The sequence below is a fragment of the Streptomyces sp. NPDC001480 genome (genome assembly GCF_042894725.1).
Taxonomy (GTDB): domain Bacteria; phylum Actinomycetota; class Actinomycetes; order Streptomycetales; family Streptomycetaceae; genus Streptomyces.
This window is the reverse complement of sequence record NZ_JBIAVX010000021.1, coordinates 1-57671: the sequence shown is the minus strand read 5'-3', so window position 1 is coordinate 57671 and position 57671 is coordinate 1. Positions and strand designations below refer to the sequence as shown.

At 69.9% G+C, this 57671-nt stretch carries 39 protein-coding genes and 6 pseudogenes (1 of these 45 running past the window's edge); 27 read left to right on the top strand and 18 right to left on the bottom strand.

Annotation, left to right across the window (positions count from 1 at the left end; genetic code table 11):
- The 3 genes and pseudogenes from ACFY01_RS38785 to ACFY01_RS38775 all read right to left on the bottom strand — a co-directional run.
- Positions 1-333, bottom strand: partial view of an RNA polymerase sigma factor gene (locus ACFY01_RS38785; RefSeq protein WP_390740487.1) — the 5' portion only. It extends 306 nt beyond the left edge of the window; only the first 333 of its 639 coding nucleotides appear in the window; it begins with the start codon at positions 331-333; its stop codon lies beyond the left edge, outside the window.
- A gap of 137 nt (positions 334-470) precedes the next feature.
- Positions 471-998, bottom strand: a pseudogene (locus ACFY01_RS38780) (thiamine pyrophosphate-binding protein); the annotation flags it as partial.
- Positions 999-1087: 89 nt separating this feature from the next.
- On the bottom strand, positions 1088-1588 hold the full coding sequence (locus tag ACFY01_RS38775; RefSeq protein ID WP_390740486.1) for a hypothetical protein: 501 nt from the start codon (positions 1586-1588) through the stop codon (positions 1088-1090).
- Positions 1589-1985: 397 nt separating this feature from the next.
- On the opposite strand from ACFY01_RS38775, the gene ACFY01_RS38770 reads away from it, so the two are divergent.
- The 3 genes and pseudogenes from ACFY01_RS38770 to ACFY01_RS38760 all read left to right on the top strand — a co-directional run.
- Positions 1986-3569, top strand: a complete 1584-nt coding sequence (locus ACFY01_RS38770; RefSeq protein WP_390740485.1) for an FMN-binding glutamate synthase family protein — start codon at positions 1986-1988, stop codon at positions 3567-3569.
- A 14-nt stretch (positions 3570-3583) separates the two neighbouring features.
- Positions 3584-5347, top strand: a complete 1764-nt coding sequence (locus tag ACFY01_RS38765; RefSeq protein ID WP_390740484.1) for a thiamine pyrophosphate-dependent enzyme — start codon at positions 3584-3586, stop codon at positions 5345-5347.
- A 272-nt stretch (positions 5348-5619) separates the two neighbouring features.
- Positions 5620-5822, top strand: a pseudogene (locus tag ACFY01_RS38760) (alpha/beta fold hydrolase); the annotation flags it as partial.
- A 106-nt stretch (positions 5823-5928) separates the two neighbouring features.
- Here ACFY01_RS38760 and ACFY01_RS38755 read toward each other — a convergent pair.
- Positions 5929-6740: pseudogene (locus tag ACFY01_RS38755) on the bottom strand (IS5 family transposase).
- Between the two features lie 262 nt (positions 6741-7002).
- On the opposite strand from ACFY01_RS38755, the gene ACFY01_RS38750 reads away from it, so the two are divergent.
- Entirely contained in the window at positions 7003-8526 is a 1524-nt protein-coding gene (locus tag ACFY01_RS38750) for a serine/threonine-protein kinase (RefSeq protein WP_390740483.1), read from the top strand.
- 58 nt (positions 8527-8584) lie between these two features.
- Entirely contained in the window at positions 8585-8797 is a 213-nt protein-coding gene (locus tag ACFY01_RS38745; RefSeq protein WP_390740482.1) for a hypothetical protein, read from the top strand.
- A gap of 78 nt (positions 8798-8875) precedes the next feature.
- Here the strand turns inward: ACFY01_RS38745 and ACFY01_RS38740 are convergent, their stop codons facing one another.
- Both ACFY01_RS38740 and ACFY01_RS38735 read right to left on the bottom strand, forming a co-directional pair.
- On the bottom strand, positions 8876-9307 hold the full coding sequence (locus ACFY01_RS38740; RefSeq protein WP_390740481.1) for a hypothetical protein: 432 nt from the start codon (positions 9305-9307) through the stop codon (positions 8876-8878).
- Positions 9308-9889: 582 nt separating this feature from the next.
- On the bottom strand, positions 9890-10618 hold the full coding sequence (locus tag ACFY01_RS38735; protein ID WP_390740480.1) for a winged helix-turn-helix transcriptional regulator: 729 nt from the start codon (positions 10616-10618) through the stop codon (positions 9890-9892).
- Positions 10619-10943: 325 nt separating this feature from the next.
- Between ACFY01_RS38735 and ACFY01_RS38730 the strand changes: the two genes are divergently transcribed.
- Positions 10944-11591, top strand: coding sequence for an RICIN domain-containing protein (locus ACFY01_RS38730; RefSeq protein WP_390740479.1), 648 nt, complete (start codon positions 10944-10946; stop codon positions 11589-11591).
- 67 nt (positions 11592-11658) lie between these two features.
- The gene (locus ACFY01_RS38725; RefSeq protein ID WP_390740478.1) at positions 11659-12270 is read left to right on the top strand and encodes a DUF5317 family protein; all 612 of its coding nucleotides are present in this window, start codon (positions 11659-11661) and stop codon (positions 12268-12270) included.
- 282 nt (positions 12271-12552) lie between these two features.
- Here ACFY01_RS38725 and ACFY01_RS38720 read toward each other — a convergent pair whose 3' ends face one another.
- The gene (locus ACFY01_RS38720; protein WP_390740477.1) at positions 12553-13221 is read right to left on the bottom strand and encodes a recombinase family protein; all 669 of its coding nucleotides are present in this window, start codon (positions 13219-13221) and stop codon (positions 12553-12555) included.
- 300 nt (positions 13222-13521) lie between these two features.
- Here ACFY01_RS38720 and ACFY01_RS38715 point away from each other — a divergent pair, with 300 nt between their 5' ends.
- Genes ACFY01_RS38715 through ACFY01_RS38705 form a run of 3 tightly spaced genes read left to right on the top strand, consistent with a single transcriptional unit; the run spans position 13522 to position 15826 of the window.
- A complete protein-coding gene (locus ACFY01_RS38715; RefSeq protein WP_390740476.1) occupies positions 13522-14280 on the top strand; it encodes a hypothetical protein in 759 nt (252 codons plus the stop codon).
- Entirely contained in the window at positions 14277-14621 is a 345-nt protein-coding gene (locus ACFY01_RS38710) for a transcriptional regulator (protein WP_361986557.1), read from the top strand. The genes ACFY01_RS38715 and ACFY01_RS38710 overlap by 4 nt, the downstream gene beginning before the upstream one ends.
- Before the next feature lie 44 nt (positions 14622-14665).
- The gene (locus ACFY01_RS38705) at positions 14666-15826 is read left to right on the top strand and encodes an alpha/beta hydrolase family protein (protein WP_390740475.1); all 1161 of its coding nucleotides are present in this window, start codon (positions 14666-14668) and stop codon (positions 15824-15826) included.
- 121 nt (positions 15827-15947) lie between these two features.
- On the opposite strand, the gene ACFY01_RS38700 is transcribed toward ACFY01_RS38705, so the two are convergent.
- Entirely contained in the window at positions 15948-16694 is a 747-nt protein-coding gene (locus ACFY01_RS38700) for a Tn3 family transposase (RefSeq protein ID WP_390740474.1), read from the bottom strand.
- A gap of 863 nt (positions 16695-17557) precedes the next feature.
- On the opposite strand from ACFY01_RS38700, the pseudogene ACFY01_RS38695 reads away from it, so the two are divergent.
- Positions 17558-17677 (top strand): annotated as a pseudogene (locus ACFY01_RS38695) (IS630 family transposase); the annotation flags it as partial.
- Here ACFY01_RS38695 and ACFY01_RS38690 read toward each other — a convergent pair.
- Positions 17642-18148: pseudogene (locus ACFY01_RS38690) on the bottom strand (cytidylyltransferase domain-containing protein). The pseudogenes ACFY01_RS38695 and ACFY01_RS38690 sit on opposite strands and share 36 nt — an antisense overlap.
- A gap of 132 nt (positions 18149-18280) precedes the next feature.
- Positions 18281-18874: an NUDIX domain-containing protein gene (locus ACFY01_RS38685; RefSeq protein WP_390740473.1), complete on the bottom strand. Its 594-nt coding sequence runs from the start codon at positions 18872-18874 to the stop codon at positions 18281-18283.
- Positions 18875-19405: 531 nt separating this feature from the next.
- On the opposite strand from ACFY01_RS38685, the gene ACFY01_RS38680 reads away from it, so the two are divergent.
- The 4 genes from ACFY01_RS38680 (at position 19406) to ACFY01_RS38665 (ending at position 38965) form a co-directional block, all read left to right on the top strand.
- Entirely contained in the window at positions 19406-21133 is a 1728-nt protein-coding gene (locus ACFY01_RS38680) for a fatty acyl-AMP ligase (protein WP_390740472.1), read from the top strand.
- 178 nt (positions 21134-21311) lie between these two features.
- Positions 21312-35048: an SDR family NAD(P)-dependent oxidoreductase gene (locus ACFY01_RS38675; protein ID WP_390740471.1), complete on the top strand. Its 13737-nt coding sequence runs from the start codon at positions 21312-21314 to the stop codon at positions 35046-35048.
- A 90-nt stretch (positions 35049-35138) separates the two neighbouring features.
- The gene (locus ACFY01_RS38670) at positions 35139-37829 is read left to right on the top strand and encodes a thioester reductase domain-containing protein (protein ID WP_390740470.1); all 2691 of its coding nucleotides are present in this window, start codon (positions 35139-35141) and stop codon (positions 37827-37829) included.
- Complete coding sequence (locus ACFY01_RS38665; RefSeq protein ID WP_390740469.1) at positions 37826-38965, top strand: alpha/beta hydrolase; 1140 nt, start codon at positions 37826-37828, stop codon at positions 38963-38965. The genes ACFY01_RS38670 and ACFY01_RS38665 overlap by 4 nt, the downstream gene beginning before the upstream one ends.
- A gap of 244 nt (positions 38966-39209) precedes the next feature.
- On the opposite strand, the gene ACFY01_RS38660 is transcribed toward ACFY01_RS38665, so the two are convergent.
- From ACFY01_RS38660 to ACFY01_RS38650, 3 genes are all read right to left on the bottom strand, one after another.
- On the bottom strand, positions 39210-39635 hold the full coding sequence (locus ACFY01_RS38660) for an HIT family protein (RefSeq protein ID WP_390740545.1): 426 nt from the start codon (positions 39633-39635) through the stop codon (positions 39210-39212).
- 305 nt (positions 39636-39940) lie between these two features.
- Positions 39941-40426, bottom strand: coding sequence for a glycosyl hydrolase family 18 protein (locus ACFY01_RS38655; RefSeq protein ID WP_390740468.1), 486 nt, complete (start codon positions 40424-40426; stop codon positions 39941-39943).
- A 206-nt stretch (positions 40427-40632) separates the two neighbouring features.
- A complete protein-coding gene (locus ACFY01_RS38650; protein ID WP_390740467.1) occupies positions 40633-40764 on the bottom strand; it encodes a hypothetical protein in 132 nt (43 codons plus the stop codon).
- A gap of 267 nt (positions 40765-41031) precedes the next feature.
- Here ACFY01_RS38650 and ACFY01_RS38645 point away from each other — a divergent pair, with 267 nt between their 5' ends.
- From ACFY01_RS38645 to ACFY01_RS38630, 4 genes are all read left to right on the top strand, one after another.
- Positions 41032-41844 (top strand): hypothetical protein, encoded by an 813-nt coding sequence (locus tag ACFY01_RS38645; RefSeq protein WP_390740466.1) that lies wholly within the window; start codon positions 41032-41034, stop codon positions 41842-41844.
- The gene (locus ACFY01_RS38640) at positions 41841-42350 is read left to right on the top strand and encodes a hypothetical protein (RefSeq protein ID WP_390740465.1); all 510 of its coding nucleotides are present in this window, start codon (positions 41841-41843) and stop codon (positions 42348-42350) included. Before ACFY01_RS38645 ends, ACFY01_RS38640 begins: the two co-directional genes overlap by 4 nt.
- A gap of 17 nt (positions 42351-42367) precedes the next feature.
- Positions 42368-42673, top strand: a complete 306-nt coding sequence (locus tag ACFY01_RS38635) for a hypothetical protein (RefSeq protein ID WP_390740464.1) — start codon at positions 42368-42370, stop codon at positions 42671-42673.
- Between the two features lie 98 nt (positions 42674-42771).
- Positions 42772-43341 (top strand): hypothetical protein, encoded by a 570-nt coding sequence (locus tag ACFY01_RS38630; RefSeq protein WP_390740463.1) that lies wholly within the window; start codon positions 42772-42774, stop codon positions 43339-43341.
- Positions 43342-43654: 313 nt separating this feature from the next.
- Here the strand turns inward: ACFY01_RS38630 and ACFY01_RS38625 are convergent, their stop codons facing one another.
- Entirely contained in the window at positions 43655-45763 is a 2109-nt protein-coding gene (locus tag ACFY01_RS38625) for a hypothetical protein (protein ID WP_390740462.1), read from the bottom strand.
- A 353-nt stretch (positions 45764-46116) separates the two neighbouring features.
- Between ACFY01_RS38625 and ACFY01_RS38620 the strand changes: the two genes are divergently transcribed.
- Positions 46117-46518 carry a transposase gene (locus ACFY01_RS38620; protein WP_390740461.1) on the top strand — a complete coding sequence of 134 codons (402 nt, stop codon included), beginning with the start codon at positions 46117-46119 and terminating at the stop codon, positions 46516-46518.
- The gene (locus tag ACFY01_RS38615; protein ID WP_390740544.1) at positions 46515-46733 is read left to right on the top strand and encodes a transposase; all 219 of its coding nucleotides are present in this window, start codon (positions 46515-46517) and stop codon (positions 46731-46733) included. Before ACFY01_RS38620 ends, ACFY01_RS38615 begins: the two co-directional genes overlap by 4 nt.
- On the opposite strand, the gene ACFY01_RS38610 is transcribed toward ACFY01_RS38615, so the two are convergent.
- The gene (locus tag ACFY01_RS38610; RefSeq protein ID WP_390740460.1) at positions 46713-47954 is read right to left on the bottom strand and encodes an IS110 family transposase; all 1242 of its coding nucleotides are present in this window, start codon (positions 47952-47954) and stop codon (positions 46713-46715) included. The two genes, ACFY01_RS38615 and ACFY01_RS38610, sit on opposite strands and share 21 nt — an antisense overlap.
- Before the next feature lie 344 nt (positions 47955-48298).
- On the opposite strand from ACFY01_RS38610, the pseudogene ACFY01_RS38605 reads away from it, so the two are divergent.
- Together ACFY01_RS38605 and ACFY01_RS38600 are read left to right on the top strand one after the other, a co-directional pair.
- A pseudogene (locus ACFY01_RS38605) lies at positions 48299-48598 on the top strand (transposase); the annotation flags it as partial.
- Between the two features lie 134 nt (positions 48599-48732).
- Positions 48733-49266, top strand: coding sequence for a GNAT family N-acetyltransferase (locus tag ACFY01_RS38600; protein ID WP_390740459.1), 534 nt, complete (start codon positions 48733-48735; stop codon positions 49264-49266).
- Here the strand turns inward: ACFY01_RS38600 and ACFY01_RS38595 are convergent.
- On the bottom strand, positions 49247-49585 hold the full coding sequence (locus tag ACFY01_RS38595; RefSeq protein ID WP_390740458.1) for a hypothetical protein: 339 nt from the start codon (positions 49583-49585) through the stop codon (positions 49247-49249). The two genes, ACFY01_RS38600 and ACFY01_RS38595, sit on opposite strands and share 20 nt — an antisense overlap.
- Positions 49586-49891: 306 nt before the next feature.
- On the opposite strand from ACFY01_RS38595, the gene ACFY01_RS38590 reads away from it, so the two are divergent.
- Positions 49892-50050: a hypothetical protein gene (locus ACFY01_RS38590; protein WP_390740457.1), complete on the top strand. Its 159-nt coding sequence runs from the start codon at positions 49892-49894 to the stop codon at positions 50048-50050.
- Positions 50051-50275: 225 nt separating this feature from the next.
- Here ACFY01_RS38590 and ACFY01_RS38585 read toward each other — a convergent pair whose 3' ends face one another.
- Positions 50276-50545 carry a DUF3761 domain-containing protein gene (locus ACFY01_RS38585; protein ID WP_390740456.1) on the bottom strand — a complete coding sequence of 90 codons (270 nt, stop codon included), beginning with the start codon at positions 50543-50545 and terminating at the stop codon, positions 50276-50278.
- A 612-nt stretch (positions 50546-51157) separates the two neighbouring features.
- Here ACFY01_RS38585 and ACFY01_RS38580 point away from each other — a divergent pair.
- Entirely contained in the window at positions 51158-51778 is a 621-nt protein-coding gene (locus ACFY01_RS38580; RefSeq protein ID WP_390740455.1) for a lasso peptide biosynthesis B2 protein, read from the top strand.
- A 1-nt stretch (position 51779) separates the two neighbouring features.
- Positions 51780-53558 carry an asparagine synthase-related protein gene (locus tag ACFY01_RS38575; protein ID WP_390740454.1) on the top strand — a complete coding sequence of 593 codons (1779 nt, stop codon included), beginning with the start codon at positions 51780-51782 and terminating at the stop codon, positions 53556-53558.
- On the opposite strand, the gene ACFY01_RS38570 is transcribed toward ACFY01_RS38575, so the two are convergent.
- A complete protein-coding gene (locus ACFY01_RS38570) occupies positions 53542-54852 on the bottom strand; it encodes a hypothetical protein (RefSeq protein ID WP_390740453.1) in 1311 nt (436 codons plus the stop codon). The two genes, ACFY01_RS38575 and ACFY01_RS38570, sit on opposite strands and share 17 nt — an antisense overlap.
- A 1107-nt stretch (positions 54853-55959) precedes the next feature.
- On the opposite strand from ACFY01_RS38570, the gene ACFY01_RS38565 reads away from it, so the two are divergent.
- Entirely contained in the window at positions 55960-56928 is a 969-nt protein-coding gene (locus ACFY01_RS38565) for an endonuclease/exonuclease/phosphatase family protein (protein ID WP_390740452.1), read from the top strand.
- The last annotated feature ends 743 nt before the right edge of the window (positions 56929-57671 follow it).

Here is a 57671-nt window from a genome sequence, read left to right as displayed (position 1 = left end):
GTCGGGCGACACGGTAGGACCTGCCTCATGGCAATCCAGCAGGTCCGTCGGGAGCACTCTGCGCTCCCGAAGGGCGCAGGACTTCGCTTTGTTGACCAAAATCCCGAGCACCCACGTCCGCAGCGCAGAGCGCTCCTGGAACCCGTCCAGCCCCGCCAGCACGGCCAGCCACGTGTCCTGAACCACGTCCTCCGCCGACTGCGATGTTCTCACGTACACCCGCGCCAGCCTCAGCATCCCCGGAGACCACGAGGTCATGATCGACACGAAGGTGACCTCGTCGCCTTCCCGCAGGCTGTGGACGGTGAGTGCATCGGCTCTGTCGGTAACCACGGCAGCTCGCCTCGCACAAGTGGAGTCGTCCAGCTCCAATTCGACGCTAGACCCCTCCGTCCCGGCTGTCATATGGGGGCCGGGGATCCGCCCACGGTGCGGATGCAGCACAGGCGGCGGCGCGGTGCTTGGGGCCCCATGTCCTCCGGCACCGCCAGGAACACGGCACCAGGGCGCTCGCTCTGCGCGGTCTTGAACGCCTTGCGTGTCATCTCCGGCACGGCGTTCGGGCACTCGATGCGAGCCGCCCACTGGGTGACGGGAGCGAACATCGATACCAGGTCGATGACCTGGTGCGACTCCTTGTGGATGCGCCGCAGCGACCCTTGGGCGGCCAGGGCCACCATCGGTGCACTGTTGGTCGTGGCGTCTGCTGTACCGAGCAGTAGATTGATCGCGCCGGGCCCCAGCGTGGCCGAACACACCCCGGCCCGCCCGGCCAGCCGGCCGTAGATCTCCGCCATGAACGAGGCGGCCTGCTCGTGGCGCACCAGGATGTACCGGATCCCGGACCCGTTCAGCGCGTCCACGAAGCGGATGTTCTCCTCGCCCGGGATCCCGAAGACGTACTCCACGCCCTCGGCCTGCAGACAGCGCACCAACAGGTGTGCGACGTCGTCCACTGCTGCCGTGTTCCGCGCCTCGGTCGCGCCTTCGGTGCCCATCGGACGAACGTAGGCATGCTCACCTGCCCCGGCCACTCGTCCGGCGCTGAACGGGGTGCCCTGTGGCAGGCGTCGACCCAGGCCTCAGCTCACGCATCGGGGCGACCGGCGCCATTCGGGGGCGCTGCGGTGGCGGCTGCCACGGTCGGCCCGCACGGTGGCTCTGGAGTGGACGTGCCGCCGCACCGCGCGGCAGGGCTTTGGAAGGAACGTGTGACCGCTTCGTCGCCCGCCACCGATGCACCGCCGACCAGGGACTGGTCGAACTGCGGCAGATCCTCTCCCACGTCACGGCGGACACCGGCTGCGTCCAGGGCAGCGAGGAGGACGAGGGCATCCGACGCCTGGAGGACTTGTGCGACAGGGTCGTGTCGGCTCTGCTGCCTGATCGCGAACAGACGACGGACGACGCCGGCCTGCTCATCGTCCGTACCCGATGTGCCGCTGCCCGTGATGTCGCTTCCTGTAGCCTCTCGAACGATCCTCGGGCAGCCGGACAGGCCCGCGAGTACGTTCGCGAACAGCTCGATGCATGGGGCCTCGGTGATCTCGTGCTCACGACCGAGCTGGTGGGCAACGTCGTCCGGCATGCCAAGGGTCCCGTCCGCCTCAGTCTGCTGCGCAGCCGATCCTTGACATGTGAGGCGTATTCGTTCGCCCGTGCAAGTTCAGGTGTCCTGATACGTCTGCGGCGCTACCTGCCACCCGAGGCTGCGCGGAGGGCGGGGAAGGGCGTATGGACATCCCGGACAAGTAAACCGAATGGCTCGGGGAATCTTGAACCACGTGAATGGTGATGGCGGGCGCACTCCCGATGCTCGCCCGGAGCCGTCGACCGGTCACTGTACGCGGTCTTCCATTATGCGAGTCTCGGAGTCGGCGCCAACGTGAGCCTTTCTCACCAGCGGGGGCACCTACCGCGCCGGTGCCGGTGGCCTGAGGACGTCTCCCAGGACTGGAGAGCGATCCCCCGGTAATGAGCAAGGGGTGACACGCATCGCAATCGTCGTCCTGACTCTTGTCGCAGGCGTTCTGGCGTTCCTGGCCGCGGCCTGGATCTCCCCCTGGTGGTTGCTCGTCGCCGTACCGGTGATGCTGCTGGCTTTGCTGGGGGCGTGGGATCTGCTGCAACGCCGGCATTCGGTGTTGCGCAACTATCCGGTCCTCGGCCATGCCCGCTTTCTCATGGAGCGCATACGTCCGGAGTTGCAGCAGTACTTCATCGAGCGGAACTACGACGGGCGTCCCTTCGACCGGGACGTGCGCAGCATCGTCTACGAGCGCGCCAAGGGCACGGACGCGGAGGAGCCGTACGGCACCGAACGGGACGTGTACCAGCCTGGTTACGAGTTCCTGGTCCCCTCGATGGCGCCGCGACCCGTGCCGAAGGAACCGCCGCGCGTGCGGATCGGCGGTCCGGATTGCGGCCGGCCCTACGACATGGCACTGCTGAACGTCTCCGCGATGAGCTTCGGATCGCTCTCCGCCAACGCCGTCCTCGCGCTCAACGGGGGCGCGGCGGCAGGGGGGTTCGCGCAGGACACCGGTGAGGGCGGGCTGTCCGAGTACCATCTGCGGCCGGGCGGCGACCTCGTCTGGGAGATCGGCACCGGGTACTTCGGCTGCCGCACGCGCGACGGTGACTTCGATTCCGCCGAGTTCGCCGACAAGGCCGCGCACGAACACGTCAAGTGCGTGTCCCTGAAGCTGTCGCAGGGCGCCAAGCCCGGTATCGGCGGTGTGCTCCCGGGCGCCAAGGTGAACGCCGAGATCGCCCGGGTCCGGGACGTGCCCGAGGGACGGACGGTCGTCTCCCCGCCGTACCACCGCGTGTTCTCCACCCCGCGTGAACTCGTGCGCTTTATTGCCCGCATGCGGGAGCTGTCCGGTGGCAAGCCTGCCGGGTTCAAGCTGTGCGTGGGCTCGCGGCGTCAGTTCCTGGCCGTGTGCAAGGCCATGCTGGAGGAGGGCACGGCGCCCGACTTCATCGTGGTGGACGGCGCCGAGGGCGGGACCGGTGCGGCGCCGCTGGAGTTCGCGGACCACGTGGGTACCCCGCTCACCGAGGGGCTTCTCGCCGTGCACAACGCCCTCGTGGGAACCGGCCTGCGCGGCCGGATCAGGATCGGCGCGAGTGGCAAGATCGCCACCGGGACCGACCTGGTCAAGCGCATGGTGCAGGGTGCCGACTACGGCAACGCCGCGCGGGCGATGATGTTCGCTGTCGGCTGTATCCAGGCGCAGCGGTGCCACACGAACACCTGCCCCACCGGCGTCACCACCCAGGACCCCCGCCGCGCCCGCGCACTCCACGTCCCGGACAAGACCGTGCGCGTCCAGCGCTTCCAGGAGGCGACCGTGGCCAGCGCGTTGCAGATCATGGCGTCCATGGGCGTCACCGGCCCCGCGCAGCTGCGTCCGCACATGCTCCGCCGGCGCGTCGACCCCTTCACCGAGCGCTCCTACGAGGAGCTGTACGAGTGGCTTGAGCCCGGGCAGTTGCTCGCCGAGCCACCGGCCTCCTGGGCGGCCGACTGGAAAGCCGCAGACCCCGACCGTTTCACCGTCTGACCTGGAGGTCTCACGTGGCACGTACTGTTGCCCGCGTCATCGTGGACGCGCTGAGCGAGCTCGGCGTGCGCCAGGTGTTCGGCGTCGTGGGAGACGCCCTCAATCCCCTGACCGACGCCATCCGCACCACCGAGGGCCTGGAGTGGGTGGGCTGCCGGCACGAGGAGGCGGCCGCCTTCGCCGCCAGCGCCCAGTCGCAGCTCACCGGAGCGCTCGGGGTGTGCATGGGCACCGTCGGGCCCGGTTCCGTCCACCTCCTGAACGGCCTGTACGACGCGGCCAAGAGCCACGCCCCGGTCCTTGCGATCGCCGGCCAGGTACCGCTCGCCGAACTCGGCAGCGACTACTTCCAGGAGGTCGACAATGACGCCCTCTTCGCCGACGTGGCCGTCTTCCGCGCGACCGTCACCTCGCCCGACCAGCTGCCGCAGATGCTGGAGACGGCGGTGCGCCACGCGCGGGGCCGCAAGGGCGTCGCCGTGCTCACCGTGCCGGGCGACCTGGGCGAGCGGGAACTGACCGCCGACCGCCCCGCCCGGTTCTCCCTGAACACCCCCGTGAGCCGGCCCGACGAGTCGGCCGTCCGCCGCGCCGCGGACATCCTCGACCGCTCCCAACGCGTCACCCTCCTCGTCGGCGAGGGAGCCCGTGCCGCCCGCCAGGACGTCCTCACCCTCGCCGGCCGCTTGGCCGCACCCATGGTGCTCACGCTGAAGGCCAAGGCCGGTTTCGAGGGCGAGGCCAACCCGTTCCAGGTCGGCCAGACGGGCCTGATCGGCAACCCGGCCGCGGCGGCGGCCCTTCAGGACGCGGACACTCTGCTGATGCTCGGTACGGACTTCCCCTACCGGGACTGGTATCCCGAGGGCCGGACGGTGATCCAGGTGGACACCGAGGCCACCCACATCGGACGCCGAGTACCGGTCGACGTCGGGCTGGTGGGGGACACCGGCGCCACTGTCCGCGACCTCCTGGAGCATGTCACCGCCGCGCCCGCCGGGACCGAGGGTGCACGCGACCGCTCGCACCTGGAGAAGGCACGCGAACGCTTCGACCAGTGGCGCACCGGTCAGGCGCGGCTCGCCGACCCTTCGCACGACAAGGGCCTCGTGGGCCGTATCCGCTCCGCGCTGGACAACCGCGGCCACGACATCCGCCCGGAGGCCCTGGCCGCGGCTGTCGACCGGATCGCGGCTGACGACGCCGTCTTCACCTCCGACACGGGCATGGCCACGGTGTGGCTCTCGCGCTTCGTCGAGATGCGCGGCGAACGGCGTCTCATCGGCTCGTACAACCTCGGCTCGATGGCCAACGCCATGCCCCAGGCTTTGGGCGCCCAGTGCCTGGACCGCGAACGGCAGGTCGTCGCCTTCTGCGGTGACGGCGGACTGAGCATGCTCCTCGGCGACCTCATGACCCTGAAGACGTACCGCCTTCCCGTCAAGCTCGTCGTCTTCGACAACCGCCGGCTGGGCATGGTGAAACTCGAACAGGAACAGGCCGGACTGCCGGAGTTCGGCACGGTGCTCGACAACCCCGACTTCGCCGCCGTGGCCGAGGCCATGGGCATCACCGGCATCCGCGTGACGGACCCGGCAGAGGTGGAGAGCGCCGTGCGACGCGCCTTCGGCACTCCGGGGCCGGTCCTGCTCGACGTCCTCACCAACCCCGACGAGATCGCCGTCCCGGCCAAGCCGACCGTCGAGCAGGGCTGGGGGTTCGCGGTGGCCAAGATGAAGGAAGTCGTCCGCAGCCACGGAGAGCCGAGCGGGAACTGACAGCAAACCGTGCATGCGGAAAGGTTCACCCAGGCCGTACGCAGTCGATGGCCCTGGGTACAAGGACGTCGCACGGGATCCAGCCTTCTCGGACGATTTCGAGGGCGCAGTGCGAAGTGCGTCGGCCCAGCGTGGTTGCGAGTCGGCGCGTGAAGGCGTCGGGTGGAATATGGAGGGCCCGGGGTCAAATCGGACCAGGGGGCGGGTCCTGAGAGACTGGCGGGCATGGACATCGCTCGCAGGAACAACGTGACCGTCACCGGCAATCCCCCGACCTGAAGAGCGTGGCGGCGCCGACTCCGGTGCTGGAGTGCACCCAGGACGTGATCGCTCCCCGGGAGGTCGGTGCCTTCGTCCACCAGGCGATCCCGGCTCGAAGCTGGTCACGCTGGATGCGACCGGCCACTGCCCGCACCTGTCCGCCCCCCAGGCCACCAACCAGGCGATCATAGAGTTCCTGGCGGCCCTGCGGTGATGTGCCGCACCGGACAGCCCGAACCGCACGAGGCCGGCGACGAGACGGTATCGACTGCGGCGTTGTCAACGTCCGCCTCACCACATGGGACACCGTCTTACAACGGCTAACACAATGAGCTCAGTTGTCGGTGGGTGATCAGGCAGCAGGCGAGTTTGAGGAACGCTTCGTGGATGTCGGCCCGGCGTTCCCAGCGGATCCGCAGGCGCCGGAAGCCGTGCAGCCACGCGAAGCTCCTTTCGATCACCCAGCGGTAGGTGCCCAGGCCGGTGCCGTGTCGTGTCCCGCGGCGGGCGATGGCCGGCACGATGCCGCGGTCGCGGACCTGGTCGCGGTAGATGTCGTGGTCGTAGCCGCGGTCGGCGAAGAGCGAGTCGGGTTTGCGGCGGGGCCGTCCGACACGGCCGCGGACGGGCGGGATCGCGTCGAGCAGGGGTAGGAGCTGGGTGACGTCGTTGCGGTTGCCGCCGGTCAGCAGGACGGCGAGCGGGGTGCCGTGCCCGTCGGTGATCAGGTGGTGTTTCGAGCCGGCCCGGCCCCGGTCGACCGGCGAGGGGCCCGTGTGGCTCCTCCTTTTAGGGCCCTGACGTGGGAGGAGTCGACCACGCAGCGGGACCAGTCCAGCCGAGAGGCTGCGTTCAGTTCGGCCAGCAGGACCTCGTGCAGTCGTTGCCAGACGCCGGCCTCGTTCCAGTCCCGCAAGCGCCGCCAGCAGATCATGCCCGAGCCGAAGCCCAGCTCCTTCGGGAGGTACTCCCACTGGATCCCGGTGTGCAGTACTTAGAGGATCCCGCACAGCACCTCCCGGTCCGGTAACGCCTTGCGGCCCGGGTACCGGAAGCGCCGTTCGCGCTGCGGCAGCAGCGGCTCCAGGCGATCCCACAGCTCATCCGACACGATCCACGGCGACGTCCCCACACCGGACCGAACGCTCAACTCCCACCCCGGACACGGCCATCAACGCCGAACCACCTCATTGTGTTAGTCGTTGTTACTCCGCTGAGTTCCGCGCCCGCGCCATCGCGCTGATGCAGGCGGGCGCCACACCGCCCGACTCCCTGGCGGCCCGGCGGCTTTCGTCGGCCAAGGCAGGGTCCTGGGCCTTCCGGGGACCGGCGAAACCGGGTAACCGGTACAACCTTCATACGGGTGACAGCCTCCCCATTCCTCCCGCAGAGGGATGAAAATGTCCCTACACTGCGGCGCGAGAACGGTATTGGGGGGCCGCATGAAGCCGTTGGCGCCTACCGACCCTCAGTCGGTCGGCAGGTACATGATGCTCGGACGGCTCGGCGCGGGTGGCATGGGCCTTGTCTACCTGGGGCGTTCCCCGGGTGGGCGGCTGGTGGCGGTGAAGGTCGTCCACGACGAGTTGGCGTCCGACGAGGATTTCCGTACTCGGTTCCGCCAGGAGATCTCGGCTATGCGCCGGGTCGGAGGCTTCTGGACGGCCACGGTGGTCGACGCCGATCCCGACGCCGACGTGCCGTGGCTGGCGACCGCGTACATTGCGGGGCCCTCGCTCGAGGAGACCGTCCGCACCTGCGGTCCGCTGCCGCCCGACAGCGCCCGGGTCCTCGCCTGCGGTCTCGCCGAGGCGCTGGCGGCGATCCATGAGGCGGGTCTGGTGCACCGGGACCTTAAGCCCTCGAACGTGCTGCTGTCCGGCGACGGCCCGCGGGTGATCGACTTTGGTATCGCCCGGGCGATGGCGGACAGGGGGCTCACCGGCACCGGGCATGTGATCGGCACCCCCGGCTTCATCTCTCCGGAACAGGCGCAGGGCAAGCGCGTCGGTCCGGCGAGCGACATCTTCTGCGTGGGCCTCGTGCTCACGTACTGCACCACGGGCAGTGGCGCCTACGGCACCGGGGACTCGCTGCAGTTGATGTACCGCGTGGTCCACGAGTCGCCCGACCTGCACGCGGTTCCGGCAGAACTCCGCGACGTCGTCATCCGTTGCCTCGTCCGCGATCCGGAACAGCGGCCCGACGCGGCCAGCTTGCTGGAACTGCTCGGACGCCCCAAGGGTCCGGCCGCCGATTCGCCGGGCGGCTGGCTGCCCGACCAGGCTACCGTTCTGGCCCGGCGCTACGAGCACGAGGCGAGGCAGGCCGGTGCGGCACCACCCGCCCCGTCCGTGCACGAACCCGCCGGTCAGACGGCCGTATCGGCCCGCTCGACCGCCGTGACCACCTCAACGGATCCGACACCCGCGGCCGCCGGGGCGGGCTATGAGTTCCGCGGCAATGTGTGGCAACGGTCCCTGGTGACCGTGGGCGTCCTTGCCGGCCTCGGGGTGACCCTGGCACTGTCCTTCCCCAGCTCCGTAGTGGGCACGCTGCTGGTCGGCGTCATTGCCGTGGTGGCGGTTTCGAACCTCGCCGCTCTCGTCTTCGCACGCAGGGACCGGATCCGTATCGGGCCGTCCGGCATCGAGGCCCGCGCAAGAGGGTTCCGGGCAGCGTTGCCGTGGAACCTGGTCGAGCAGGTGGCGGTCGTCCGGGTGCGCTCCCGGCTGTTCGTCGTGGTCTGGCCGGCGACGGGAGCCATGATGCCCGCGGGTGTGCGTCGCGGGTCCCACTTCGGCGGCGGCTTCCGGGTGTTCACCTTCCCCGTCGCGAACGCCGCCCGTCGCGAGACGCACCTGCTGGAGGTCACCACGGCCCTCCGGCGGTTCTCGGGAGGGCGCTACCAGCCGTGAGGCCGCCGGCGATCACCTCTCGACAGGCAACAACAGACCACGGCACAAAGGAATCGGCGTGCATACGCACAACGAAACAGGAACCGGCATGGAACTCGTTCTCTTGGTAATCGTCGTGGCCGTGACGGTCCTGGTCATCGTCGCGGTACGCGCGATCCGCCGCCGCAGCGCGGCGAATCGTTCGACGGCGTGTTTGATGTGCCACGGCACCGGGCGGCGCGGGGAACCTCTCGCGGCCTGCCCCAACTGCGGTGGACGGGGGTCGTTCTGAGGCGGCGCCCGGTCAGCCGCGGCACATCCGGCATGCGACAACGAAGTTTGATCGGTGCTCGAGGGGCCGGTCCGCGGATCAACGAAGTCGTCGGATTCGCTCTTCCGGCCCCGCGGGGCCGGTGGCCCCGGCCCGCGCGGCGGCTGCCGCCTCCAGCAGGGACCAGCCGTCGATCTCCACCACCCGCCGCCCCTCCGGCTGCCACCCGCGGGCGGATGCCACGTCGAGCAGGGCTCGGACGGCGCCAGGTTCGTGCAGGTTCAGGGAGGCACCCCTCACGTATCCCACGTCTCCAGAACCCAGGGGAGCCCCGCCCGGGACGTACCGGCCCGGACCCTCGGTGAAGACGATGCGCAGTGGGCCGCCAGTGCTGGCTGGCTGCGGGTACAGCGTGAGGGTCTCGCAGCAGGACCGTCCGCTGTCCGCCACCGTGTGGCTGTGACGGAGCGTCCACAGATACGTGCGCCCGTCGGCAATCAGCCGACGGGGATTGTTCGTACGGCGCGGCATGGAACCGAGGGTACGCAGCCTGATCCGCAAGCCCCTAGCGGTGGCCAAACGTCGATGAGGCGAACAGGACGGTCGCCAAACTTCGCCGCCCTCGAGGACCCTGGCGCCTTCGCTGGATGCGGCGCAGCATTTGCATGGGCCCGCATAGCACAAGGCTGCTGCACGGATAGCAGGCCGGCCCTAGCCGGTGCCTGCTGCGCGTCAGTCAGCAGGGCCATGGGCCCGCCCCGGCGGCTGCATGACACCGCAGTTCTGCGATGTCCCAGGCGAGATCCATGCACGGCTGCTGCATACAGCGCCGTCGATCAGGCTTTGGCGACGTGGTACCGGCCGGGCAGGGTCCGCCGTCCCAGGCAGCCACGGCACTCCATCAGGTGCAGCACAGCCCCCCTCCTGCCGCCCCAGAAAGCTGCGCGGGGAACCCTTGCCCCCGAAGGTGTTGCAGCTGCCGCAGAGAGGCCCGCGCAAAAAGGGCCAAACCGGTGGCCTCTCCGTGCAGACTTCCGGCTCGGGGCTCCCTGTGTCGACTTTGAACAGCTGGTGCGTCACTGTCCTGTCCGAGCTCGCCACGGAGCGTTCTGATCAGGGTCTGGTCGGTGTTTCTATCTGCGTCAGGTGGTAACCGAGGGCAGTTGCGACGTGCTCAACGCTCTGCGCCGTCCGCAGGGTCTGAATCAGGCCGGCACGCCGCAGGACCGCGGCGTGCCGACTGGCAGTGGCGTTTGATATGCCGAGCATGGAGGCCAGTTGCCGCCCGGTGATTCCTCCGGACATGACGATGCTCTCAAGTGCCTGCGCTCTGCTGGTGCCCAGGAGCGGTCGCAGGGCTGCCCGCTGGCCAGGTCCGATGCGCGGCGCTGGTCCTGCGGGGATCCGGACGGTCAGCTGATCGCTGGAGGGTTCGGCCAAGGTGACCTGTCGGCTGAGGGCTACCGCCTGGATCTGCAGGGACCGCTGGCCGAGTTCAAGGTCCGCGTCGAAGGCCGTCGCTAGTTCCAGGACGCCGTGACGGAACCTGATTCCGTGTCCGAGTTGCTGGAGCATTGCCGAGGCGCCACTGCCGACGTAGATCTGGGAGAGGCCAACGGCCCGGGCTGCGACCGCGGATCGGATGCCCGAGCGGTATGGCTCAATGGCGGTGCTGCGAAGGTGGGCGACGGCGTTGGCGAGGACGCTGCGGGCCCGTTCCTCGCCCTCAGCGAGGGCCTTGGTGAAGGGCGTGGGACTGCGGCGGGCGAATAAGTGGGAGAGGTACAGGCGGCTGACACCGTCAGCGAGGTCCGGCGAAATGCTGCGTGTGTAGAGCTGCACCAGCGGGTCCCGAGGCTGCCCACTGCGGGCGTAGGCCTTGCCGGCTGCTGTCAGTTCGGCGTCGTAGTCCGGGCGGGCGCAGACACTGACGCTGCCTAAGCCTGCGGACCCGAGATGAATCCGTATCAAGGTTGGCCCCCTGTGCACTTGACGTCCCCATCAGGGCTTTTGCGCGTGCAGACGAAAGCTACCCGTGGCCGAGTGCAACCGAAACGATGCGTACACACCACGGCGCGACGCAGGCCGACGCGACCTCGCCCTGCTTGCGGCTTCTCAGCGTCGCGGTGCCCAGAGCCAGATCCTCAGCCACAGACAAGGACGAACCATGAAACCCATTGGACGGTTCGTCGGCACGCTCAGCGCCGGCGTCACCCTGTTCGCGCTCGCGTTCGCCGCCGTCCCCGCTCAGGCGGACCCCGTAAGCCCGGCGGCCCTCGGCGCCACGCCGGTGCGGATCGCGTCCCCCGCCGGGGCGACCACGCTGCCCCGGGCTGCGCAACGCGTCGCGCCCGCGGCTACTGCCTACGGGCCCTACCTCGTCAAGAACGTCGTCACCGGCAAATGCATCGACATTCCCGGCTACGGTGCTGGGACGGTCAACGGGCCGGTCAACGAGTACACGTGCAACGGGACGTCCGGCGACAACCAACTGTTCTACTGGGACTATGTCGGTAACAGCTCCAACGGCTACGCGCTCTACAACCTCCGCAACGTCAAGGACAACCTGTGCCTCGACGTGCCGAACTACGGCAGTGTGAACGCCGGCACCAAGGTCAGCGAGTTCTACTGCAACCAGACGACCGGCGACAACCAGCTCTATGCTCAAGTCAATCGCGGCGACGGCTTCTGGCTGGTCAACCTTGCCAGCGGCCTGTGCCTCGACGTCGACGGCGTACGCACCGGCGGCGACAACGCCCGGCTCACGCTGTATTACTGCAGCGACAACGACGACCACCACTGGACGATCCCGTAAGCGGACATCTTCGGCCTCCGAGGCAGGGGATGAGCATGGGGAGGCGCGTCGCCTGCGCGGTGAAGCCATGGGCGCCACCGCGCTGATCCTGTTCGGCGGACCGGTTGTCATCGGAACGGCTGCGGGGTATCTCAGCGGTGGCCGGCTGAGCAGGCTGCCGGACGTGCGGCTGCGATGGCTGTGGCTGCTGTGGCTCGCGGCCGCCGTACAGGTCACGCAGTTGGCTACCGCCGGCCTTCCCAGCGCTGCCGGACGCCATCTCAGGGCACCACTGATTGCGTTGGCCTTCGCCCTCGCCCTCCTCTGGCTGGGCGTCAACGCTCAAGGCCAGACCAGGCTGTTCAAGACGGGCGTGGGACTGGCACTCACGGGCGCCGTTCTCAACGCACTGCCGATCGCCGTCAACGGCCGGATGCCCTACAACCCCTCCTCGGCGGCCGTCGCCCGGCTGCGTACCGGATCCCAGACCGCCAAAAACGTGCCAGCCACTCGCAACACCCGTCTGCTCGCCCTGGGAGACACCATCCCCGTTCCACCTCTGCACGCCGTCGTCAGTATCGGCGACGTGCTCCTGGCAATCGCCGCGGCCCTGCTCGTCGCAACTGCCATGCACCACCCACTCAACGCGGCTCGAGAAGGGAACCAGCCATGTCCCACACCCTCACCTGGCAGCGCCTGACGCTGACCGCGTTCACCCTGGCCTCGGTCGCCGTCCTCCTCTACACCCTCGGCGCCCCCGACGTGACCGGCGGCTGACCAGTCGGCTTGCTGCACGCCCAGGCTCCACCCTCGTCCGAACATCGCACCCCGACACTGCCGCCCTTGGGAGTGTCTGAACAGACCGAGCCCCACCCCGCCATGAATGAGGGGTGGGGCCATGGCTGTTGGGTTCCATAAGGATCGCTCCGAAACGCTATGGGCTGGCCCTCGGGGAGGATCGGAACGGCCAGTAGCAGGAGCGTCATCTGCCAGTGAGCTGGTTCGGAACGCGGCCGGAGGCGCGGAGCTCCTGCAGGTCCGGGATGTGGTTGTAGAGGGTGCCGGGGCTGACCCCGAGGAGCTTGGCGATCGAGGTAATCGAGTTCTCGGGGTTGGGCAGCATGTCGCGGGCGGCGCGGATGATCTCGGGGGTGGCCACGGTAGGCCGACCGCCGACCCGGCCGCGGGCGCGTGCGGCGTCCAAGCCCTCGCGGGTGCCGGAAACGATCAGCTCGCGGATGAACTCGGCGAGCGCGGCGAAGACGTGGAAGACGAGCCGGCCGCCGGGGGTGGTGGTGTCCAGGCGCTCGTGCAGCGAGCAGAACCCGATCTCCCGGCGGCGCAGTTCACCGACCATGTTCACCAAGTCCTTTAGGGAGCGGCCGTAGCGGTCGAGCGCGGGGACCACCAAGGTGTCGCCGGCGGCGAGGAAGGCGTGGCAGGCCTTGAGCTCGGGCCGGAGGTCGTCCTTGCCGGACTTCTTGTCGGCGAAGATGCGTCGGCACCCGGCGGCGGTGAGTGCGTCGATCTGGCGGTCGAGCTTTTGCTCGCCGGTGGAGACCCGGGCGTAGCCGATGAGGATCTCGGTGCGGTGGGCGGGTTCGGCGACCAGGAGGTCGAAGACGTCGGGCTCGGAGGGGGTGCTGGTCACGCCCGGGATTCTGTCAGAAAACGGTGTGCCGGAGTTCTTGAACAAGCCTGGTTTTTGAAGGAGTTTTTGAAGGCCATGAGAGGCCGTCGGGCGGTCCGGCTGCTGGTCTTCAACAAACGGTTTGTTGAAGCCTTTGTTCTATCGGCGCGCGCCTGAAGGTGTTGGGGCGAGGACTTGATGGCCCCTGGGCATCAACGCAAGCCAGCGGGGTCGACCCCGGGCCACCGGGTTTCCCGGATCTGATCTTGGAGCGCACACAGGTTTCTTGCCATAACTGATTTGTGATGCAAAGCTGACTGGGTGACAGACGCTTCGATGCCCTCGCAAGGCACGCCTCACGAAGTCCTCGCCGGTCTCGGTGAATTGACCCGCAAGGTCCGAGCTGCTCAGCGCGGCACCTGGTTTCCTCTCCTGCTGCTCGGCGCGCTCACGCTGGGCGGCATCCTGGTCAACCGCTTCACCTTCCACGTCGAGACCGTTCCCTGCCCGGCAACCGCCCCCGCCGCAGGCATGGGCTGCACCGTGGGGGTGAAGCAGGGTTCGCCGTACTACTGGGACCTCGGGCTCGCCCTCGCCTACGTCGCGACGGCGTTCTTCTACATCCGCCGCTCCCGCGACCGGGGTGTCGGCACCCCGGTCCGGCCGTACATTCTCACCGGGGTAGCCCTGCTTGGCCTGGTGGCCGCCACCACGTTCTGGGCCACCCGTCACGGGCTCCCGCAGCCCGGCGACCCGATCGACTTCTGGGGCCTGCACCTCGACCCCACTTCCGAGGCGACGGGGTTCGTCGGAATGCTCGTCGGTAACGTCACGGCCGTCGGACTGCCGCTGCTCGTACTGTCCTGGGTGGAGCGCAGCCGTGCCCTGCTGCTGCTCGCCCTGGCGTACCTGGCCCTCTTCCTGGTGCCGTTCCTCACCCGCTTCCAGCTCTTCCAGTTCATCCCCGTCACCTCCCCCTGGTCCGCCGCGCCCCGCCTTGGCCTCCAGGCCGTGCTCCTCCTGCTCGGCGCCCTCGGCTTCGGCCTGGCCGAGCGATCCCGTCGGCGCGACGTCTCATGACCTCCGAGCCCGATCAGCATCCCGTCAACGGCCTGAACGACGTGGTCCACCAGCGCGTCCGTCTCGGCATCCTCACCGTGGCCCACCAGGCACGCCGGGTCGAGTTCGGCTTCCTACGCACGGCACTCGGCCTCACCGCCGGAAATCTCAGCCAGCATCTCGCCGTCCTGGAGAAGGCCGGACTGGTCGAGATCGAGAAGGGCTACGAGGGCAAGCGCGCCCGCACCTGGCTCTCCCTCACCCCCGCGGGCGAGCGCGCGCTGCGCGACGAAGTCACCCAGCTCAAGCGACTCATCCAGCAGATCGAGACACCGGCCAAGAACCCCGGGGAGGACATGTGACCACCACACCGGCCAGCCCGAGAACGGACCTGACGCGCCGGCGCATGCTCACAGCCGCGCTGGCCGCCAGCGTCGGCGCCGCCGTACCGATCAGCGCAGCGCGCCAGGCATGGGCGGCTTCGACCGCCACCGGCCCGGTACAGCTCACACTGCCCGCCCCCACCGGGCCGCACCCGGTGGGCACGGTGCCGCTCCACCTCGTCGACACCTCGCGTCCGGATCCTGTGGCCGGCCCGGGACATCACCGCGAGTTGATGGCCAGCGTCTGGTACCCCGCTTGCAAGACGAGGGACCTGCCGCGTGCGCCCTGGATGACCCAGGGTGCGCTGCGGGCATTTCTGGCGGACGCCGGCTTCCCCCTCGATCCCGCCCTCGGCCCACTCACGGCCGCACAGGTGGGCGCACCCGTGCACCAAACGGGCCATCGCCTGCCCGTCCTCGTGTACTCGCACGGCGCGGGCAGCCATCGCGGCGACCACACCATCATGGTTCAGGAACTCGCCAGCCACGGCTACGCCGTGGTCACCGTCGACCACACGTACGACACGTTCAGCGAGTTCCCCGACGGCCGGCTCACCGTTCCGGCAGAGGTCCCGCCGTTCCTGGGGCCCCGGGACTTCGCCACGGACATCCGGTTCGTGCTCGACGTCGTCGAGGGCCTAGCCGCCGGGCACAACCCCGACGTCGACGGCAGGCCACTGGCCCAGGGACTGCTCGGCGCCCTCGACCCGCAGCGCATCGGCGCGTTCGGCTGGTCGAAGGGTGGCACCGCCACCGCGCTCACTATGCTCGCCGACCAGCGCGTTGGCGCCGGGCTCAGTATCGACGGTCCGATGCAGCCGACCATCACCACCGACCTGGACCGGCCGTTCATGATGATGACCGCTTCGTTCACCAGGGCCGCCATGCCGGACGTCGCCGAGTTCTGGACACACCTTCGCGGCTGGCGCCTGAACATCAAGGCCGACGGGGCCATCCACAAGACGTACGGCGACGACGCGACACTGATCCCGCAAGCGGGCAAGGTCCTCGGCATGACCAACCAGCAGATCCAGGACATGATCGGCGCCCTCGATCCGGACCGGGCGGTCCCGATCCAGCAGGCTTACCCGCTCGCGTTCTTCGACCTACACCTGCGACACCGCCGGGGACATCTGCTCGACGGCCCGAGCGCGGCCTTCCCAGAGGTGAAGTTCATCCCATGAGAAGCATCGGACCGCGCAATGCGCGGTCCGACCAAGACCGCCAGGAATGCCGTTGACATCCGGGCACGGCCTTCGCAAGGCCGGCTATCCGCGCAGCCCTTCCATCGCGCGATCGGCGCTCCTACCGCTCGCCGTCGTCCTCCCCGCCGGTCGAGGGTTCACGTAGCGGCCTGCGGCCGGCCTCCTGCGGGCGGAAAAACGCGTAGCGGCCGAGGAAGTTGATGTGGTCGAACTGCAGCGGTGACAGGCGAGCCAGCAGGTCGTCGGTGACGGGGAAGCCGTCAGCGGCGAGCTGCTTGGCCGCCCGATCCAGGTAGAGGCTGTTCCACAACACCACCGCATTCAGGGCCAAGCCAAGGGCACCGAGCTGGTCCTCCATACCCTCGCGGTAGTTCTGCCGCAGTTCGCCGCGCTGACCGAAGAAGATCCGCCGTGCCAGGTGGTGGTGGGCCTCGGTGATATTCAGCTGCTTGCCGATCATGCGGCGGTAGCCGTCGTCGGAGATGAACTGCAGCAGGTGCAGGGTCTTGAAGATCCGGCCGTAGTGGGCGAAGGCGTCGCCCAGGCCGGTCGGGCGCCCGTCCCGCGACAGCATGCGGATCAGGTCATGGCCGCGGACCTCACCGAGGGTCAGGGAGCCAGCCACCCGCAGCATGTCGCCCCAATGCGCCCGGACCCGGTCCAGACGCACCGTGTGCCGGGAGACCTCCTGCAGCGGCCCGTAGTCCGCGCTTGCGTGGGTGCGCCACAGGCGGGCGTCAGAGATGTCGGCGATCCGCGGCGAGAACTGGTAACCGCAGATCGCGATCTCGTCCACCAGCTTGTCCTCGACCCACTCGACAGCCGAGGCGTTCTCGTTGTCCGTCATGCCATGTCCGTCCCAGCTGACCAGGGCCCGAGCCTGGGCTCCGGCCAGCCTGTCATATCACGGACTTACACGATCTTTCAGACACGCTCGGGCTGAGCTGGGCCGCTGCCACCTCACGTTGACGAGTGCGGGCCGGTCGGTCATGCACGGCTGGTGGGAGGCCTGGTCGACGGCAGAGCGGATGTTCTGACAGGCGGGATGCACTGCGTGGCCCTGGCAGCGATGGCTGCGCATCGCCCGCCGCCACCGGGTCCCGGCTGCGCAATCATCGACGCGTTCGCGCAGCGGCTGCGCAACGCTGTGACCTGCTGTGGTCGGGCCTGTGGTCGGGGTCCCGGGTCTCATGGTTGGGCTCGTGGTCGGGCGGTGCGCATCGCCGTACAGGGCGTGTGGTGGTGCGCAATCGCTGCGCGGTAGCCGCTGCGCAGCGATTGCGCAGGGTGTCTACGGGTGTCGGGTCTGGCTCCAGGGGACGTGCTGGTCGGGGTCGTGGACGGGCCGCCACACGGGTGCGGAGGGGCCGTTGCGGAGCAAGTCGACCAGGGGCACTGCCAGGACGGGGACGTGGCGCAGGAACCCGGACAGTGCCGGTTCCGAGGCGGCCGCCCGTAGGGCGCGGATGCGTGTCTCGATGCCTGCAGGGCCGGTGGCGTCCAGGACGAACAGCAGGCGCGGGAACAGGGGGTAGCGGCTTCTCCAGTCTTCTTCTGGGAGCTGCTGCCCGGCGGCCGGCCGTGGGCGTCGCCGAGATCAAGAACGACCTAACGGAGTCCTACTAGTGCTGTGACCGGGAAGGTTCGTCGGGTTGGTGGTCATGGCGGTTGGATGTGGGGGTGACGTCCGTCCGACCGCTTGGGGGTGTGGTGGCTGAGCCTGTCCGTGTGCGCAGGTTGACCGATCAGGAGGGGCAGAAGCTGCAGCAGATAGTGCGCCGGGGCAGCACCAGTTCAGTGCGGTACCGGCGCGCGATGATGCTGCTGGCCGACGACCTTGACGACGTTGTGGTGCAGGACGGCACCGGCGTCGTCCAGCTCCGTGTACGCGTTCACTGCCAGGGTTCCGGGTGCCAGGTGCTCCATGGCTTGGGAGACAGCGTCGATCGCGGTGGGGGAGATGAACGGCTCGTCGCCCTGGACGTTGATGTACGCGTCTGAAGGCAGGCGTTCTGCGCACTCCGCGACGCGGTCCGTGCCGGTGAGGTGCTCTCCGGTCCGCATGCACTCGATGCCCAGGCGGTGACACGCCTCCTAGATGCGTTCGTCATCGGTGGCGACCACCACCCCGTCGAGGCACTTTGCCTCCAGGCATCGCTGGTGGACATGCCACAGCAGGGGTTTGTCCCCGAGCTGCGCAAGGGGCTTTCCTGGAAATCGGGAGGCTCCCCAGCGGCAAGGGATGACCGCTATGCGGTGGCGGCGCGCGGTGCTCGGCGGTGCGGCGGTGGTGGCTGCCACGGCGTACTCCCGTCGGTGAGTGTCAGGAATGAGTGGGGCCGGGGAGGAGGGCCAGCTTGGCGTGGACGGTCGGCGAGGCGGAGTCCTCGAAGGACCGCCACTCGTAGCCGCTGACCTCTTCGGTTTGGAGCTTCACGGTGTGTTCGGCCCGCAGGAGGAAGGCCCAGCGGAAGTCCACGTGCTGGTGCGCCGGCTCGCCCTCGCGGGGTTGGCGACGATGTCGTGTACGTCGATGTCCAGCGGCACGGTCTCGAAGCCGGGGAGCGGGACGACGGCGTCGCGAGGAATGCCGGCCTCCTCGCCCAGTTCACGAAGGGCGGCACCGGAAAGGTCTTTGTCGCCTGGCTCGTTGTGGCCGCCGGGCGCGAGGGCCTTGCCCGTGGCGTTGTGCTGAATGTGGAGCACCTGGTCGTTGCTGTCGATGACGATGGCGCTGCAGGTGACGTGCGTGGGAAAGGTCTTGCGGCTGGTCGGATCGTCCTCGCCGGTAAGGACGACGAAGAGCGCAGCCAGGGCCTCCCACTCGGACGGGTGGCGGGTGAGGTACGCCTCAACGGTGGCGCGGATGTGGTCGGGGGAAGGCGGCATGGGATCACCTGTCGAGTAGTCGAACCAGATCCTGGCGATGGCCTGGCGGTGGGGTGCGGGCATGTGGTGGAGACCGGACGTGAAGCGGCCGTGGCTGAGGGCCGCGGGGGAGTCGTGGGAGAAATTGGGAGTTAGCACGCAAGCCGGGTACGGTCGAGAGCGGGTTGCACGAAGGGCGCCTGACGGGTGAAAACCCAGGTCAGGCGCCTTTTTTCATGTGTCTAGAAGAAGCCCAGCCTCTTCGGCGAGTACGACACCAGCAGGTTCTTCGTCTGGTGGTGGTACAGCCCTTGTATGCCCCTGGCCAGTACTGCGGGAAGTGTCCCGGGGCCCAGCCATCGGCCAGTGGGCGGCTCCGACTGTCGGGCGGGCGCCGGGACATGGACGGGTGAGTCGGCCCGGCGGCACCGGCGGACAGTCAACTCCTTTTGGACACGCAGCGTTTACATGCGTTCGACCCGTCGACCGGCGGGACTTGTTATGGTGTTACTCATTGGTAGCAAGCTGAGTGGGGGCACGGGGAGACCTGTGGCCATCTCGCCGCCGGGCGAGTGGCGAGACGGATGACCTGGCAAGGGGGCCGGGTCAACGGCTTCTGCGCGTGGGCATCACGCGGCCATCGAACTCCAGTTCCCTCACCCGCTGACCCGGACAGGTGGGACTGGACACATGGCTCGTTCCCTGGTCGAATTACTGACCGAAGACGCCCAGCAACAGCCCGACCGTACCGCCTACCGGTACCTCGTCACGGGCGACTGCGACGGGGACACCCAGGAGATCTCCTACGGACAGCTGGCCCACCGCTCCCGGGCCGTCGCCGCCTGGCTTCAGGACCGCGGCCTGGCCGGCTCGCGCGCCCTGCTGCTTTATCCGCCCGGCCTGGAGTTCGTCTCCGCCTTTCTCGGCTGCCTCTCCGCAGGAGTGGTCGCCGTGCCGGGCGTACCCCCGCAGGGCCGGTCGCAGAACCACCGCGCTCTCATCCGGATGAAGCGTCTGCTGGCCGACTCCGACGCCAAGGTGATCCTCGGCGGCCGCGAAGTCATCCGCGCCGTGCGCACACGGACCGAGCACCTGCCCGAACTGGACACGGTCCCCAGCGTCGCCACGGAGGACATTCCCGACGACGCGGCCGGCTCCTGGCACGCCCCCGACCTCACCGCCGACTCGGTGGCCTTCCTCCAGTACACCTCCGGCTCCACCTCCGCCCCGCGCGGTGTGGTGGTCACCCACGGCAACCTGCTGGACAACGAGCGGATCATCACCGAGCGGATGGGGCACACCCCGGACGCCCTCGCGGAACACGACCGGGAACTGATCCTCAGCTGGCTCCCCGTCTACCACGACATGGGCCTCATGGGCCCGGTGCTGAACACGCTGTACCTGGGCGCCACGGCCACGCTCTTCTCGCCGCTGCACTTCCTGCAGAGCCCCGATCGCTGGCTGACCGCGATCAGCCGTTACCGGCCGCACACCAGCGGCGGCCCCAACTTCGCCTACGAGCTGTGCCTGAAGCACGCCACCGCCGACCTGGTCGACAGCCTCGACCTGAGCGCGTGGAAGGTCGCCTTCAACGGCGCCGAACCGGTGCGCGCGGCCACGCTGCGACGGTTCACCGAGACCTTCCGCGCGGCCGGCTTCCGCCAACAGGCGTTCTACCCCTGCTACGGCCTGGCCGAGGCCACCTTGATGGTCACCGGCGGTGCGGTGGACGCCCCGCCCACCCTGCTGGAGGCAGCCGAGACCGGCCCGCACGCCGGCGAGGCGGACGCGGCCGCCGTGGGCTGCGGCCGGCCCGGGACCGGGATCACCGTGGTGATCGCCGACCCTGAGCGGCAGGAGGAACTGCCCCAGGGCGAGGTCGGCGAGATATGGGTCGCCGGCGCGAGCGTGGCCAAGGGCTACTGGCGCAACGCCCTGGCCACCCGCGAGACCTTCCGCGCCACCCTGACCGGCCGCGAGGGCCGCTTCCTGCGCACGGGCGACCTCGGCTTCCTGCGGGACGGCGAACTGTTCGTCACCGGCCGCCTGAAGGACCTCGTCGTCATCGACGGGCGCAACCACTACCCGCAGGACCTGGAGCTGTCCGCGGAGTTGTCCCACCCGGCACTGCGGCCCGGCTGCACCGCCGCGTTCTCCGTGGACGCCGGCGGTCCGGAGGGCGAACAGGTCGTCGTGGTGGCCGAGGCGGCACCGGAGGCGGCCGGCGAGGCCGAGAAGATAACCGACTTGGTGCGCAGCGCGATCGGCGAGGCCCATGGCCTGTCGGTGCGGGACGTGCTGCTGGTCCACCCCGGCACCATCCCGAAGACGTCCAGCGGGAAGATCCAGCGCCGCGCCTCCCGGGCGGCCTACCTCGACGGCACCCTCGCCTTGGTCGACGTGCCCGTCACGGGATGACCCCACCGCGGCCGGCGCGCGCCCGCGCCGGCCGCACCTCCGCCCTCCGCGGCCGTTCACCCGTCGACTTCACCCGTCGACTTCAGCCGTCCGTCACCCCGATGTCAGCCGTACGCCGCTGCCGCACGCGGTCGTGCGGAATCCGCCCGCACCACCGTTGCTGAGGACACCTGCCCAGATGCCTGCGAACGAGCCCCGGAAGCAGTCCACCATCACGCCCCTCACCACCGCCGAGGACGTACGGGCCTGGCTGGGGTCGGCTGTCGCCGAGGCCGCCGGACTCGACCCGCTGGCCGTCGACCCGAACCGACCGATCGCGGAATTCGGGCTGGGATCACGCCAGTTGGTGACGCTGGCCGCCGAACTCTCCGCACGGACCGGCCGACCACTGGAGCCGTCGCTCGTCTTCGACCACCCCACGATCGCCGCGCTGGCCGACGCGGTCCTCGGCGAGCCGCCCGCCCCGGCGGCCGGACCGGCCTGTGCCGAGGCTCCGCCGCGGGCGGCGGACGTCGACATCGCCATCGTCTCCATGGCCTGCCGCTTCCCCGGCGGCGCCGACGACCCCGAAGGGCTGTGGCGGCTGCTCGCCGCCGGCGAGGACGCCATCTCCGAGGCACCGGCGGACCGTTGGGACACCCAGAGCCTCTACGACCCCGACCCCGAGGCCACCGGCAAGGCGTACACGCTGCGCGGCGGCTTCCTCGACGGCATCGACCGCTTCGACGCCGCCTTCTTCGGGATCTCGCCCCGCGAGGCCGACGCCATGGACCCGCAGCAGCGGTTGCTGCTGCAGAGCAGCTGGGAGGCGATCGAGCAGGCCGGGATCGTCCCCGAGACCCTGCACGGCAGCTCCACGGGCGTCTACATCGGCCTGTACGACAGCGGATACCTCGCCTCCGCCTCGCTGGCCCAGCTCGACGGGCACGTCGGCACGGGCTCGGCGACCAGCGTGGCCTCCGGGCGCATCGCCTACACCCTCGGTCTGCAGGGCCCCGCGGTCACCGTCGACACCGCCTGCTCCTCCTCCCTCGTCGCCCTGCACCTGGCGGCCCGCGCGCTGGCGGCAGGGGAGTGCGACCTCGCCCTGGCGGGCGGCGCGAGCCTGCTGGTGACCCCGCGGGCACACGTGGAGTTCAGCAGGCTGCGCGGGCTGTCGCCGTCCGGGCGGTGCAGCCCCTTCTCGGCCGACGCGGACGGCGTGGTGTGGGCCGAGGGCTGCGGCGTGGTGCTGCTCAAGCGGCTGGCCGACGCCCGCCGCGACGGCGACCGGGTGCTCGCCGTCGTCAAGGGCTCGGCCGTCAACCAGGACGGCCGCAGCCAGGGGCTGAGCGCCCCCAACGGCCCGGCGCAGGAACAGGTGCTGCGCGCCGCCCTCGACGCCGCCGGACTCGCACCGGACGACGTGGACCACGTCGAGGCGCACGGCACCGGCACCCGGCTCGGCGACCCCATCGAGGGCCGCGCACTGGCCGCCGTCTTCGGACCGGGCCGCCCCGCCGACCGGCCTCTCGGCCTCGGCTCGCTGAAGTCCAACATCGGTCACACCCAGGCCGCCGCGGGCATCGGCGGCGTGATCAAGACGGTGCTCGCCCTCGAGCACGAGCTCATACCGCCGTCCCTGCACGCCGAGACCCTCACGGAGCACATCGACTGGGCGCACAGCGGCCTGGCCGTGCACGGCAGCGCCCGGGCGTGGCCGCGCGGCGGCGACCGCGTGCGGCGGGCCGGGGTGAGCGCGTTCGGCATCAGCGGCACCAACGCGCACGTCGTGCTGGAGGAGGCACCGCAGGACGCCGTCGCACCGGCCGGGGCGGAGGCGGAGCTGCCCGGCCCGACCCTCTTCCCGCTCTCCGCCCGCACGCTCCCCGCGCTCCAGGGCCAGGCCGCTCGCCTTCACGCACACCTCGTTGCCCGGCCGGAGTTGCCCCTGCCCGCCGTGGCCGCGACGCTGGCCCACCACCGCACCCACTTCGAGCACCGTGCCGTCGTCCAGGCGGCCGGCCGGGACGAACTGCTGACCGCGCTGCGTGCCCTCGCGGAGGGCCGGCCCGATCCCGGGCCGACCGCTGGCCCCCGGCGGACGCTGCCCGCGGGCAAGGTGGCCTTCGTCTTCCCCGGCCAGGGCGCCCAGTGGGCCGGCATGGCACGTGACCTGCTCGAACGCGATCCCGTGTTCGCCGACGAACTCGATCGCTGCGACGCCGCCCTGCGACCGTTCACCGTCTGGTCCGCGGTGGCGGTTCTGCGCGGTGAGGCGGGAGCCCCGTCCCTGGACCGCGTGGACGTCGTCCAGCCGGTGCTCTTCGCGGTGATGGTGTCCCTGGCCGCGGTGTGGCGGGCCCGTGGCGTCCGGCCGGACGCCGTGATCGGGCACAGCCAGGGCGAAGTGGCCGCGGCCTGCGTCGCCGGCGCGCTCAGCCTCAACGACGCGGCCGCGGTGGTCGCCCTGCGCAGCCGCGCCCTGACCGAGCTGTCCGGCACCGGCGCCATGGCCGTCGTCGCCCTGCCGCATGCCGAGGTCGTCACCCGCCTCGAGAGTCTCGGCGGCCGGGTCTCGGTCGCCGCCGTGAACAGTGGCCGGGCGACCGTGATCGCCGGTTACGTGGAGCCGCTGGAGGGGCTGCTCGCCGACCTCGACCGGGAACAGGTCTTCGTCCGTCGCCTCGACGTCGACTACGCCTCCCACAGCGCCCGGGTCGAGCCGGTCCGCGCGACGATCCTCGACGAGCTCGACGGCGTGACCACGTACCCCACGTCGGTCGTCTGGTACTCCACCGTCACCGCAGAGCCGGTCACCGAGGAGCTGGAGGCCGACTACTGGTACACCAACCTGCGCGAACCCGTCCGTTTCGGGCCCGCGGTGGAGCGTATGGCGGCCGACGGCTACCGCCACTTCGTCGAACTCGGCACGCATCCGTCCCTGCTCACCGCTCTCCACACGATCGGCGAGGAATCCGGCCACGAACTGGTCGCCGTCGGCTCCCTCCGCCGCGACGAGGACGGGGCCGCCTGCCTGGACCGCGCCGCCGCCGAACTGCACGTCCACGGACGGCCGTTGGACTGGCGGCGCCTGGTCGCCGACACCGTCCGGGCGGACCTGCCGACCTACGCCTGGGACACCTGGCGCCACTGGATTGAACCGGAGTCCGCCTCGATCGGCCCCGGCCTGTTCGACCGCGCCGCGCATCCGTTGCTCGGCGTCCAGTTGCAGTCGGCCGACGAGACCCGCTGGACCTTCCGCAACGAGTGGTCCCCGGCCACCGCCGACTGGCTGTCCGACCACACCGTGTTCGGCCGGACCGTGGTCTCCGGCACGACCCTGCTCGAGCTGTGCCGGGCCGCCCTCGCCGTGGCCCGCCCGGACGACCCGGCCGACGTGACCGACCTGCTGTTGCTCGCACCCCTCGTGCTGCCCGCGTCCGGCACGGTGGAGGTGTCCGTCGAGGTGGTCACCGCCGGCCCGGCGCCGGAGGTCACCGTGCACAGCCGCCCGCGCGGCCAGGAGGCCACCGGCTGGACCCTGCACGCCACCGCCTCGGCGGCCGGGGCGGCCCCGGTGGCGGGGCGGCCGCCGGTGTGGCCTCGGGCGGCGGAGCCCGCCTGGGGCCCGGACACCTACGAGCGGCTGACCGGGCTCGGCCTCGGCTACGGCCCGGCCTTCCAGGGCGTACGAGAAGCGGTGGTGACCGGCGCCGGCGAGCTGCTGGCCCGGCTGTCGCTGCCGTCCGTGGCCCACGACCTGGCCGACCCCTACCCGGTCCACCCGGCGCTGCTGGACGCCGCGCTGCACGTGGCCGCGGCCCTCGAAGGGGGCGCCGCCTCCGACGGCCGGGTGCTCCTTCCGGTCGCCGTGGGCCGCGCCGCGCTGTCGCACGGCGGCGCCGACGACCTCACCGTGTCCCTGCGCCGCACCGGCGCCGCCGGCACGGATCCCACGCTGGACGTGACGCTGTGGGACGCCGACGGCTTCCCCGTGGGCCGACTGGAGGGGGTACGGCTGCGGGCCGCGAGCCCGGCGGATCTCGCTGGCGGTTCGGGCAACGGGCGGCACCTGTACGAGGTGGCCTGGACGGCCGCACCCGAACCGCCCGTCCAGGCACCGACCGGTGACTGGACCGTCGTCGGCGACCCGTCCGACCCCGACGTCGCCGCGGCCCTGCGCGGCCTCGAAGCCGCTGGGATCCAGTGCCGCGACACGGGTGGCGAGGTGCTCCTCCGGTTCTGGCCACAACCGGCCGAGGACGCCGAACCGGCCGCCACCGCACGGGAGACGCCGGAGGCCGCGCTGGCCGAACTGCAGACACTCGCCGCACAGGCGGAGCCACCCGCCCGGACCATCTGGGTGACCCGCGGCGCGGTCGCGGCCGACGAGCGGGACACCGTGCCGGGCCTCGGCCTGTCCACGCTGTGGGGTCTGGCCCGCAGCGCCCGTGCCGAGCATCCGGACCTCGGGCTGACACTGCTCGACCTCGACGACACCGATCCCATGGCTGCCCTGCTCGCCGCCGTCGCGCACCGGGACGAGCCCGAACTCGCCGGGCGCGCGGGCACCTTGCTCGTGCCCCGGCTCGTGCGCGCCCGCACCGCCGACTCACCCCGCGCACGGACACCCGTCGACGGCACCGTACTGATCACCGGAGGCCTCGGCGCCGTCGGACGCCACATCGCCCGGCTCCTCGCCGAACAGGGCGTGCCCCGCCTGCTGCTGACGTCCCGGCGCGGAGCCGACGACCCGCGCACCGCCGAGGTCACCGCGGAACTCACAGCGCTCGGCGCCGCGGTCGAGGTGGCCGCGTGCGACGTCGCCGACGCCGCTGCCCTGGCCGACATCGTCGGTTCCGTCGCCGGCGAACTCCGCGGCGTCGTGCACTGCGCCGGCGTCCTGGACGATGGCGTGGCCGCCGAGCTGACCCCCGAACGCCTCGCGCGGGTGCTCAGCCCCAAGGTGGACGGCGCCGCCCACCTGCACCGGCTCACCGCGAACTCACCGCTCGACCTGTTCCTGCTGGTCTCCTCCGCCGCCGGTGTCGTCGGCAACGCGGGCCAGGCCAACTACGCCGCCGCCAACGCCTTCCTCGACCAACTGGCCCACCACCGCCGCGCCCTGGGGCTGCCCGCGGTGTCGATCTCCTTCGGCGCCTGGGCGGGCGAGGGCCTCGCCGCCGAACACGCCGACCTGGCGCGGATGGCCCGCCTCGGTCACCGCGCCCTGACTCCGGAACAGGGCCGCGACCTCGTCGAACTCGCGCTGCGCCGGGACGCCCCGCACCTGGTCGCCTGGGCGCTTGACCTGTCCCGCCTGCGCGAGACCATGGTCGGCGCGAGCGGCGGTGCGGCCGCGCTGTGGCGCTCCCTGCTGCCCGCGCCCCGCACCGGGCAGGACGGCGCGGACGGCCTGGCGGACCGGCTGGGCCGGCTGCCGGAGGCCGAGCGCGCCGACCGCGTCCTGGCCCTGGTCCGCGAGGAGGCCTCCCGCGCCCTCGGTCTGCGCTCGGCGGAGTCCGTCCGGCCCGACCAGCCGCTGCGCGACCTCGGCATGGACTCGGTGACGGCGGTGGAGCTCCGTAACCGCATCGGTGCCCGCCTCGGCAGCCGCCTCCCGGCCACCCTGCTGTTCGACCACCCCACCCCGGCCCGCCTCGCCGGGCACCTGCTGGCCACCGTGATCGCGACGAGCGGGCCCGCCGCCCGCCGTCCCGCGCCCGCCGCGCCGCACACCCGCACCGCGGCGCACGACGAGCTGGTCGCCCTGGTGGCCATGGCCTGCCGCCTGCCGGGCGGCGTCGGCGACCCGGAGGAGATGTGGCGGCTGGTCGCCGAGGGCCGTGACGCGGTCGGCCCGTTCCCGGCCGGGCGCTGGGACGTCGAGTCGCTGTACGACCCCGACCCGGAGGCGCCGGGCAAGTCGTACGCCCGGGAAGGCGGCTTCCTGGACGACATCGAGTCCTTCGACGCGGGCTTCTTCGGCATCACCCCGAAGGAGGCCGCCGCCATGGACCCGCAGCAGCGGCTGCTGCTGGAGACCGCGTGGGAGGCGCTGGAGCGCGCCGGGATCGTCCCCGCCGAACTGGCGGGCAGCACCACAGGCGTGTACGTCGGCATGTTCGGCAGCGACTACCTGTCGGGCTCCCGGCTCGACCAGCTGGACGGGTACGTCGGCACCGGGTCGGCGCTCAGCGTGGCCTCGGGCCGGCTGGCGTACGCGCTCGGCCTGCACGGCCCGGCGCTGACGGTGGACACGGCGTGCTCGTCGTCGCTCGTTGCGGTGCACCTGGCGGCGCAGGCACTGCGGTCGGGCGAGTGCGACCTGGCGCTGGCCGGCGGTGTGACACTCATGGTGACCCCCCAGACCTTCGTGGAGTTCAGCCGGCTGCGGGGCCTGTCCCCGACCGGCCGCTGCCGCTCCTTCTCCGACGACGCCGACGGCGCCGTCTGGGCCGAGGGCGCCGGCATGCTCGTCCTGAAGCGGCTGAGCGACGCGCAGCGGGACGGCGACGAGGTGCTGGCGGTGCTGCGCGGCACGGCCGTCAACCAGGACGGCCGCAGCCAGGGCCTGTCCGCGCCCAACGGCCCGGCGCAGGAACAGGTGATCCGGCGGGCCCTGGAGCTGTCCGGCCTCGAACCCGCCGACATCGACTACGTGGAGGCGCACGGCACGGGCACGACGCTGGGCGACCCGATCGAGGCCAACGCCCTGGCGCAGGTCTTCGGTGCCTCCCGCCCCCGGCACCGCCCGCTGCACCTGGGCTCGCTCAAGTCCAACCTCGGGCACACTCAGGCCGCCTCGGGCATCGCCGGACTGATCAAGGTGGTGCAGTCGCTGCGCCACCAGATGCTGCCGGCCACCCTGCACGCCGGCACACCCAGCCGGCACATCGAGTGGGACGGCAGCGGCCTGCACCTGCTGCAGGAAGCCGTGCCCTGGCCGGCGGCGGGGGAGCGCGTCCGGCGGGCCGGCGTCAGCGCCTTCGGGATCAGCGGGACCAACGCCCATGTGATCGTGGAGGAGGCCCCGCCGTCCGCGCCGGAGCCCGGCCTCGCAGGTGAACCTCTTTCCGGCAAGCGGCTGTTCGTGCTGTCCGGGCGGAGCGAGGCCGCGCTGCGCGGACAGGCCGCACGGCTGGCCCGGCACCTGACCGGTCACACCGCGCTGCCGGACGTCGCCCACACCCTGGCCCGGCACCGCAGCCACTTCCCCTGGCGGGCGGCGGTCACGGCGGGCGACGTGGACGAACTGCGCGCCGAGCTCGATGCGTTGGGCAGCGGACGGGCGCAGCCGGCCACGCCGCGCGAGGAGGAGACGGGCAAGGTGGCCTTCGTCTTCTCCGGGCACGGCGGCCAATGGCCGGGCATGGGCCTGGAGTTGCTGGCCGGCTCGGAGGCGTTCCGCGAGGAGCTGACCCGGATCGACGAGGCGGTCCAGCGGCACGTCGGCTGGTCGGTGCTCAACGCGCTGCGGGCACCGGAGGAGTTCTCCCCGCTCCACCGGACCGAGTGCCTGCAGCCGGTGCTGTTCGCCGTCAACGCGGCGCTGGCCGCCGCATGGCGGCAGCTCGGAGTGGCCCCGGACGCCGTGGTCGGACACAGCCTGGGCGAGATCGCCGCCGCCTACAGCGTGGGCGCCCTCGGTCTGGACGACGCCGTGGCCGTGGTGACCGGGCGGGCCCAGGCCGTCGTCCCGCTGGTCGGGCAGGGCGGCATGGTCGCGGTGGAACTGCCGCGGGCGCAGGTCGAGGAACTGCTCGCCCCCTACGCGGACCGGCTGTTCGTCGCCGCGGCCAACAGCGCGGGCTCCACGGCCGTCTCCGGCGCCGCCGACGCACTGGCAGAGCTGCGCCGCCGGCTCGAGGAGCAGGGGATCACCGTACGACGGCTGTCGACGCCGTTCGCCTCGCACACCCCGCTGATGGAACCTCTGCGCACGGAGTTGCTCGACCGCTTCTCCGGTATCCGGGGCGCACAGGCGTCGACCCCGCTGTACTCGACGGTGCTGGCCGAACCCGTCTCCGGCGACCGGCTGGACGCCGACTACTGGTACGACAACCTCAGGCAGCCCGTCCGTTTCGCCGACACCGTCCGGCGGATGCTGGACGACGGCTACCGCTACTTCGTCGAACTCAGCCCGCACCCCTCTCTGCTGTCCGCCATCGAGGCGGTGGCGGCCGAAGCCGGGATCGACGTGGCCGGCGTCGGCTCGCTGCTCCGTCAGCAGGACGGACCCGACGCCCTGCTCCGCGGAGTCGGCGAGTTGTACGTCGCGGGGCACACCCCCGACTGGCGGGCGCTGTTCCCCCATGGCCGCCGCGTCGATCTTCCGACGTACGCCTTCGCCCGCGAACGCCACTGGCTCACGCCCGCCCCGGCCGCCGCCACGGGCTCCTCACCGGTCCTCGGCACGCACGTCCAGTCCAGCGACGAGCCCGACCGGCATCTCTTCCAGAGCGACATCGACCTGCGGGACAGCCGCTTCGCCTATCTGAACGACCACCGGGTGGACGGCGAGGTCTGGCTGCCCGCCGCTGCCTTCCTCGACATGGTGCTGGAGGCCGCCTCCGCGGTGCAGGACGGGCGCCAAGTCCACGTGAGCGACATCGAGTTCGCGCAGCCGTTGCGGATGGATCCCGAACGGCCCGTACGGGTGCAGCTGGTGCTGCGGCCCGCCCGGGACGGCTTCCGGTCCTTCACCGTCGCCTCCGCTGCCGCCGGTGAGCGGCGCCCGCGGTGGGAGCGTCATGTCAGCGGACGCGTCGCGGTGTCCGGCGAGCAGCCCCCGGCCGACGTGCGACCCGACGGCGTCCGACCCGACGACGTGTGGTTCGACGAGGTGCCGCTCGCCACCATGCGCGAGCGGTGCACGCAGGACGTGGACCTGCCAGCGGTGTACGCCGGGCTGACCGCCCTCGGCATCGACTACGGCCCCGCCTTCCGGGGCCTGGAACAGGGCCGCCGCGGGAACTCGACGGGACTGGGCCGACTGGCCGCCAGGGCCGCCGCAGGTCACCTGCTGCACCCCGCGGTCCTCGACGCCGCGTTCCACACCGCCGCCTTGCCCGGGGACGCGCCCGAGGGCCGGGCGTTCGTGCCCGCCGGGGCGGGACGGCTGCGGTTCACCGGCCTGCGCACCACGCCCGCCTGGGCCGGCTGCGAACTGCGCTCCGTATCCGGCGACATGGCCACCCTGGACCTCAGGATCTGGGACGAGGACGGGCAACTCGTCCTGGAGATGGAGGGGTTCCGGCTGGCCGCGCTCTCGCCGCTGGACGGCGCCCTCCTCGAGACCCGCTGGCACCCGCGCCCGGTGGCGCAGGAACCGCCGGTGAAGGGCTGCTGGCTGATCCTGGCCGACGACACGGGGGTGGCGGACGCGCTCGGCGAGCGGCTCGGCACCTCGGTGCCGCACGTGGTCGCCCGCAGGGGCAGCACCTTCGCCGTCGAGGGACCGGGACGCTACGTCCTCGATCCGGCCGATCCCGACCACCTTTCCCGGCTGCTGGAGGAGGCCTTCGCGGGCGGACAGCCCGAGCAGGTGGTCCAGCTGACCGCCCTCGACGCCCCGGCGATCGGCGACGCCGGATCCGCCGAGCAGGCGGCGCGGCTGTGCTGCCTGACCACCCTGCACCTGGTGCGCGCCCTCGCGTCCCATCCGCAGGGCCGGGCTCCGCGCCTGTTCGTGGTCGTACGCGGCAGCCAGGCCGCCGGTGACAGCACCTCGGTGACCAACCCGCAGCAGGCGCTCGCCTGGGGCTTCGGGCTCACGGTGGCGCAGGAGTACCCGGAGCTGTCGACCACGCTGATCGACCTGCCGCCCACCGACGGCGTCGACGCCCTGTGGACCCAGCTCAGGCACACCGACGACGAACGCCTCGTCGCCCTGCGCGACACCGGCCGCCTGGTGCCGCGCCTGGCCCACACCCGCCCGGACGACGGCGGTCACGGTGAGACCTCCGTGGACGGTGTGCACCTGATCACCGGCGGTCTGGGCGGCCTCGGCCGCGTCGTCGCCGAGCGGCTGGTCCGCCGCGGGGCCCGCCGACTGGCCCTCATGAGCCGGGGCACGCCCGACGCGGAGGCCAGGACCTGGATCACGGGTCTCGAAGCGCGGGGAGTCACCGTCCACTTGGCCCGCGCCGACGTCGCCGACCGGGGGAGTCTCACGGCCGCCCTGGACGCCGTGCGGCACGCCTGCGGCCCGATCGCCACGGTCGTGCACGCGGCCGGTGTGCTCGACGACGCCACGGTGGCGAACCTGACCGACGAACGCGTCCTGCGCGTCCTCGCCCCGAAGGTCCTGGGCACCGCTCTCCTCACCGAGCTGATCCCGGAGGCCCGGAACCTGGTCCTGTTCGCCTCCGCGGCCGGGCTTCTCGGGTCGGCCGGGCAGAGCCCGTACGCGGCGGCGAACGCCTTCCTCGACGCCTGGGCACACCACCTCTCCCGCTCCGACCGCCGGGCGCTGAGCCTGGACTGGGGTGCCTGGGCCGGTGTCGGCATGGTCGCCGGGTCCGGCACCCGGGCCGCCGAGACCAGCCGCTCGGGCCTGGTCGCCTTCTCTCCGCAGGAGGGCGGCGAGCTGTTCGAGCGGGTGCTGGACACCGCCCGCCGCCAGCTCGCGCCGATCGCCCTGGACCGGGACATGCTCACGCTCGTCCCCGACGCCGTGCGCACCCGCCCGATCCTGGGCGACCTGGTCACCGTCCCGCCGGGCACGGCCGCCTCGGACGACCTCGTCAAGAAGGTGTTCGCGGCGACGACCGACCAGGACCGGGCCACCTGGCTGGAGGCGTACGTCCGGGCCCGGGTCGGCGAGGTCTCCGGGGGAGTGGTCGACGTGTCGGCGAGCACGGCCCTGAAAGAACTGGGCCTCGACTCCCTGATGCTGGTGCGCCTGCGCAACGCCTTCGTCCGCGAACTGGGCGTGGAGATCCCGGCCGCTGACGTGTTCGCGGCCTCCGACATCCGCGGCCTCGCCCGGGCCCTGGCCGAGGGCCTTCCGGAGCGGGGCGCGGTGGCGCAGGAGGAGTCCGGCGAACTCGCGGATGAGGTCCCGGAGACCGAACGGCGGCCCGCGACGCGCGACGTCGTACGACTGCTGCGCAGCGCCCGGCCGGACATGCCGGACGCGGCACACGGCATCGGCCTCGCCGTACGGCTGACCGTGCCGACCACCCCGGAGACGCTCGCCGGCATCCTCACCCGACTCGTCGCGCGACACGCGGCCCTGCGCACCGCCATCGTCACCGGGGAGGATGGCGTCCGGCAGCTGCGCGTGGACCGGGAGCCGGCGGAGCAGGTGCTGCGCTTCACGGTCGTCGACGGCCCCCCCGACGCCGCCGAGCGCCTGCGCGCCCTGCTGGAGCCGCCGTTCGACCTGGCGAGGACACCACTGTGGCGGTTCGAGCTGCTGGACGGCGGTGCACACGGCCAGATCCTGGTGTTCGGCGCCCACCACACGGTCAGCGACCTGCAGTCGCTGCTGCTCGTGGCCGGCGAGATCGACGCGGAACTGTCCGGCACCCCACTCGACGCCACCGCCACCAACCGCGACGTCGCCCTGCTGATCGCGGCCCAGCAGGGCGGTGAGGGCGCGGGCGCCGAGTGGCGCGAGCACTTCCACGGCAGCGAACGGCTCGACCTGGAGCTGGCCCGGCCGCGCCCGGCGACCCGGTCGTACCGGGCCGGCAGCGTGACCGTGACGATTCCCGACGGGCTGATGGAACGGGTTACGGCGGCCGCGAGCAGGCTGGCCGTCACTCCCGCCGCCTTCTGCCTCGGCACGCTGACGGTGCTGCTGGCAAGAAAGCGGCAACGGGAGCGGTTCGTGCTCGCCGTGCCCGTGGACACCCGCATCCACGCCGACGCGTACGACGCGGTGGGCTTCTTCGGCGTGCCGGTGCCGTTCCCGGCCGAGGCCCGCGCGGGCGAACGGGTCGCCGAGGCGCTGCACCGCACCGACGCGCGCCTGCAGCACCTCCTGGCCAAGGGCGCCATGTTCTCCGACGTCCTGGCCACCCTGGCCCGGCAGGGCCTGCACCGGGAGAACGCACCGCTCGTCGAGGTCTACTTCAACTACGTACGCTCCTCGCGCCGCCTCGCCCAGCTGGAGGTGCTGCCGGCCGGCACCGGCTACTCGGATCTCGACCTCATGATCACCATGACCCCGGACGCGGCACGCATCCGGCTCGACCACAACCTGGACATCCTGGACGCCGCGACCACCGCCGAGCTGGGCGAGGAGTTCCTGAAGCTGCTCGCGGAGACGGCCGAGAACCCGGCGGTGCCGGCCCGCACCGGCACCCGGGCTCCCGCCGGTATGGCGCCCGCGTCTCGCCGGTCCCTGGCCCTCGCCGCCACCTTCGCCCTCGGCAACCTCCCGCTGATGTGCGCGGCGGCCGTCGAGGACGGGACCGGGGACGGCGCGCCGGCGATCACCGAGGCGCCGTACCACCACGTGCTCGCGAGCCTCCAGGACCCCTCGGGCGTCTTCGCCGACCCCTCGACGGCGGTGGGTGCGGTGTTGCTGCGGGCGGTGGACCTGGAGCGCTTCGGCCCGGTCGACGACGCGCTGCTCGCCGAGCTGCGCGCCGCCTACCCGGCCGCGCTGAAGGCCCTGTCCGAACGCACCGGCAAGCCGCTGATCGTCGGTTTCCTGCCCGCCGCCCGTCAGGAGGACCGCCTGCGGCAGTGGGAGCGCGAGGTCGCCGCCGACCTGGACGGCCTGCCCGGCATCGCCGTGCTCGGCCCCGACGAGTGGACCCGGCGCCATCCCGTCGGGGAACTCTTCGACGAGCGGACCGAGCGGCTGGCCCACCTGCCCTTCACCCCGCCCTTCCAGGCGGCCGTGGCACTGCGGCTCGCCGAGGTCGTGCGCGCTGCGCTGCGCCCCGCGCCCAAGGTGATCGCGGTGGACGGCGACGAGACCGTGTGGGGCGGGGTCGCCGGCGAGATCGGCCCCGAGGCCGTGGACCTGACCGGCCCGCGTGCTCTGTTCGCGCGCAGGCTGCTGCAGTGGCGCGAGGCCGGCGCGTTGCTGGCGCTCGTCAGCAACAACGACGAGGCCACGGTCCGGGCCGTCCTGGACCGCCCGGACAGCCTGCTGAAGGCGGAGCACTTCAGCGTCCAGTCGGCCGCCTGGGAACCGAAGCCGCGCCGCCTGGCCGAGGCCGCACGCACACTCAACCTCGGCCTGGACAGCTTCCTGTTCCTGGACGACAACCCGGCCGAGATCGCCAAGATGCGCTCCGCGCTGCCGCAGGTGCTCTCGGTGACCTGCCCGTCCGCGGACGAACTGGAGGAGTTCCTCGGCCGGTTGTGGCCACTGGTCCCCGCGCCGGCGACCGCCGAGGACGCGCTGCGATCCCGGTTCTACGCACACGAGCGGGAGCGGGAGGCCGTCCGCGAAGCAGCCGGGTTCGAGGAGTTCCTCGCGCAACTTCAGCTGGAGGTCGACATCCGGGCGTTGTCCGAGGCGGACGTGCAGCGGGCCGAGCAACTCGTGCGCCGCACCAACCAGTTCACCCTGCACCACCGGTCGGCCGACGGCGGCGACGTCGCCCGGTGGCGGCAGCGGGGCGAGGTGTGGACGGCGGCGGCCCGGGACCGGTTCGGCGACTACGGCCAGATCGCGCTGCTCGCGCTCTGTGCCGAAGGCGATCAACTGGATGTCCTGGGCTGGCTGATGAGCTGTCGGGCGCTCGGCCGAGGGGTCGAGGAACGCCTGTTGCAGTGGCTGGCCGACCGTGCCGAGGAACTGGGCTGCGCGAAGGTCCGGCTGACGGCGGAGCGCACGGAGCGCAACGTGCCGGCACGGCGACTGGTGGCTGCGCTCGGCGGCGGTGACCAGGACGACGAGCGTCTGGAGGCCGTGGTCGCACCGGACCACCTCAGGGCGTTCCGGTCCTGGGAGCGGAAGTGAGGACGTCGGGAGCAGGTGAGGACTTCACCGGAAGCAAGGACCTGGCCGGAAAGCAACGGAAAAGGACGGGCACATCGTGGAAAGGCTTTCATGCGTGACGTGACGCAGGACTCCGGGCAGCGGGCGACCGCCGAGGCGATCGAGCGCGGTGGCGGCGGGCTCGGCGTGGACGACCTGCTGGCCAGAGTGATGCAGGCCGCCCCCGGCGCGGACTCCGGTGCCGCCCCCGCCCTGCCCATCCGGGACGTGGACGACGTGGCCGCGGCTATCGCCGCTGCGGCGGGCCGCTACCTGCCCGCGGGACACCTGTCGCCCGACGCCGACTTCTTCGACGCGGGGGGCACGTCCGTGCACGCCGTGGAGCTGGTCGCCGAGCTGGAGAGCGAGCTGGGCATCGCGTTCGATCTGGACGAGGTGTTCGCCGACGCCCGTCCGATCAGCCTCGCGCGGCGCTGGATGGAGACAACCGGGACCGAAGCGCCGAGCGAGGCCGCCGCGCCGGCCGCGCACGCGGCCACCCCGGCGCCCACAGCCCAGGGCGCTCCGCCGGTTCCGGCCGCCGGCACGCTGCCGCCTTCCGGCGCGGGCGCTGTCGTGGTCCCGGCCTCTGGCGCGCCGGCGGTTTCCGGTGCGGGGGCTGTCGCGGACCCGTTGCCTGGCGTGTTGCCGCCGTCTGCTGGGGGCGCTGCTGTGGCCTTGGCCTCTGGCGCGCCGACGGTTTCCGACGCGGGTGCTGCTGCGGTATCGGCCGCCGGCCCGCCGGTGCTTGCCGCTGCGGGTGCTGTCGCGGTTCAGGCCGCCGGTACGTTGCCGCCTTCCGGCGCGGGCGCTGCCGCGGCTCCGGCCCCCGGCGCGCTTCCGCTCTCCGCGGCGAGCGCTCCGGCCCACGCTCCGCACACCCCACCGGTGCTCCGCCCCCGTGTCGGCAGTGGCGACGAACGGTATGCCAGGGCCCGTCGCGAGGACCTCGACCAGATCCTCGCCGATCTGGCCCTGGCCGACCGCCTGCCGTTCGCCGACGTGCCCGAGCCGCTGCCGCCCCGCCGGATCCTGCTGACCGGCGCCACCGGCTTTCTCGGCAGCCACATGCTGCTCGATCTGCTCCGGCACAGCGACGCACATGTCTATTGCCTGGTGCGCGCGGCCGACGAGGAGGCGGCCGTCGCCCGGCTCGGCGAGGCACTGAAGAGTTACCGGCTGCCCTGGTCGTCGGAGGTGCGGCGCCGGGTGACCGTGCTGTCCGGCGACATCCGGCGGCCGCGGCTCGCCCTACCCGACGAACTGTGGCACACGCTGGCCCACGAACTGGACAGCGTCGTGGGTGTGGCCGCTGCCGTGGACTTCCTGCGCGGCTACCAGTCGCTGCGGGCGAGCAACGTCCTCGGCGCGCTCACCCTCGCCGAACTCGCGGCCACCGGTCGGCCCAAGCCGCTGCACCACATCTCCTCGATCGCCGTCTTCAACGAGGTCGGCATCACCGCCATGGGCGATGACGACCCCCTCGCCCACGTCGACCGGCTCGTCTCGGGCTACGACCAGTCGAAGTGGACCGCCGAGGTCGCCCTGCGCCGTGCCCGCGACCACGGCCTGGTCGTCACCGCGCTGCGCCCCGGCGGCATCGGCGGTCACACGAAGACCGGCGCCTACAACCCGCAGGACCTCAGCAGCGGCCTGATCTCGGCCTTCGGCCGCTTCCGCACCGTCCCCGCCTTCCGCTACCTGAACGCGGCCCCGGTGGACTGGGTGAGCCGGGTCGCCGTCGCCGCGATCTGCGAGCCCGACGCCTGGGGCTACGACTACAACCTCACCGGCGTGCCCAACACCCTCGACGACGTCGTCCGTGACATGGCGCTCGGAGGCATGCACGTGCGCGTCCAGGACTGGGACGAGTGGCGCACCGACGCCCTGGCCCGCCTGGCGGCCGACCCCGTGCCCGAACTGGCCTTCCTCACGCGCGTGCTGCAGAGCCCCACCGCTCTCAAGCTGTGCGAGGCGACCCTGAAGGGCCCGGCGGCCAAGGGCGCACGCACCGCCGCGCTGGTCGAGGCGCTCGGGCTGCCACCCGCGGCCCGCTACGACGCGCAGGCCCAGCTGAGGACCTTCGAGCGGCTCGCCCAGGACGGTCTCGCCAGGCTGCCGCACCCGGACGACCAGCCCTACCTGTGGTTCCCGGAGACGACAGAGGGCAGAGTGGGACCGGTCGGCGCCCCCGCCGCCAGCCCTTGCTCCATGGCGCTCACCCTCTCCATCGCGAGCATGTACCAGCTGGTGAAGGAGCGCCGGGTGGACGTGACCGGCGAGGTCGTCTGCACCGCCGTACATCCCGAGCCGCTGACCGTCGAGCGCGGCGACATATGGATCCGCCCCGAGGAGGGGATACCGCAGCAGCACGGGCTCAGGCACCAACTTCTGCGGTACCGGCTGTGGTTGCGCGACACCGACGGCGGCCACTGGTGGCTGGAGGGCCACAAGTACGCCCGGGCCCGCCGCGACCTGTGGCGGCAGACCCGCGCGCTGACCGTGCGGATCGGCCGCGAGGGCGAGGCGGCGAGCCTGGCGGGCGAGGTCGTCGTGCCCGCGGACTCCTACGTCCGCGACCAGATCGACGGCATCCAGGTCGACCCGCGCCTGACCAGCCAGGAGAAGCGGGCCGCCAAGCTGACCTGGCTCGCCTGGTTCGGCCTGGAGATGGGCCGTGGCCTGCTCGGCCCCTTTGCCCGCGCCGCCGCGGACCTGCTCGACCTGCGCCGCACCCCGACCCCCACGGAGCACCACCGATGATCTTCAGGACGACCACCTCCCGCACCAGTCGGCCGGCGCTGCCCCGGGTCAGGACCACCGCGGCCCTGCGCCCGCTGCACCACGGCCTCGACCCGGCCCGCGTCGAGGAGATCCCCTTCCGGGCGGACGACGGCGTCCGCCTCGGCCTGACCCGCATCCACACCGGCGCCACGGACCGCCCCGCCGTGCTGCTCCTGCACGGACACACCGCGTCGGCCGACATGTTCCTGCTGCCGGAGACCCGCAACCTGGTCGACGTCCTCCTGGACGACGGCTACGAGCCCTGGCTGCTCGACTGGCGGGGCAGCTGCCGGCTGCCGTACAACGAGACCGGCCAGAGGTACACGTACGACGACGTGGCCCTGTACGACATCCCGGCGGCCGTCAGGCACGTACGCGAGCGCACGGGCGACCGCCCGCTGTTCGTGGTCGCCCACTGCATCGGCTCGCTCACGCTGTCCCTGAGCATGGCGGCGGGCCTGGTGCCGGGCCTCGCCGGTGTGGTGTCCCAGGGTGTGTTCCTGACGCCCAAGCTCGCCGGCCGCACATCGCTGCGTATGTCGCTGGCGGGGGAGCTGCTGAAGACGCGGATCGACCACATCCCGGTCGACTTCCGCAAGGTGGGCCTGTGGTCGAAGTACACCCCGCTGTTCGCACTGGCGTCACGGAAGGCGAGCTGCCCGGACCCGACCTGTCAGATCCTGCACAACTCCGCCTGGGGCACGGGCGCCTCGCTCTTCGTGCACGAGAACCTCTCCGAGACCACCCACGCCCGCCTCGCTGACCTCCTCGGCCCCGCGCCGCTGTGGATCCTGCCCCACCTGCGCCGCATCGAGCTGGCCCGCAGCGTGGTCCGCTGGCACGAAACCGATCACCGCTACCGTGCCCTGCCGCCCAACGCGCTGGACGCGGCCGACCGTATCGACACCCCCGTGCTGCTGCTCGCGGGCAGCGAGAACGGCTTGTGGCTGGACTCCCAGCGACTCTGCCACGACGTACTCGCCCATCGCCAGCCCCAGTTGGACGTGTCCTACACCGAGATCCCCGGGTACGGCCACCTGGACACGTTCCTGGGCCGGGGCGCCGCCTTCGACGTCTTCGGTCACATCCTCGAATTTCTCGGCGGACGGGGGTGACCAACGGCCGGTCGGGCGACTACGGAACTCGCGCGCAGACCCACAGGTCCGCCACACCCCCTCCCGTCACGCGACGTCAGCCTGCAGCGGGGACGGGTGCCACCGAGCTGCTGGGCGTCTCGCCGGGCAGTCCCCAGGCGCCAGCGCCGGCCCCAGCTTGTTGGCGAAGGTCCGCGGGGTCATGGACTACGTCACGCAGCTCGAGCCGCGCGGGCTGCCTCTGTTCATCAGTTGCGATTCTGGCTCACCTTCCGTGATGCTGCCCTCCAGCGAGGTACTCGGCAAGCCTCGTGCCGGGGTCGCCGGCCACTTGATGCGCGGATCGCCCTGCCGGCCATGTCGAGATCCCGTCGTCCGCCCACCGCGGCACGACATGGAAGTGAAGGTGCGGCACCGACTGTTCGGATGCCGGGCCGCTGGCGCTCAGGATGTTCACGCCTGAGGCGTCCAGGGCTGCCCTCATAGCACCGGACACACGCTGGACCAGCGCAACCGTCGCGGCGAGGACGTCGCGTGGGGTGTCGAAGACATCCGCGTAGTGCTGTGTGGGAACAACCAGAGCATGTCCGGGCGCCAACGGATCCAGCGGCAGGAACGCGCAGGCCTCGGTCTCATACGCCACCCAGCGCGCGGAGTCTTCTTCGATGAGTCGGCAGAAAGTGCAATCCACGTGGCGCGAGCTTGCCACAGGTGCGACGGCATTCCCCCGGCGCCCTCCCCTCCCGGACCACCGCGGACCTCGCAACCAACCCCCTGAGCCGGCGCATCGCGCCGGCTCAAGGGGTCTCGAGAGACACTCGGTGGTGCTGATCTGGTTGAAGATATTGGAGTAGGCGTAGCCGGTGGCCTTGTCGTACCCGCCGACCTCCCAGAAGGACGGTTCCTGGACTCGGTTGGAGGCGGCGAAGTTCTCCAGCGTGGCCGCGTCGGACTGAGAGAAGTTTTCGTCGTCGTCGTTCTTGCCGGCGATCGGCGTCAGGCCATCATCCGGTACGCCTGCGGGGTGGAAACGCCGTAGATGGTGGCGGGTTGCAGGGCGGTGGCCTGTGCGGCCGATTCGGCGTCGGCGAACGCGTTGTGTCCGTCGCCGAAGTCCATCGTCATGAGGTTGACGGTGCTGACGTTGACCCCGTTGTTCTTGGCGTCCTGGAGGACTTGGGTCTGCGCGGAGCGCAGGCCGTCGGGGGCGACTGCGAGCGTGTAGTCCACCTGGACCGACGGGTTTTGTGCCTGAAGCGCGGCGAGCGCCTGGTTGCGGCGGGTGTTGGCGGCCGTGTCGTCGAGGGTCGCGCCTTCGATGTCGAAGTCAAGCCGGGTGACGCCGTAGGTGTTGACGATGTTGGCGTAGGCGGCGGTCAGGTCGGAGACGGAGGTGCAGGTCTGGGCGAGTTCGCCGCCGGCGGCTCCGCCGAAGGAAATGATGACGTGTCCGCCGTTGGCCTTGAGCGCGTCGGAGGGCACAGGTACCGAAGCTGCCCCGTTCACCGTCAGTTCCCCTCGTACCCGGTGACTGTGCCGCTCTGACTCGCCGACGAGCTCAGTAAGTCCGTGGCGAGCAAGATGCGGTGGAGACTGATCGGATGGTGCGGCGACAGCGATTCGCCCTGTGCCCCAGAGGCTGGCGCCCATGATCTACGGCCGGGCTGTCACACGACTGTTACGACCTCTTAGTCCTGGCGGCGTTCGTGCCACGCGAAGACCCGGTCACAGGCCGGATCAAGGAGGGTGTCGTGGACGGCGAGCTGTGTGCCGCGGTAGCCGGCCAGCCCGAGCAGGGCGAGGTGGATGAGGTCAAGCAAGGTCGCCCCCTGGCGGAACGTGTGCTTCCGTTCTGGTCGGCGGAGCATGATAGGCCACGTCACCGAGTGGTCCTGTGGGGGCGAACGCTCAGGTCAGCCACGGAATTCGATCACGCCAGGCTGGTGGCGTGTGCAGGGTTCCGAGCGGGCACAGGCGGGTGTCGGCGGAAGTGCCGATGCAGTGCCCGGGCGGCGCAGGCGTACACGCCCTACCCGCCGGCGCCGCCGGTCACGAATCCCTGACTTCTCACCTCTGTCACGGCTATCGTGGCTGTGCCGCTCGTCTCGGCCCGGGGGGACACCGTGTTGGACTTTCTAGAGCAGATACTGCCGCTCGTCAGCGCAGTGCTCGGAATGGCCTTTGGGCTGAGGGAGTTGTCCGCAGCCAGGAGGCGGAAACTATCGGTCCGACAGGTCCGCGACCACGCCCCCGAAGGCGAAACCGCCAACGAAGGCAACTCCCCCAGAGCTGAAGTCGGCCGTCACATAGCGTTCAACTTTGACTTGCCAAGGGATACCGACGTGATCACCCAACGGGCCGGGGAGGAGTCATCGCCCTACGACCTGTGGGTTTACGAACCCTTCCCGCTCGTGAACGAGGATGAATACGAGATCGAGGAGGCCGCCGAGGAGGCCGCCGAGGACGCGGCCCGGCGTGCGGCAGACGAGGACGGGGATCGCCCGAGGGCGGAAGACGCGGCCCTGCTGGCGCAGGCCCTACGCCGGGCATGGCGCGAGCGCATGCAGGAAGCGGCCTGGGGATCAGATGCCGAGGCCGCCCATCTCCCCCTAGGCGCCTCCTCTTGGCCATGGACTCGGAAGGTGTGGATCGAGGCCGTACAGGCGCGCGCCGCCGCCCAGAAAGCGGCCCGGCGAGCGGCAGACGAGGGCGCGGACCTCCCCCCGGACGAGACAGGTCCCCTGTCCACGGATGATGAGCAACTGGTCGCGATGGACACGGCCGACACTATCAATCTCACCCTGGCGCGGTTGCTCGTACGTCTCGGCCCACCACCTCTGGGAGCAAACGGGGGGGACCTCGCTCCCGTGTCGAGCGGTGACGGAGGATCAGCGCGGTGAGTAGTGAGGCACAGTTGCCTGCCGGGCAGCCTTCCGGGGATGAGACCGTCCTGTCGGCGGGCGCCCGCATCGCCATGCAGTGGCGAGATCTTGGGGCCGAGCAACTGGGAGCTGCGCTGCGCGCTATGGAGCCGGAGCTGCGCCGGGAGCATCGTGAGCGGATGCTGGTCCTTGAGTTGCAGCGCGAGGCAGAGCAGCGGCAGCACGAGGACCGTCAGCGGGAGCGGGCGGACCGGCGGCACACCGTTGAGCTGGTCGTGGGAGGGGTCATCGCGCTGGCCATGCTCGGAAGCGGCGTGTACGTGGCCCCGACGAACGGGTGGCTGTCCGCACTCCTGTGTGGTCCCAGCCTGCTGGCTCTCGTCAAGGTCTTCGTCCTGCGGCGCAGCGACCCGGAGGATATGCGGGCCGTATCGCTCGCAGGACGGATCGCCAGCAACGCCGCTGCCCAGGTCCAACAGCCGCAGCAGCAGCCGCTACCTCCCCAGTCGCCGCCTGTCGTGTAGAGGAGGCACAGGCGCGCATGCCCTGCCCGTCGGCACCCCTCCCGCCCCTGGAGCTCCCCCGGAAACTCCTGCCGCGCCCCGTACGCCTGCTTCTACCGTGGGCGTATATCCCCGGCAACGGCGAGATAGCCCGCAACGTCCTGACGGCCCGTCTGGAGGCTCTGGAGGCACCGCCGCTGCTCCTGGTGGAGGTGCCAGCCGAGGACGGTGGCCTGGACCTGCTGATCTACGACGAGGACGGCACCCTGGTCGACGTGTCGTATGTCCCGGCCGACGAGACGCCGACGGGTACCCCGTGCGGGACCCGCCGCGCCTCGGTCTGACGGGCCCGAAGGGCCGCCCGCCGAGTCGTAGCGTCCAATGCCGGTGCGGTTGTCTGAAACGACCTCCCGCGGCGTCAACATCTTGGCAGGATTCCGGCATGCAGACCGTGCAGCCTTACCCGCCTGGCACCCGCTGGTTCTTCAAGGGCCGCGCCGGGCACGAGCAGACCGAAGAGCTGGCCCTGTATGCGGAGCCGGCCAACAGCTCCATCACCGATGACTACCTTCCCGAGGAGATCAGCGCCGGGGAGTTGTGGCGGTTGTGGGCGAAGGACGCCAACAGCTACCACGAGCGGTGGCCCGAGCACTTCCGGGTGGGTGAGATTCCCATCGTGTGGACGGTGACCAGGCCGTCCCTTGACGGGATTTTCGAGCTGGCGCCGCATACCCACGACCCGCGCGACCTTCCCGGGCAGCCCTTCGGCGGCGTGAAGCGAGAGAACTTCCTCACCTGGTACACGCACCCGGTGCACGCCGACACCGAGGAGCGGCTGAACTGGCTGCGTCTGCCGGTCGTTGACCGTGGGTGGAACGCCACGGCCGTGCACAAGGGCGGCTTTATCCAGGAGGCGACCGGTTGGAAGCCGTCGCCGCTCCAGCCGACGATGAACGTCGTGGAGATCGGGCAGGCGGCGGGGCTCTGGGTGCCCGAGCTCGCCCGCTCCTGACCTCGAGCTGGGGCGCTGCCTCCTGCCCGCCCCAGGCGTCAGCGTGGGGCACCCGTGCCGGTCTTGGTGGCGGGCAGGCAACCCCCGGCCACGCGCCCCGGGTTCGGGCCGCCCGCGTCCGGCCGCCGGGCGTGCCAAGCAGGCGGCCCACCCAGACGTAGTCGTGACGGTGGCCTGCGACCGACAGGCGGAGCGCTTGGCACCGAATCTGAAGCGGGCGCCGCGGCTGGTGCTGCCGGACGTCGACGCCGACTTCGGCGAGTTCCAGGAGGCGTGCAGCCGATTCTACAGTCACATGATCAGCCGCAGGTCATCACCGTATTTCCCATTCGCGGCTTGTGCCGTTGTAACGGACGCGAGTATTGCTTCGCTTAGTTGACTGCGTGTAGCTGGCAGCTCCCTCGACGTTGGCTCCGTTGCCATTGATGGTTACGGTGAAATCGCCATTGCTCTTGATCTCATGGGTCTCGCCGTCGAACGCGTTTTCGGGGAGAGTGACTATTTTTCCGGAGGCCGTGACCGTGACGAACCGCTGGTCCGCCGTGATCTTTGCACTTGTAGCCGTTGTGACGGTTGGGCCGTTTGAGGCGTAGAGTGTCTCGAATACAGGAGCAGCGAAAGAGACCTCTGTCACGCCTGCCGTGCCTTGTGACGGCGTGTACGTCACTTTCAAGCCGTCGATTCCTGTGATTTTCTGCGCCTTTCCGTTGTCAAGCTCTTTGATTGATATGTACTGCCCGACGGCTAGATTGCTCGGCGAGCTGACGAAGGTGAGGGTTCCTGGGTGGTCGACCTGCCCCTTGGGTAGCGCAACAGTCGTGAAGAGCGTGCCTGCGGAGACGCATCTGCGCGCGAAGCGCTTTCCCCCATTTTTCGGATCTACCTCCCACGCTGGATTCTCGCCTTTCGGATCTGCTTCCCACACGGTGTCGCCGACCTCATAGGTAAGCGGTTTGTTGGTCCGCTGCACCGCCGGCAGCCCTCGCGACGCAGTGATCCGGACCTGCGCGTTCCCGCCGATCCCGCCAATTGTCGGGAGGGCTAGGCCGAGGTATATTCCGTTACCGAACCACGGAGCGGGAGACCGAGGGTTCCCGAGTGTCGTGGGAAAGCGCATGAATTCAGTTTTGCCTACATTATCGTTCTGCCAGATCAGCCACGGGTCGGCGTCGCCGCCATACCTGAGTTCCGACTTCTCGAAGTACTCTTTTTCATTACCGGGGGGGCCGAGGATCTCGAAAGAAAGGAGACCCATCCTCTTTTCATTGAATTTTTCCCCGAGTCGCGATCTGACACTTCTTTTGGAGTCTTTCCTGTGATTGAGGTATTCAAACGGTGCCCTTGACGCCACTCCGCCTGTGATTTCGAAAATGGGGCTGATGTCCGGGACTCCAGCTGTCAGGTTGCTCCCGATGGACATGGGAGTCCCCTCGAAGGAACAATTTAGCCTGCCTTCGTTGTAGCAGTGCAAAAAGGTAGCGAGGCAGCCGCTTCCGACGGTTTGATAGTTATACACTCCGTTATCAATCGCGTGGCAGAAGGCGTAGGCCGTACCGCCTATTCCTCCGTTGTCATAGAACCCGACGACACGGTTTTGGAAAGCGTTGCAAAGTAGCACGCGGCAGTGTCCGCACTCTGTACCTTCGAGGTGGAACCCGTGATGATTATTCATAGCGAAACAGTTCCACAGGCTCGAGAGCAAGGGCTCCCCCGAATGATCAGTTGCCCAGCCGTAGAGGTGGAACCCGTTCCCGCCAAAATTCTCGACTGCCACACACTCGGCGTCGAAGACTATGGTTGAGAAGACCCCGTGCCCACTTGTTGTTGTCGTGCGGTCGAGGCATGATATGGTGAAGTTCTTTAGCTTCGTTCGCTCGGCGCTCTGCGCAGGTCCGCCTGGCTCTCCCACATCTGTAGACTTGAGACGGAGGCCGTCGACGTCCTTGGGGAAGAGCAGCCACGTTCCCGGATTGCTGCGGCCGTAGACTCCTGGGGCGTTTAGTGTGGCGCGCGCATCGCCTACACCTTCGAGGTGCACCGTCTGTGCGATCGTGAGCGTCTCGCCGATGTAGAACCAGCCTTTCGCGACGAGTTTGCGGACAGCGTTCTGATCAGCCCGCATGGCGGTGAGGGCTGCTACGAAGGCGTCATGGTTGTCCGTGTAGACGGTGGCGTTCGTCACATCGTGGTCGGCTGGCGGGTTGATGGTGACCTTTTTGTTGTTAATGGCAGTGATTGTCCTCGTGCCTTCGATGCCTGTGATGGCGATCTTCTGTCCAACGGTCAGCCACTCCGGGAAATTTACTATGAGTGACGAGAGTGCGTCCGGAGAACTTGGAGAATTGGGGCGAATTGTTCCAGTGCGCCCTGCCCCGTAATCGGCAACCGCTCCGTAGCATTCCACGTCGTAGTAGTCGGCCATCTCCCGCTCCTTCTTCGGCTCGTTCGCTCGGAAGCCAGGAAGGCTGCGCATCGTGTTTGCATCGAGCGCAAGGATTTCGATTGGCGTCTTGGTCGAGGTTCGACGCCCCTTATCAATCTACCGTTATCCTCGGCGCTTGTCGTGCTGGGTGTCAGGCGTCGAACGGACTACACATTTGCCTATGCCTGCCTACTTGCGCATCCCATGTGGCGTGGCTCTGCAGTTCGTCCCCTGGGTGTGACATCTGCCGACGGTGGGTCAGATTGGCCTTCCGCTGGTCGACACGCTCTGCAAGTCACGTCAGTGCATCCCAGTGCTAGGGTCCGTCTTCAAAGATCATCCGGTGGTGGATCATGGTGGGCGTGATACGCCGCCATGAACTCACTGACCCTGAGTGGGAGTTACTCGCACGAGCTGTGACGGGCCGACCTCGCGTCGAGGACCGGGAGATCATCAATGGCATGGTCTACAAGATCCGCACCGGAATCTCATGGCGCGACCTGCCGGCCCGTTACGGCCCGTGGAAGACGGTGTACACCCGCTTCCGCCGCTACGCCCTGGACGGTGTGTTCACCCGGGGCCTGCAGCAGACCCAGGCCCAGGCCGACGCAGCCGGCGACATCGACTGGCTGGTCCAGATCGACTCCACCGTCGTCCGCGCACACCAGCACGCCGCCGCCACCGGCCGAAAAGGGGGCAGCAGCGGGCGGACGAACCGGACGATCACGCCCTCGGCCGATCCCGAGGAGAACTGACCACCAAAATCCACCTCGCCTGCGACGGCAAAGGACGCCCGCTCGCCATCCTCCTGACACCGGGCCAACGTCACGACAGCATCTGCGCACGCACTCTGCTGGAACGGATACGCGTTCCCCGCATCGGCAGGGGCCGACCACGCTGCAAGCCCGACCGGGTCGTTGCCGACAAGACACCCCATGCGGCTATCGGGTCAAGCGGCCGCCGTGAGTAGGGAACGCGCCGGCTGGTTGAAGGCGAGGGCTTCGTCGTACTTCTGGTGGTTGGTCAGGCAGTGGTGAAGCTGGCCAAGCAGGCGGTTGAACAGGTTGCGGAGGGCTGCGTGGTAGCGATCGCCGGTGCTGCGTCGGCGGTTGTAGTGAGCGTGGGCTCCCGGAGAGGCGGTCAGCGCGGCGAATGCCCAGTGTCGGCCGGTCGCGGCCAGGCGGCTGTTCTTGATCCGGCGGTGGCTGACGCGGCGGCTCTTGCCGGATTCCCTCGTCACCGGGGCGCTTCCGGCGTAAGCCTTCAGGTCGCAGGCCCGTTCAAACCGGGTGCGGTCGTCGCCGATCTCGGCGAGGATCCGTGCGCCGGTGAGGGTGGCCAGGCCGGGGAAGCTCGTGATGATCTCGGCGTCGGGATGGTGCAGGAACAGCTCCTCGGTGTCGCGTGCCAGGTCGTCGCATGCCTGGCAGGCTGCATCGAGCTGGGCGAGGAGAGCGAGCGTCTGTCGTCCCATTGCTTTCTCGACCACGGAGGGCTGGCGGAGCCAGGTCCGGTGGAAGACCTCAAGAAGCCGGTCGGTCTCGGCTTCGATGCGGCGTTGACGTCCTGCCTGTGTGACGGCATTCCTCAGCCGGGTTCGGGTCAGCCGGGCGGCCTGAGGCGGAGTGGGCGCGATCGCGAGGATCGCGCGGGCCTCCCGGGCCAGCAGCCGCTCGCGCTTGTCGGCGAACGCTTCGAGGATCGCGGGATAGTACTCCCGTAGGTGTGAGCGCAGCCGATTGTGGGCGCGGGTGCGGTCCCAGACTGCGTCCTGCTGGGCCCTGGCGAGGACGGCGATCGCCTTGACCAGGTCGGAGTCGCTCGGCAGCGGGCGGTGTAATGCAGCGTCAGTCCGTACGATGTTGGCCAGTACGACGGCGTCTTGGTGGTCGGACTTCTTCCGGGAGACCGCGTGCCGGTCGCGGTAGCGGGCGACGGCCATCGGATTGATCGCGTAGACCCGGCGTCCGGAGGTCCTCAGGCAGGCCACCAGCAGTCCCCGAGAGGTCTCGATCGCGACCGGGATCGGATCGTCCGGGCTGTCGCCGTGCTCGGTGAGCAGGTGCAGCAGGTCCTGGAAGCCCGCCGCGTCATCGCTGATCCTGAGCTTACCGAGCAGGCGGGCGTCGGAGTCAACCACCGCCACATCGTGGTGGTCCTCGGCCCAATCGATTCCACAGGTTGCGTGCACCACACGCTCCTTTCGAGGCTTCGCTGTCCGTCGGCATCAAGCCGCGGCAGGGGCCACCCGGCGACCTAATAGAAGCGCTCTCGGGCGCACCACCCCATCAGCCGTCCGTGGCCCCAGCCCTGCTCAGGGGCCTCACTCTCGTGAAGAACTCGATGGCTCCGGCTGATCGGGAGGTAGCCCTGGGCAGGGCTCGAACCACGGAACGGTACGGCGGCTGGGTGCGACACGGCAGGGGCTGGAACAGCATCCCTCTTGTCGAAGCACTCTGTGCGCTGCTTACAGCCCAGACGTCTTGTCCAGCCCCTGCCAGGAACGGCCCAACGGCCAACCCACGTGCCTATTAGGCCTATTCCTCCCGCGCTAACCGCTCCTACCTGCGGAAACGCAACATCAAGGCAGTCGTCCCGGAGAAGAAGGACCAGGCCGCCAACCGGAAGAAGAAAGGCAGCCGGGGCGGCCGCCCCACACGCCACGACGCCGATCTCTACAAAGAACGGAAAACCGTCGAGCGCCTGATCAACAAGCTGAAGGCCTGGCGGGGCATCGCGACTCGATACGACAAGACACCCGAGAGCTACCTCGCCGGCCTCCACCTGCGTGCCTCGATGATCTGGATCAACGACCTCCTGAAGACAACTGGATGATCACGACATCACACAGGCTCTAGTGGCCGTGGGTCGGGATGGGACAGGGGGCTGGTCAACCGGCTTTGGAGAGGCGGGTGTGCGGGCGGGCGCCGGATTACCGATGGGGCGTTTGCCTTCGGCAGTATGGGCGCATGACCGAGATCCGCACGCCCCGTCTCCTCCTCCGTAGCTGGCACGATGACGACCTCGTGCCGATGGCGGACATCAACGCGGATCCAAGGGCGATGCGCTGGATCGACGACGGCTCGGTGCGCGACCTGGACCAGACGGCCGAGGCCATCGAGCGATGGGAGGAGGAATGGGACGAGGAGGGCTTCGGGCTCTTCGCCGTCGAATTGTTGGCCTCGGGCGAACTGATCGGGTTCACGGGACTGTCCGTGCCGGAGTTCCTGCCCGAGGTGATGCCCGCCGTGGCGATCAGCTGGCGGCTCGGCTCACAGTTCTGGGGCCAGGGATACGCGTCCGAAGCCGCGCACGCCACGCTGGAGTTCGCGCTTCAGGACCGCGGCCTGGACCGCGTCATCAGCATCAACCGGGTGGGGGACAACGCCTCCGAGAACGTCATCCGCAAGCTCGGCATGGTGCCCGAGCGGGAGACAGTACACCCGGTGTACGGCTACCGTCTGCGCGTTCATGCCATCGATCTCACTGAGTTCCAGGCGTGAATCGGCCGAACCGCCGACCATCGCAAGACAGCCGACCAATGTCCTTACGTCCCCGAGCGCATTGATCGCGACGGTACGGACACCGACGGACGATGGTGTCTTCGCTGACCTGCGGTTTCACGGAACCGCGGGCAGAGCCAATTTCACGCATCCGCATCACCAGTACTTCCGCCAACCGGGCGGAGCCTGCCAGGGCCCGTACGGTCTGGCGGCGTTCACGCGGCGCATCGATGAGGGCGCCGGTGGCCTGGCCGACGACCGAGCCGATGGTGCCGGGCAGCATGAGCACCTGGGCGATGTCGGCGAGCGCGGACTGCATCGGCTGGAGCAGTGCCTGCCCGAACCGGTAGCCGAGGCTGGCGTGGCGCAGGTACTCCTCCAGCGGCTGGCCCGGGTGGCCAGTAGCGGCGCAGCGCCAGGGTGAAGGCGAGCAGCGGGCGCCCGACCTCGGTGAGGGCTGCCCGGATCCTCAGCACAATCTGCTGGAAGTCGTGCGGGCATCGGCCGCCGACCATGACCACGATCGCGGTCGTGCGCATCGTCACGTCACCTTCCACCCCCCAGCCAGGGGCGCCGAGTGGGAGCAGATCGTCGAAGTCGCGCTGTCTCAGCAGCGGGAGAACTGATGGTGCGCGGCCTGATGGCCGACCTGGACGAGGAGTTGCCCGAGCTGTCCTTCGACGGCCCCGGCGACTACCGGCTGCGCGTCCACGCACGTGGCCGGGACACGGCCATCGACCTCGCCCCGGACGACATCACCGAGTGGTACCTCATCCAGGAATGACCCGCACCGGCCCGGGAGGCCACGGTGCTCCGCCAGACCGACAGCTACGGAGCATTCGTCCGAGCACAATGACACCACCGGCTCGGTGCAGCAGATCCGGTGACGTGAGCCCTAGATAGGGGGTGCTGGTGCGGCGCCCGAGAGACTTCGAGCCCGCACCACGAGATGCCTCAGGATGGCCGCCATCGCACGTGTCCAAGGGGCGGCAGGCGTCGTCGGGGCGGCCTACTTGAACCAATAGCGGACGCCGTGGTGGTGGGAGCAGGTGCCCTGGGAGTGCCGTGAGTAGGACACGGAAGCGTCCGTGCACTTCGCGGTCTCGTACTTGTCCGCGGGCGTCTTGTGGTGCGTCCAGCCGCAGACCCCGGTGGTGTGGTGGATGCAGTGGTGAGCGGCGTTAGTCGACGGCAGCGTCGCCGCAGAAGCGGCTGGTGCGCTGAAGAAGACGCCGGCGACGGCGACCGCCACGGCGCAGGCAGCAAGACGAGTGCGCAAAGGATCCCCCCAATTGAAGCTGAGCAAGTGCAGCGGGAGCCTATAGCGCTCTCAACTGCCCCCTCGCGGTGCTTTGCACCTCTTTACCCTGGGTTCGGGCCGATGCGCCCGGCGCCCGCCAGAGCACGGGGTGTTCGCGCCCCGCCGTTGAGGATCCAGGAACGCGCCGCCTCCCCTGTCGGTCCGGGCGGCGGTGAGGGCGGCCAGCGCCGGAGCGGTGAGGCCGGCGGCCAGCGCGCCGCGCAACGGTGGGGGCTTGGGTGAGCGCGTCGAGGCGCTGCAAGATTCCCCGCTTCCTCGGTGCCGAGTACATGCCCTCCCCACCCGAAAGGGCTCAGTCGTGTGATCGAGGCAGGGCGATCACGACCGCACCCTGTCCGGTTGCGGGTCCTGCCTGGCAGCGTAGCCTGGAGGCTGAGCCTGAAGGCTATCGGTCCTGCCCGATTCTGGAGGTAGGCGATGTTTCTTCGATTGTTGCGGCGTCGCACGCTGCATCGGTTGGTCCTTGTCGGCAACGGCCATCTGATCCGGGGGTTCAGTGGCGGATTCTACGACGGACACGGATACCAGTCCTGACGCCGCCCACGGCGGAACCCGGGAGGAGCGGTGGCAGTGGACACCGATGCCCTGGCAGCCATGGCGAGGATCCTGTCACCGCACTGCCGTGTTGTCCGGATGTCCGACGGCGCATTGATCGCCGACTGGAGACGGACACGTTTTCTCGGGATGGCGGAGGCGGACGTCCGTGCGTTCGCCGAGGGCAGTCCGGAGGAACGCGCCGAGCTGGTTGACGTTCTCGTTCGGGCCGGATGCGCGACGGGGGGCCGCCGGAAGGAGCGTGCGGATGCCGGCGTCGGACTCTGGCTGAAAGGGGTGCACCTGCTCGTCCGGACCCTTGGCTTCGGTCGCGTCCTCCGGCTGCTGCCCTTGGTCGCCCCGGGTTACACCCGTGCCGATCTCCCGTCCGCGGAGGAGGTAGGACGGCTGAAACGGGCGGTGCAGACACACAGCCGCATAAGCTGGTTTGTCAACGGCGACTGCAAGTCCGAGGCTGTGACGGCTTTCGTCCTGCTGCGGCGGTACGGTCTGGACGCCGTACTCCATGTCGGCGTGCACGAATACCCGCTCGCCATGCATGCCTGGACGACCTCCGCCGGCGTGTCCATCCCGGACCCCGATCCCGGCGGGCACACCTTCACACCGGTACTCTCGATCGACTGCGGCGGACAGTGACATGGATGCGCTTCGCCTCGAGTGGGCCGACCGCACACCGAGGATCCGGACCGCCGACGCCATGGCCCGTCAGGGACTCGTGACAACGGTTTCCTCGCCAGCCGGCACCGCAGCCGTCGTCGGCTGGGTCGGCTCGGTGCGCGACCGCTCGGCCGGCGCACACGGCCTCCTCGACGCCCTCGGCCGACAGGGAGCCGCCCCGCCGCTACCGGGCGGCGACTACGCTGCCGTCCTGGTGTGCCGCGACCGAATCCTCCTGACACGCGACGATCAGGCACGCATCCCCCTGTTCTTCCGGGCGTCTGGCGGCCTGGTGAACGCCGTGAGCACCTCCGCCCGGAGCCTGGGGAGCGCCACAGAGCTCGAATCCCGCTACTTCTGCCGATACCTCACCGCGAATCTGGCGCAACCGCACACGGACCTCACCCCGTTCGCTGGGGTGCACCGCGTCCTCGGCGGAGAGGTGGTGGAGCTGTCCCTCACCGGCCAGCTGCGCCGTCGTACGCCGGGCCCCGTCCGTCGGACCACCGGCCTGCCCGCGCCGACGGCGGACGGACCCGGCCTCGGTCAGGCCGCGCGGGAACTGCGCTTGGCGCTCGAGGACGCCGTCGGACGCCGTATGGGCACAACCACCGTTTGCCATGTCTCGGGCGGAACCGACTCCACCAGCGTCGCCCTGCTCGCCGCGCGTCTGCTGGCCGAGGGACGCGGCGGTCCCGGAGACCTCGTCCTGCTCGCCGGACGTTTTTCCCACGGAGAGTTGGCCGCGGAGCGGCCCTACCTCGACATCGCGATGGAAACCATCCGCCGGCACACACCCGCGGCACGTCCGGTGATCGTCGATGCCGACGACGTGGCGGACTTCGACGACTTCCAGCAGCACGCGGGAGACACGGACGAGCCTCATGCACACGCCTTCCGTGCCCCCTTCTGGAGCAGACTCCACTCCGCGGCCGCCGAACTGGCATGCGACACCCTCCTGACCGGCTGCGGCGCCGATCCTGTCGCGGACGCCAATCCCTTCCACCTCCATCGGCTCGCTCGCACGGGCCGGTTCCTGCAGATGACCCGACAGGCACAGGCCTGGGCCGTGGGGACTGAGCGGGGCCTGCGCGACATCGTCCAGGCCTACGTCGTCCGGCCAGCTCTTCCGATGATGGCCGAAAGGGTCACCGCGCTGGTCCGCGGCGGAACGGTGCTCGGTGGCCTCGGCAGTTTCAACCGCCCCCCGTGGCTGCGATCCGGATTTGCTCGGACGCACGGCTACCGGGAGGCCGGTATGGCGGAGAGCCGTTTCGCGTTCGGGCGCAGGCCGGAGCAGTCGCTGTACGACGCCGCCAACTACGTCGCCGCTCCTGACCCGCTGTCCTGGCACCGCTCCTCCCGAGACGGGTTCTTCCTCTCCCATCCCTTCCTTGACCTGGACGTCGTCACCCTGATGAGCCGCCTTCCCGCCGCGGTCTCGTTCGGGCCGGGCCGTCCGAAGGCCGTTCTCCGTGAGGCCATGGCGGATCTGCTCCCTGCCCCGATCTATGGCAGGGCGGTCAAGGTCCCCTTCAACGACCTCTACGCCCGCGGCCTGCGGACACACGGTGACGAACTCATCGCCCTGTGCCGTTCCGCCCGGCATCCGCTGATCAGGGAAATGTTCGACGTCGAGACGCTGTGCCGGGCGGTGCGGGAGGCTCAGTTCGGCATAGGGGACTCGTACTCCTGGGACCGTGTGAACAGCTCGCTCGCCTTGGTCGTCTGGCTGGAGCGACTCACCGCTGGCTCTTGATGTCCCACAGGGTCCGCTGGATCGGGCCGGCGGAGAGATTGACGAGACCGTACCGGGTCACCAACTCGCGTAGTTCCTCTCCGGACGACTGGACGCGGTTGTCCCCTCCCTTGCGCGCAACGCTTGACTGCACGGCCGCACCGTGTGTGCCGAACGTCCAGTAGACGGTGACGAAGCGCGGGTCCCTCGTGTTTTCGTCGATCGCGTTGTTCTCGTGCACCCGGGCTTGGTAGACGAGGGAGTCGAGGCCCCTCTTCTGTTGTTTCTTCACCCATGACGCGACATTGCCACCCTTCCAGGAACTGGTCACGAATCGGAGAGGTGGATCAAGAATGATCTGGTCCCTGCGCGCGAGGCTCGCGGTGGCATAGAAGGCCACCTGGTCGTAGCGCGTGTCCATGGGCAGTTGCACCACCACTCGCGTGGTGAAGGCGTCGCTCGACTCGATCCAGTCCCCGGGCAACTTCCACGGCTTTGCCTCCACCAACTCGCCGGGCTGGTAAATCTCCCTGCGGGAGAGCGGGTTGACTTCCCCCGAGGAGTTCGCCCACCGCTCGGCATCGCTCCGCCACTGCTCGCGGAGCCGGTCTTTCCGGCTAAGGGGCACCCGTAGCCCCATGGCATGGAATTCGGTGCCGAGTACATAGAATCCGACGTCGGCGTGGTTTTGGAGCGTGATGTCGACCGGCACGGCGAATGCCTTGTGGTCCTTGCTCAGCACAGATTTGCCAACGGACAACGTGATGAGAGGCCGGGTTTCACGCCGGTAGGGCAGATAGAGGTTCTGATAGCCGAAGTTGGCGATGGCGAAGAGCGTGGAGACCATCACCGCGGCAGCCACCCGTTTCGGAGCGGGGACCGCGACCAACGTCCGCCACACGGTGAAGACAGCCCACGCCGCCCCCACTGAGAGTACGCCGAACAGCACCGGGAAAAGCCGGGAATCGCCGACCCTCGCCGTCCGGAGGCAGAGCAGTGCGTTGGACAGGAACGCCGCGAACGTACCGACCAGCGCAACCAGACCGGAGTACTGGAAACTGTGCCGGATCCAGTGGTCCAGGACCGCCCCAGCGCCCAGGAGCGTGGTGAACGCGAACAGGATCAGGACGGCACCGGTGAGGCGACCGGGGAAGGTCAGGGCATGGGAGAAGTCGTCAATGCCAAAACGGCACAGCACCAGTGTCGTCATGAGGAGGACAAGCAGGGTTACCGCCATGTCCAGCCGGGCCCGCCGGGTTTTCAGCGCGGGTGGTCGCGGATGCGGGCCGGGCCGGGGTTTGAGCGAGGCTTTCACGCGATCGTCTCCTGAGGCCACTGGCCGTCCGCGGTGTTCTGCCTGCGCCGACGGTGACGGCCGCCAACGTTCGCTCACCATGATTCCGTGGTGATCCACCTGACCCGCATCCGGCTAATCATAAGATCATCACTTCGTGTCGGCTCTGTGGTCCGGACGGTGCAGCCCTGCGGGGGAGGGCCTCTTCTCATTCGTTTCTTCAGCTGCGACCCGGCCGTGTCACGGCCCCACTTCATGTACCGGGTAGGAGGACAGGAAGTGGTGCCCCATCTGATCGGATATGGGGTCTTGGGCGGAGCCGTCGGCTCAAGCTGGTGGGCATGTTGTCCGCTGTCTCCCTGAGCCCGAGCCGGACCGGTACGACGAGGAAGGCCCCCTTACCCTCGACGGGCTGCAGGAGCAGCGCGTGGCCGACGGCCTGGACGAGGTCGGGCACGGAGCCGCAGTTGTGAGTGTCGACGCCCTCACCGAGGATCTCCACGGAGCCGAGGAGGCTCTTCTCGACGACCGTGCCGTCTGTGGCGATCCCGTCGGCGAACTCGTCACAAGCCCCCGCCGAAGAAGGCACATGCGTCGACGAGGGATCGCGACCGCGGCACGAGTAGGAGCGACTTGCAGAAGCTGTGCCAGGGGGACCTGTAGCAGCGGGCGACCGAACAGGACCTCCCCGGCCGGTCGAAGATGAGCCGCGACCAGCTCATCGATGCCCTCGTGCGTACCGGACGCCGCCGCACGAAGAGCCCCGCGTGACCGCCTCGCATCGTGCCAAGCGGTTCACCAATGATGGCCCCGCAGGTGGGCAGCGCAGCATGGCGTGCCGAACGGGCTATGCCAAGGTGCTGGGACCTAGCGTCGAAGCGGCCCTGCTCCGACACGGCAGCAGGGCTTCGGGCGGCCCTCAACCATGTGCTCTGGCCGGGGCTGTCCATGCTGTGTGCCGCCGTGGGGCGCGGATGGCCGTGGTGTCCTGGCGCGTTACTCCGGGTGTCTAGCGGTCTCTCCCGCAGGTGGGTGAATGTGTAGGGCACGTGGCGGCTTCGTACTGCGCTGCATCGGCTCCGGGCGGAACACTGGCTGCAGTCTGGCCGGCGAGGATGGGAGCAGCAGGTGAGCATCATCGGGACGTGGAACCTGGAGAACTTCTGCCGGCCGCTGCCGCCGGGCAGCCCGCCCTCGCCCACCCGGTGCGCGGCCGCGGATGATGCCGCTTACGAGGCCAAGGTCGAGGCGTTGGCCGGTGTGATCAACGAGATCGGGCCCGATCTGCTGGGTGTGCAGGAGGTCGGCAGCCAGGAGGCGCTGGACGACCTGGTGGCCAAGCTGCCGGGAACTTGGCATGCCACGGTTTCTGATCATCCGGACGCCCGCGGTATCCGGGTGGGTGTGATCAGCCGCTGGCCGCTGCTGGACATCCAGCAGCGCATCAACTTCCCCGGTCACCTGGGCCCGGTCCAGGTCGAGGACGACGGCACCACCATCGCCGAGATGGGCCGCGGCGGACTGGCCGTCCGCGTGGAACCGGCCCCCGGCAAGAGCCTGCGCGTGGCCGTCTGCCACCTCAAATCCAAGCTGCTGACCTTCCCCGGAAACCAGCACAGCACCCACGACGAAGGCCTGCGCGCCCGCTACGCCGCCTACGCCCTCTTCCGCCGCGGCGCCGAGGCCGTCACCATGCGCGCCCTGGCCGACGAACTCCTCCAGGGCGACGGCACTCACCGAGACGTGATCGTGCTGGGCGACTTCAACGACGACTGGCAGGCCGCCACCACCCAGATCCTCTACGGCCCTCCCGGCTCCCAGATCGGCACCGGCGGCTTCGACCACCCCGACCAGGGCGACGCCGAACGGCTGTGGAACCTCGCCCCCCGCATCCTCAAAGAGGGCGGCTACTCCCGCATTTTCGAAGGCCAGCCCGAGCTCATCGACCACATCATCATCAGCCACTCCCTGCTGACCAAGCTCCAGGAAGTCCACACCGCAACCAACAAGCTGCCCACCGTCACAGGCACGCAGCCGGCCGCGCCACATGACAAGCCCTCCGACCACTCACCCGTCGTGGCCACATTCAACTTCTAGATCAGAACCGGAGGACGGGTGCCCGGTTCCGGGCACCTGGCCGGTCAGCGTGACACCTGTCGGGCGTGAGTGCGGACCGTAGCCGCAGGTCGATGTTGCAGCATGAAAGGCATGGAGCACGAAGTGCCGTTGGCCGGCGGGCGCATCACCCCGGGCGTGGTCAGGGTCGGCAACACCGTCCGACGGCCGGTCACCGCGGCGTCTGCGTTCGTCGCGGAGCTACTCGGTCACCTTCAGCAGCAGGGCTTCGCGGGCGCCCCGCTCCACCTCGCCTCGGACGCGGCCGGCCGTGATGTCCTCAGCTACCTCTTGGCTGGGTTCCCGCACGTTTTCAGCACTGGACCGACCCCCAAGTCACCGCCGCCGGTGCTTTGCTCCGAGCCCTGCATGACGCCCGATCGGCCGCAGCCTGTTACCCCGCCGTCGGCCCCGTGACTGCCCCCGCAAGATCCGCTCGTGCATCACCGGCTACGGCAGCAAGGCCCCCGGAGAACCCGCCAGCCACCGCCGTTCCCCGGTTGTCGTCACCCTGAACCACCGATGGCACGACCACTAAAGCAACGGCATTGCCATGCGTTCGACAGGGGGAGAAAGTCAGGCCAACTCCGGAGGCCGGGCGCCCCATAGCGGGGCCACCAAGAAGGTAATTGTGATAGTCGAGATGCGGCCCGGGTTGGGCTGCTGCCAGGCTCGGCGCTGGCGTTCCGGCATGACCCACAAGGTAATTGGCGGCTCGTCAGAGC

What these genes read in the sequence shown, in the direction of transcription:
- ACFY01_RS38775 (WP_390740486.1), bottom strand. Translation starts at nt 1,588, where the DNA reads ATGCCGGACGACGTTGCCCACCAGCTCGGTCGTGAGCACGAGATCACC.
- ACFY01_RS38750 (WP_390740483.1), top strand. Translation starts at nt 7,003, where the DNA reads ATGAAAATGTCCCTACACTGCGGCGCGAGAACGGTATTGGGGGGCCGC.
- ACFY01_RS38740 (WP_390740481.1), bottom strand. Translation starts at nt 9,307, where the DNA reads ATGCCGCGCCGTACGAACAATCCCCGTCGGCTGATTGCCGACGGGCGC.
- ACFY01_RS38730 (WP_390740479.1), top strand. Translation starts at nt 10,944, where the DNA reads ATGAAACCCATTGGACGGTTCGTCGGCACGCTCAGCGCCGGCGTCACC.
- ACFY01_RS38725 (WP_390740478.1), top strand. Translation starts at nt 11,659, where the DNA reads ATGGGCGCCACCGCGCTGATCCTGTTCGGCGGACCGGTTGTCATCGGA.
- ACFY01_RS38710 (WP_361986557.1), top strand. Translation starts at nt 14,277, where the DNA reads ATGACCTCCGAGCCCGATCAGCATCCCGTCAACGGCCTGAACGACGTG.
- ACFY01_RS38705 (WP_390740475.1), top strand. Translation starts at nt 14,666, where the DNA reads ATGCTCACAGCCGCGCTGGCCGCCAGCGTCGGCGCCGCCGTACCGATC.
- ACFY01_RS38700 (WP_390740474.1), bottom strand. Translation starts at nt 16,694, where the DNA reads ATGACGGACAACGAGAACGCCTCGGCTGTCGAGTGGGTCGAGGACAAG.
- ACFY01_RS38680 (WP_390740472.1), top strand. Translation starts at nt 19,406, where the DNA reads ATGGCTCGTTCCCTGGTCGAATTACTGACCGAAGACGCCCAGCAACAG.
- ACFY01_RS38675 (WP_390740471.1), top strand. Translation starts at nt 21,312, where the DNA reads ATGCCTGCGAACGAGCCCCGGAAGCAGTCCACCATCACGCCCCTCACC.
- ACFY01_RS38670 (WP_390740470.1), top strand. Translation starts at nt 35,139, where the DNA reads ATGCGTGACGTGACGCAGGACTCCGGGCAGCGGGCGACCGCCGAGGCG.
- ACFY01_RS38665 (WP_390740469.1), top strand. Translation starts at nt 37,826, where the DNA reads ATGATCTTCAGGACGACCACCTCCCGCACCAGTCGGCCGGCGCTGCCC.
- ACFY01_RS38635 (WP_390740464.1), top strand. Translation starts at nt 42,368, where the DNA reads ATGCCCTGCCCGTCGGCACCCCTCCCGCCCCTGGAGCTCCCCCGGAAA.
- ACFY01_RS38630 (WP_390740463.1), top strand. Translation starts at nt 42,772, where the DNA reads ATGCAGACCGTGCAGCCTTACCCGCCTGGCACCCGCTGGTTCTTCAAG.
- ACFY01_RS38625 (WP_390740462.1), bottom strand. Translation starts at nt 45,763, where the DNA reads ATGGCCGACTACTACGACGTGGAATGCTACGGAGCGGTTGCCGATTAC.
- ACFY01_RS38620 (WP_390740461.1), top strand. Translation starts at nt 46,117, where the DNA reads ATGGTGGGCGTGATACGCCGCCATGAACTCACTGACCCTGAGTGGGAG.
- ACFY01_RS38600 (WP_390740459.1), top strand. Translation starts at nt 48,733, where the DNA reads ATGACCGAGATCCGCACGCCCCGTCTCCTCCTCCGTAGCTGGCACGAT.
- ACFY01_RS38595 (WP_390740458.1), bottom strand. Translation starts at nt 49,585, where the DNA reads ATGCAGTCCGCGCTCGCCGACATCGCCCAGGTGCTCATGCTGCCCGGC.
- ACFY01_RS38590 (WP_390740457.1), top strand. Translation starts at nt 49,892, where the DNA reads ATGGTGCGCGGCCTGATGGCCGACCTGGACGAGGAGTTGCCCGAGCTG.
- ACFY01_RS38575 (WP_390740454.1), top strand. Translation starts at nt 51,780, where the DNA reads ATGGATGCGCTTCGCCTCGAGTGGGCCGACCGCACACCGAGGATCCGG.